Annotated in this window: 34 protein-coding genes; 20 read left to right on the forward strand and 14 right to left on the reverse strand. The window is 42.0% G+C overall.

Going from position 1 to position 45101, the window contains the following annotated elements; all coding sequences use genetic code 11:
• Positions 1-533 precede the first annotated feature (533 nt).
• The 3 genes from recD to ACN6OV_RS13240 form a co-directional block, all read right to left on the reverse strand.
• The gene (gene recD / locus ACN6OV_RS13230) at positions 534-2294 is read right to left on the reverse strand and encodes an exodeoxyribonuclease V subunit alpha (RefSeq protein ID WP_427953735.1); all 1761 of its coding nucleotides are present in this window, start codon (positions 2292-2294) and stop codon (positions 534-536) included.
• Positions 2295-2449: 155 nt separating this feature from the next.
• Entirely contained in the window at positions 2450-6214 is a 3765-nt protein-coding gene (locus tag ACN6OV_RS13235; protein ID WP_427953673.1) for a UvrD-helicase domain-containing protein, read from the reverse strand.
• Positions 6211-9975, reverse strand: a complete 3765-nt coding sequence (locus ACN6OV_RS13240; protein WP_427953675.1) for an exodeoxyribonuclease V subunit gamma — start codon at positions 9973-9975, stop codon at positions 6211-6213. Before ACN6OV_RS13240 ends, ACN6OV_RS13235 begins: the two co-directional genes overlap by 4 nt.
• Before the next feature lie 179 nt (positions 9976-10154).
• On the opposite strand from ACN6OV_RS13240, the gene ACN6OV_RS13245 reads away from it, so the two are divergent.
• A complete protein-coding gene (locus ACN6OV_RS13245) occupies positions 10155-10691 on the forward strand; it encodes a hypothetical protein (RefSeq protein WP_427953677.1) in 537 nt (178 codons plus the stop codon).
• A 43-nt stretch (positions 10692-10734) separates the two neighbouring features.
• Here the strand turns inward: ACN6OV_RS13245 and pap are convergent, their stop codons facing one another.
• Positions 10735-12153, reverse strand: a complete 1419-nt coding sequence (pap, locus tag ACN6OV_RS13250; protein ID WP_427953679.1) for a polyphosphate:AMP phosphotransferase — start codon at positions 12151-12153, stop codon at positions 10735-10737.
• 207 nt (positions 12154-12360) lie between these two features.
• On the opposite strand from pap, the gene ACN6OV_RS13255 reads away from it, so the two are divergent.
• The 6 genes from ACN6OV_RS13255 (at position 12361) to ACN6OV_RS13280 (ending at position 18266) form a co-directional block, all read left to right on the forward strand.
• Positions 12361-13074: an FFLEELY motif protein gene (locus tag ACN6OV_RS13255; RefSeq protein ID WP_427953681.1), complete on the forward strand. Its 714-nt coding sequence runs from the start codon at positions 12361-12363 to the stop codon at positions 13072-13074.
• 224 nt (positions 13075-13298) lie between these two features.
• The gene (ubiE, locus tag ACN6OV_RS13260; RefSeq protein WP_427953683.1) at positions 13299-14243 is read left to right on the forward strand and encodes a bifunctional demethylmenaquinone methyltransferase/2-methoxy-6-polyprenyl-1,4-benzoquinol methylase UbiE; all 945 of its coding nucleotides are present in this window, start codon (positions 13299-13301) and stop codon (positions 14241-14243) included.
• Positions 14244-14259: 16 nt separating this feature from the next.
• Positions 14260-14928 (forward strand): ubiquinone biosynthesis accessory factor UbiJ, encoded by a 669-nt coding sequence (locus ACN6OV_RS13265; RefSeq protein ID WP_427953685.1) that lies wholly within the window; start codon positions 14260-14262, stop codon positions 14926-14928.
• A gap of 18 nt (positions 14929-14946) precedes the next feature.
• Entirely contained in the window at positions 14947-16566 is a 1620-nt protein-coding gene (locus ACN6OV_RS13270) for an ABC1 kinase family protein (RefSeq protein WP_427953687.1), read from the forward strand.
• Between the two features lie 229 nt (positions 16567-16795).
• Positions 16796-17875, forward strand: a complete 1080-nt coding sequence (locus ACN6OV_RS13275) for a patatin-like phospholipase family protein (RefSeq protein WP_427953689.1) — start codon at positions 16796-16798, stop codon at positions 17873-17875.
• Positions 17876-17951: 76 nt separating this feature from the next.
• Positions 17952-18266 (forward strand): hypothetical protein, encoded by a 315-nt coding sequence (locus ACN6OV_RS13280; RefSeq protein WP_427953691.1) that lies wholly within the window; start codon positions 17952-17954, stop codon positions 18264-18266.
• Between the two features lie 68 nt (positions 18267-18334).
• Here the strand turns inward: ACN6OV_RS13280 and ACN6OV_RS13285 are convergent, their stop codons facing one another.
• Positions 18335-20701: a Tex family protein gene (locus tag ACN6OV_RS13285; RefSeq protein WP_427953693.1), complete on the reverse strand. Its 2367-nt coding sequence runs from the start codon at positions 20699-20701 to the stop codon at positions 18335-18337.
• A gap of 336 nt (positions 20702-21037) precedes the next feature.
• Here ACN6OV_RS13285 and ompR point away from each other — a divergent pair, with 336 nt between their 5' ends.
• The 4 genes from ompR (at position 21038) to ACN6OV_RS13305 (ending at position 26192) form a co-directional block, all read left to right on the forward strand.
• Positions 21038-21802 carry a two-component system response regulator OmpR gene (gene ompR, locus ACN6OV_RS13290; RefSeq protein ID WP_067761296.1) on the forward strand — a complete coding sequence of 255 codons (765 nt, stop codon included), beginning with the start codon at positions 21038-21040 and terminating at the stop codon, positions 21800-21802.
• Positions 21803-22077: 275 nt separating this feature from the next.
• Entirely contained in the window at positions 22078-23538 is a 1461-nt protein-coding gene (locus ACN6OV_RS13295; protein ID WP_427953695.1) for an ATP-binding protein, read from the forward strand.
• Between the two features lie 206 nt (positions 23539-23744).
• Positions 23745-25268, forward strand: coding sequence for an acetyl-CoA hydrolase/transferase family protein (locus tag ACN6OV_RS13300; RefSeq protein WP_427953737.1), 1524 nt, complete (start codon positions 23745-23747; stop codon positions 25266-25268).
• Between the two features lie 237 nt (positions 25269-25505).
• Positions 25506-26192, forward strand: coding sequence for a DsbA family oxidoreductase (locus ACN6OV_RS13305; RefSeq protein WP_427953697.1), 687 nt, complete (start codon positions 25506-25508; stop codon positions 26190-26192).
• 78 nt (positions 26193-26270) lie between these two features.
• Here ACN6OV_RS13305 and ACN6OV_RS13310 read toward each other — a convergent pair whose 3' ends face one another.
• Positions 26271-26471: a dodecin family protein gene (locus ACN6OV_RS13310; protein WP_427953699.1), complete on the reverse strand. Its 201-nt coding sequence runs from the start codon at positions 26469-26471 to the stop codon at positions 26271-26273.
• Between the two features lie 231 nt (positions 26472-26702).
• Between ACN6OV_RS13310 and ACN6OV_RS13315 the strand changes: the two genes are divergently transcribed.
• From ACN6OV_RS13315 to ACN6OV_RS13335, 5 genes are all read left to right on the forward strand, one after another.
• Entirely contained in the window at positions 26703-26948 is a 246-nt protein-coding gene (locus ACN6OV_RS13315; RefSeq protein ID WP_427953701.1) for a hypothetical protein, read from the forward strand.
• A 235-nt stretch (positions 26949-27183) separates the two neighbouring features.
• Complete coding sequence (locus tag ACN6OV_RS13320) at positions 27184-27375, forward strand: hypothetical protein (protein WP_427953703.1); 192 nt, start codon at positions 27184-27186, stop codon at positions 27373-27375.
• Positions 27376-27725: 350 nt separating this feature from the next.
• Complete coding sequence (locus tag ACN6OV_RS13325) at positions 27726-27905, forward strand: hypothetical protein (RefSeq protein ID WP_427953705.1); 180 nt, start codon at positions 27726-27728, stop codon at positions 27903-27905.
• An 11-nt stretch (positions 27906-27916) separates the two neighbouring features.
• Entirely contained in the window at positions 27917-29389 is a 1473-nt protein-coding gene (locus ACN6OV_RS13330) for a hypothetical protein (RefSeq protein WP_427953707.1), read from the forward strand.
• 87 nt (positions 29390-29476) lie between these two features.
• The gene (locus ACN6OV_RS13335) at positions 29477-30631 is read left to right on the forward strand and encodes a hypothetical protein (protein WP_427953709.1); all 1155 of its coding nucleotides are present in this window, start codon (positions 29477-29479) and stop codon (positions 30629-30631) included.
• A 217-nt stretch (positions 30632-30848) separates the two neighbouring features.
• Here the strand turns inward: ACN6OV_RS13335 and htpG are convergent, their stop codons facing one another.
• The 5 genes from htpG to ACN6OV_RS13360 form a co-directional block, all read right to left on the reverse strand.
• Positions 30849-32768: a molecular chaperone HtpG gene (gene htpG, locus ACN6OV_RS13340; RefSeq protein WP_427953711.1), complete on the reverse strand. Its 1920-nt coding sequence runs from the start codon at positions 32766-32768 to the stop codon at positions 30849-30851.
• 124 nt (positions 32769-32892) lie between these two features.
• Positions 32893-33240 (reverse strand): lysozyme inhibitor LprI family protein, encoded by a 348-nt coding sequence (locus ACN6OV_RS13345; RefSeq protein WP_427953713.1) that lies wholly within the window; start codon positions 33238-33240, stop codon positions 32893-32895.
• A gap of 161 nt (positions 33241-33401) precedes the next feature.
• Positions 33402-33998 (reverse strand): OmpW/AlkL family protein, encoded by a 597-nt coding sequence (locus ACN6OV_RS13350; RefSeq protein ID WP_427953715.1) that lies wholly within the window; start codon positions 33996-33998, stop codon positions 33402-33404.
• Between the two features lie 737 nt (positions 33999-34735).
• Positions 34736-36103: a Na+/H+ antiporter family protein gene (locus tag ACN6OV_RS13355; RefSeq protein ID WP_427953717.1), complete on the reverse strand. Its 1368-nt coding sequence runs from the start codon at positions 36101-36103 to the stop codon at positions 34736-34738.
• A 103-nt stretch (positions 36104-36206) separates the two neighbouring features.
• The gene (locus ACN6OV_RS13360) at positions 36207-37079 is read right to left on the reverse strand and encodes an alpha/beta fold hydrolase (RefSeq protein ID WP_427953719.1); all 873 of its coding nucleotides are present in this window, start codon (positions 37077-37079) and stop codon (positions 36207-36209) included.
• A gap of 303 nt (positions 37080-37382) precedes the next feature.
• Here ACN6OV_RS13360 and ACN6OV_RS13365 point away from each other — a divergent pair, with 303 nt between their 5' ends.
• From ACN6OV_RS13365 to ACN6OV_RS13380, 4 genes are all read left to right on the forward strand, one after another.
• Positions 37383-37718, forward strand: a complete 336-nt coding sequence (locus tag ACN6OV_RS13365) for a hypothetical protein (RefSeq protein ID WP_427953721.1) — start codon at positions 37383-37385, stop codon at positions 37716-37718.
• 149 nt (positions 37719-37867) lie between these two features.
• Positions 37868-38287: a hypothetical protein gene (locus ACN6OV_RS13370; RefSeq protein ID WP_427953723.1), complete on the forward strand. Its 420-nt coding sequence runs from the start codon at positions 37868-37870 to the stop codon at positions 38285-38287.
• Between the two features lie 12 nt (positions 38288-38299).
• Positions 38300-39133 (forward strand): hypothetical protein, encoded by an 834-nt coding sequence (locus ACN6OV_RS13375; RefSeq protein ID WP_427953725.1) that lies wholly within the window; start codon positions 38300-38302, stop codon positions 39131-39133.
• A gap of 202 nt (positions 39134-39335) precedes the next feature.
• Positions 39336-39734 carry a replication initiation protein gene (locus ACN6OV_RS13380; protein ID WP_427953727.1) on the forward strand — a complete coding sequence of 133 codons (399 nt, stop codon included), beginning with the start codon at positions 39336-39338 and terminating at the stop codon, positions 39732-39734.
• 192 nt (positions 39735-39926) lie between these two features.
• On the opposite strand, the gene ACN6OV_RS13385 is transcribed toward ACN6OV_RS13380, so the two are convergent.
• The 3 genes from ACN6OV_RS13385 to rpoC all read right to left on the reverse strand — a co-directional run.
• Complete coding sequence (locus tag ACN6OV_RS13385; protein ID WP_427953729.1) at positions 39927-40283, reverse strand: DNA transfer protein p32; 357 nt, start codon at positions 40281-40283, stop codon at positions 39927-39929.
• 131 nt (positions 40284-40414) lie between these two features.
• Positions 40415-40957, reverse strand: coding sequence for a hypothetical protein (locus ACN6OV_RS13390; RefSeq protein ID WP_427953731.1), 543 nt, complete (start codon positions 40955-40957; stop codon positions 40415-40417).
• A gap of 161 nt (positions 40958-41118) precedes the next feature.
• The coding region (gene rpoC / locus ACN6OV_RS13395) for a DNA-directed RNA polymerase subunit beta' (protein WP_427953733.1) at positions 41119-45101 on the reverse strand (3983 nt) is incomplete at its 5' end.

Consider the following 45101-nt stretch of genomic DNA (forward strand, 5'->3'; position numbering starts at 1 on the left):
CTTCATTGATGACTTTATTCTCGATAAAAATCATCTGCTACCACAGAGAATCTATAAATAATACTGCGTAAGTCCTAATTTATTGTTTTATATGGCGCTTTTCCGCGTCCTTATGTCAAACATTCCATGTTTTAACTTGTACTTCCTTATGTGGTAGATTTTGCCATAAAGCCTATTCGATTAAAGTCGTATTTTTCGTATCTCTATGTAAGCTTTTTCGTACAAAAGCTAAGCTTTATATTTTTTTCTGTTACCGCATGCATTTTTTAAAACCTCCAGACATAAAAAAGCCCTGTAGTCTCTCCCAAAACTACAAGGCTTAGCGGCTGTAAGTTTCCTCTTTTCCTTACTTCACTGTAAGTTCGCTGTCTTTTGACGTTATTCTTATACTTTTGCGATTTTACTCAACTATCCGTGTTGAGTTCTTTTTCTGTGAAGTCATCTTCTCAAAAATGGTCAGAAAGCTCTATGCGCAAATATCTCGAATTAATGTAAGCCATTTCTTACAAAATCCGATACATTTCGCCCACACTTTATAAAGAAAACTGATTGTTAACTTTTTCTAATAAGCCACTCACTCGTGCTGTTCGTTTTGTCAGCGCTTTGGCCAATGCCTCTTTTGCAACCAATAAGCTCAGCACTTTTTTCGCACGTGTAATAGCAGTATAGATCAGCTCCTTACTCATCATTTCAGCCGCATGATTTTCCAAAACAACAGCAGTATGAGTAAATTCGGAACCTTGTGATTTATGGATGGTCAGTGCATATGCTGTTTCAATACTTTTCGGTAAGCGCGTTGCCGCAACCCATTTATTCAAACTTGGGAAATAGACTTCAAATTGGCGTTTTGGCTGTGCAGGACGTATCAAGCAAATACCAATATCTCCATTTGATAAGCCCAGTTGATAATCATTATAGGTCATCATGACTGGTCGCCCCACATACCAGTCGCCTTGCTTAAGCTCACCGAGTTGATGCAGCACGCGAGATTCAATCTGCTGATTCAGCTCAGATAAACCGAGTTTGCCATAGCGAATAGCCGACAGAATTCGATAATCATCAAATGTTTTAATCACGTGTGAAAGCCATCCGGTAAATTCCGCTTCTTGCTCTGGCACATGCTCTAGCATTTTTACATACGCTTGAAAGCCATACATCAATTGATCGTAATAATGTCCCCAATCGGGCGTAGGATCGGTTGATGTGGGTAAATATTGCAACTGAATTTTATCCTTCATCTCGAGTGATAACGGAATCGGAGCCAATGTGCCCGCTGACACTACCTGTTGCTCAAACTGAGTTAAAACCTGTGCTGTACTTTGTGCTTCATCTTGCTGCTGAATAAATCGTGCAAACTCACCAATCGCTGCGCCTTGTACAAAACGACGACTGGTCTGTAAATGTGTCCGATGGCCTTTTAAAGCCTCAACCTCTTGCAAGTTGGCAAGCACCGCCCCCACGTCGACCGAAGCCAATTGTTCAGCATCACCCAATAAAATCAGTTTGGCATGATCAGGAATCGCCGCGAACAACATCTGCGCCAGACTCAAATCCAACATCGAGGCCTCATCGACCACAATGACATCGTAGGGTAAACGTTGCCGTTCATTAAAGCGTGGAATTGCACGTGTACCTAAGCCTAAAAGGCGATGCAAGGTCACAGGTTTTAGGGCTTTTTTCAAAATGGAAAAATGTTGCAAAGCGGGATCTTTAAAGGCCGCTTGTAAAGCCTCTTCCATGCGCTGAGCTGCTTTCCCCGTTGGTGCGGCCATCGCAATTCTTAGCTCAGGTTTTGCTTCATTGAGCACGGCAATAATTCGCGCCAAAGTATAAGTTTTACCTGTTCCCGGCCCACCCGTAATAATATTCAGACTATGCTGACACACCATGTTCAAAGCTTGAATTTGATGTGGATCGGTTAATAGCTCTTGGCTGTGTTCAGTCCCACTTATTGGAGAGGATAACTGGCTTAAACGCGCCACTTGCTTGGCTAAAGCATGCTCTAATGCCCAATAACGATATAAATATAATCGCTGACCATCAAAGACGAAAGGCGATGCCTGTTGTATTGCCTGCGCTTCGGACCGTACCAATGGCACTAAGCACTGAATCTGCGCTGATGTCACAGGGTGACAACTATCGCCATTTTGTACTGCCTGCATAAGCTGTTGAATCACATCATTGGCCTGTATGTGATCTGCATTTTGCGGTAAATACTGCTCAAGTAAATAACTAATCCAGTCAGGTAAAACAGGTTCAATTTCTGTATGTTCTGCCTTATTTTTTTGACTCAAAATATCAGAATCTGCTGGATTTTTCCGCAATATGTTCAAAGCCTGTACAGATAAGGTTTTTTGCTCATTTTCCACACAGTTATCCTCAAACTTATCCACATGACAATCTATTGTTTTATTGACAATATTTTTTGTATTTAGGCGATTATTCACGATTAAACCACAACCTTAGCGCTTAAGATTTCATCTAAAGATCGAATGAAATCATCACTCGGTTTCCAGTGATATACGCCTGCGTTGGATTGCCCATCCATCCCGCGTAAATACAGATAACTCGCACCGCCCAAATGCTGTGATATGTCATAATCTTTCATCACCGCAGTCAAATAACGATGCAAAGCAACCAGATACAGTGCGGCCTGCAACCAATAACTGGAATGGCTCATACTTTCGCGAATATGCGGCTGATTATAATGTACGGTCTGTTCGCCCAAGAAATTACTCTTATAATCGGCAATGTGATAGCGCTGACCATCAAAATACACCAAGTCAATTGAACCGGTGAGATAGCGCGCAGTAAACACATCATTCAGGTCTTGAATGAGTAAATCGGGTTCCTTCAGGCTTTCAAATAAGGCACGAACTTTACGAATCCCCAGCGCGCGATCGGCCAAGCTCATGTGAAAATCCATTTCCGCACGGTATTCACCGTCTTTGAGCTGACTCAGGCTAAAGCCTTCATGCAAAGGGGTCTGAATAATCTGGCGATACCATTCATGCATTTCTTGAATGATCTGTAATTCGACTTGCTCAGGATCTTCGGTCGTCCCCAGCTGTTTCATCAGGTTTTGCAGCATCTGAGGCGAATCAAATTCCACATCACTATGGAAACGTGTGGCAATGGCTTTAGCCAATTGGTCATCCGCAGTACTGAATTTGACTTTTTCCATCAGCTTATGCAGAAAGCTTCCCGGCTTGGTGCCTTTCGGAAAATGGCGTTTAATCCACGAAATTTGCACGGTCGATTCTGCTGACTGCACAGCCACTTGCTCGACTTCATCGGCTGCACTGTCCCTGACCTCGACAACTGGCGCGGCCAATTGGTCACGTTGGCTATGGCTTTTCAGTGTCACACGGGTCAATGCAGTAAAACTGGTAGTTTCGCGAGGATAAAAATTGCCTGTTGGAATACTTGCAGCATGTAATTCTGGGGTGCTGTTATGCTGCTGGGCCAGTCGCGCAGGTGCATTATTCAGTACGTTTTCATCCACACTTTCAGCATGCTGGAAAATATCGGTGGTCGTACCGCGCCAAAAGGTCAGCCCTGATCGTGCTTCTGCTTGCTGCTTTTTTTCCTCAGCATGATGACGTAGTACCGCATAGACCCGATAACTGGCGCGGGTCAACGCCACATACCATAAACGGTGATGTTCGGCAGCATTACGCGCCTCATTTTGCTCGATATCATCTTCAGGTAAATCGGACGATTTCACCGCAATAACACGCTCTAAGCCCAAGCTTTTCTTCTGATTTTCTTTCAATGAAAAGTTTAAATTGCCCTTTTCACTTAAACCTGCATTGGCCCCTAACAAAAACACACAGCCAAATTCCAAACCTTTGGAGGCGTGAATCGTCATCAACTGCACGCCTAAATTTCCAGTCAATTTGCGTTCTTGCGTGCTTTCGTTATTGATGCCCAAATTAATTTGACGGATAAACCATTGGTATAATTTATGCGCGCCGGTGTAGTGTTCACTTTGTTGACTCAGCAATTCGGACAAATGTCTTAAGTTCACCACGGTACGTTCATTGTCACGACTTTGCCCAGCAACCAGTCGCGTCCACACCTGAAACAAAGTCATGCAACTATTCCACGCACTGCGGAATCCTTGCTCATTCCAAATCAGTCGAATCTGCTCAAGCTGTTCAATCACATCACTCAGGCCATCGGGCTGTTGCTCCAACTCAACCAAGGTTTTTAGATCATAGCCCAATAAGCGACTGAGTAAGGCCCTTTTAACTTTGGCTTCCTGATAAGGGTTTAAAATCGCATTCAGTAAGGCTGCAACATCTTGCGCGACGGCACTTTTATACACGCTCTCACGTGAGGCTTTATAACAAGGCACACCCAGTTGCTGTAAACAAGTTTGTACCTGTTCCAACTCAAAATGGTTTTGTCCCAAAACCGCAATATCATCAGCTGTGAAAGCACGTGGCCCGGTTTTTTCTTGAAAATATAAAGTGCCGTGTTGCGCCTGATTTAATAAATTTTGAATCTGCCAGGCCACTTGCTCCGCTTCAGGCAAATTTTCATCCAACTGCAACCAACGCAGCGGCTGTGGGTTAATCTGCCCCTGATCAATTAAAGGCGGATGTTCGCGCTCACCGGCCTGAATAGGGGTGTAATCGACTTGCTCACCGAAATCCATTTGTCGATGAAATAGAGCATCTACCACACTGACCAAGTTTTTCACTGAGCGATGGTTTTTATTTAAGGTATAACAACGCCCAGCCTTCGTTTGAATATCATGGCGTGCCTTACGGTAGGTCAGCATGTCCCCGCCACGGAAACCATAAATCGCCTGTTTCGGGTCACCCACCATAATCATACAACTTTGGTGCAAGCGTTCTTTGACCCGCCAAATGCTCGACAGCATGTCGTCCTGATCTTGGTTGGTATCCTGAAATTCATCGACCAAAATGAGGGGGTAGCGTGCCAATACATGTGCCGCAAAGCTGTCTTTGCCTGCCGAAGCGCTCTGCTGTAGCGCTTCCAATAAGGTGCGAATTTGCTGTGAAAATGTGGTTTCACCCGCTTGATGCAATACTTGCGGTAAATGCTTTTTGACTTCCTGCGCCAAATAAAAATTCAGGTATTGTTCCGCTTGATTGAGATGATCAAACGCTTCAATAAAGGCACGAAGTTGCTGTACAAACACATGTTGATAGAACGTGGTTTGCACATTCGGTTGCTCCTCAACGACTTTGTCTTTAAAAGCACGATCCTTCCAAAACTTTTTAGTAGGATCAAAAAATAACTTGCGAACACCTTTAACGATAGATTGCAAGGAAGTCGTTTCTGCAAGGACAGCTTGGCTTCCCTGCTGTTCAAAGTGCTGCAAGAAGGTCGGTAATTCAGTATTAAACAGGGTGAAAAATGTGCCTTTATTAAAGCGTTTGGCATCAACATAGCTTTTATAAATACTGTCAGCATCGAAACAGTCGGCCAATTCAACCCGTGCTGTGGGCAGTAATTGCGACAGTTGCTGACACACCGCTTCAAAATGCAATAAGGCATTTTCAGGCAGTTCCGGCACGCGTAAATCCACCGAAGGAAAATTCAGACTTTCCTTGACCACACTGAGATAATGCTCCGGCCCTTTCAGCTGTTTATTCAGCATCAAATATTCAATCAAATGTACCGGCTGCTGCTGAATCCAATCACGTAATAAATCATGCAGTAAACGTTCAATATGCAAGTCTTCATCATCACTGATTTGCACCTGTTCAATACGACCACTTTCAAAGGCAAATTCACGTAATAACTTCTGACTGAAACTGTCCAGCGTACCGACAAACAATTCTTCATATTGCTGCAACACCACGTTTAAACGGTGGTAAGCATAATCCAAATGATGCCCATGATCTTTCAGCACTTGTTGGTACAACGGATCATTTATGCTTTGCTGGAGCTGTTGCAGCTCTGCTGGTGAGGTACTTAATAAGCCGTAAATAAAATCACGCGTTTCTTCAATTCGCAAACGTACCCGTGCTTTTAGCTCGGCCGTGGCTTTACGGGTAAAAGTGGTGGCGATGACCTGATTCGGCAGGTAGCGATCTAAAAAAATCCGCACCATTAAGCTGGAAAGTGTATAGGTCTTTCCCGTTCCCGCTGAAGCTTCAATCCAGTGCAGTCCAGTAAAAATCATATCCGCAATCGGGTTGGTGGAAAGACTCATGGCCTGTTGCGGCATGTTCATTTCACCACCTCTAATTTTTTCGCCCCAGTTTCATCTGCATCCATCACCCGATAGAGTTTTTCGGCATAATGAGTACAAGACAGCTCGAATAACGCATCAGGGGCTTGTTGCTGCAAAATAAATTTCCAATCGCGATGATGACAACTGGCTTCATTCGACTCTAATTCAATCCCACCAAAACTATGGTTTTTGAGCCATTCTTCTTGTAACTTCGGCATATTGTCCAGTACCACTTGTCCCTGTTCATTTTCAACCCATTTTGCATTTTCTTTACGCACCAAGGCCGCAGGTAAAACCACCGGACGTTTTTGTGCATGCCGCCACAGCCCTAGCCATTCGTTTAATTGCTGTTTGGCCTGCTTCGAACTTAAGCCTTTGCAAATGATGCTTTTATCATGACAAATCACTTCACGAATATGTGATGCACCGTCATCACCCAAATCCCAATGGCTCAACCACAACAGATATTCCAGCCATGTTTGGGTCTGACGTTTGGGCTTGGCACTTGAAGCCATACAACTGAGCCAATGGGTGGTTTGGCTATCTTCAGGGACAGTGATATTCAGCAGTAAATTTTCCTGAATGATGAGGTTTTGCTGGGTAATCGGGGTAATGGTACGCCCTTGCAAACGCTCTAAAAGTTGCTGTTGTTCTTGCAAACTAATTTTCCACGCCCCTGTCCGCGTATGCCCTACAGGCAGTACATGTTGAAATAGCGCAATATCGGGTTCGTTCATCGCGGATACTTGTTCAGCATCATCGGTCTGTTTGGGCGGAGACTGCACATAATGTTTTTGTAATAAATCACGCACCTGATATTGCTGTAATTTGTCTAACAACAGTGGTTCTTGCTGCGGCAATTGATCGCCCATATAGACACTGGCCACGCCCAAGGTTTTCAAATACAAACGTGCAGGAAACACCACATCTTTAATCCATTCCTGCCCATCCAGCACGCGAATATCGGCCTCCTCTAGCACGGGATAATCGCGATTAATCCACGACTGACGTTGCCCGCTTTGATCCAAAATATGCTCTGCAACTGCAAACCATTGGTCTTTAAAACGTAAATGATTGCCCGCCTTAAAACCTTTGGGGTCAAAAGGTTGTAGTGGATGCACGTGATACAGTGGACTTAATTGCTGCGGAACGCGTAAACCTTCTAAATCCGTCATGGCATCATGTGGCTGATCAAGTCCTTGTGGACGAATCATCCGGGCTAAAAATTGACTAAATTCGTACAACACCGAAGATGGTTCACGGCTTTCACCATCATTTACATCAAAGCCGTTATAGAACAACCACAAGGACTTACGCGCAAACAGCAAGGCATCTAAAAACGCGCCTTTATCATCTTCTAAGCGTGAACGATCGCCCAATACCGGTTTCAGCAAGTCCATCAAGTCAAAGGGAACTTGTTGATCGCGACGCGGAAATTTACCACTGTCCATATTCATCAGCACCACCAAGTCATAAGGCACTTGGCGAATTTTGCCGATATCGGCAAAGGTCACTGAGCCAGTCGGTTCAGACTGTTCAACTGAAGCATCAATGCCTTGCTGAATTTCCTTTAACAATAGCGCGAGGGGCAACTGAAAATTTTCAGGCAGGGATTCAACTTTATCGCTCTGCGCATTGTGCAGACGTTGGGTCACGGCACGTACTACACTACGGATGCTTTCAAAGGCACGTCCACTGCTTTCGACAAAAGGCTTTAGGTCCAGATCCAGTTGCTGCAACCATGCTTTGACAGTTTTCGTATTGGCTTCAGGCAGCAACCAATCCCGACGAGCACTGATATCGCGATAGATTCGAATCAGGATTTGAACCAGCTCGAAATCACTGCTTAATACGCCAGCGAAACTTAAGGTTTCGGCATAGACTTCATGTTTAGGAATGGCAACACCCAACACCAAACGGTCTAAAGCAAATTTAAAGGTATAACGATAATCACGGTCTTGCTCGGACAAAAACGCCATCATGTGCTGTTCATCTAAACCACGGCGGAAACCGGCATGCACCAACAGCTCCATCATGCGTTCCATTTGTACATGATCGAGTTTATACAGCTCCTGCACGGCATTTAAATTCAACCAGTCATGAAAATCTTCAGCAGTAAAACGTCCTTGACTAATTTCAATCCGTCCAACAAAAGCTTGCCATGCATTTTGTATATCCTGACTCACCACTCCGGCAATTTTTACTGGAATATAAGGCAAATCTTGCGCTGTTTTACCGATACCACGCGTGGTGGAAAACACGGTTCGAATATGCGGTTCGAGTTCTTTTAAATTCGGCACTAAAATTAAAATATTACTTGGATGGCGCGGTTCGTCCTCCGTCCCTGCTGCCAGCCAATGCACCAATTGATTCCGTAATACTTCTAGCTGGCGCAAACTCGAATGACAAACATGAAATTGAATCGAATCATCTTCTAGCGATAATGCATAAGCATGTTGATCAGGTTCTTCCAAGGTCATGATGTCATATTGAATTTGACCCAGCAGTGTCGTCGGTGCTTCTTCAGGAAATAGGTCTTCCCAACCGTCACCGCCCGACATATTCACCAACAAAGCAAAATTGTCACGCGCACGTTTACCCAAACGAGTCAGCAAGGAATGTTGTGATTCCCGAAATTCGGCATTGGTTGTACTTAAATAGGCCTGAATTTGTTCTGAGGTGACCTTTGGATTACGTTCGATATAACGCTGCTGTAATTTTAGGTTATAGCGATCTTTCCATACCGGATCGACCATATCTGCCCAATATTCACGCGACGGGTTGAAATACAGCACATAGACATCGGTAAAGGCCGCTAAGCGATACAGGAATTTGAGCTGTGCAGGCGGAAGTTCTAAGGTGGTAAAGACAAAAATCTGTTCGGGCAAACCATTGTGGGTTTGGTGACGTTCATCATCCTCGACATCGTGTTCTTCAATACCTAAGTCAAATTGCTGCTGTCGATTTTGCTCGGCACGTGCCAAGGCAAGCCAAAACTTATGGTCAATTTCCTGTCGATCATTAAAGTCTTTTTGGAACACATGATGCCAAAGCCAGCGCTGCCAATGTTCAAGTTGACTGGCCTGAGTCGGCAAATATTCTTCCGCTTGCTGCGGCTTTAAGCCTGCCAATTGCAGAATATTTAAAGGCTGATTTTTACTCCAAGCCTTTAACCAATCGGTATCACAATGTGGGCAGACCCAATGCTCCACCCCTTCATCTGGTGTATGAATACAGCTACCGCGATAGCTCATATAGTTGCTGAATAAGCGCGTGACTTGTGCCGCAATCCAATACAACATGGCTTGGCGTTTGCTCGCACGTTTTTGTAAGTCTGAAAGTTGGGCACTATTGTCATATACACGCTGTAATAAGACATGTAAATCCTCAGGAATATGCAGTGCTTCAAACTGATCGGCAGCAATATAAGGCGACAGCGCATTGTAAATTCGCCACTGCATAATCAGCGGCGGCATGTTAATCCCTTTAATCCGCTCGCGATCTTGCTTATTCGGCAGCGCCCATTCATAGGCCTTCCACTGTAGACCTACAATTTTATGGTGATGTTTAATATTGGCACTGATGCTAATCTTCTCAGCGATCTTTTGTTTTAACCATGCGGCAATCGCTTGGTCGGGCACCACGATATGTCTTTCCTGCAATACTGACAAAGCATTGGTTGACTGCTGTGCCTTTAATTGCTCAATCAGGCAATCTACCAATACTTCGATACGCTGACTTTGAATTACGTGTATTGCCATGTCCTATCTATACCGCCTGTCTGATCCACTACTACAAAACAACAATGATTATTTACTATACATCTTCAACTGTCTATGCGACTTTAAAAAGATAATTGATTGCAAAAAGTGCTTTTAAACAAGTATCTTAATGCGACTTGATGAGAAAAAAACCAATACAGTATTCAGGGTATCTGCTTATGAAAATAGATCACATTCCAGACTCAATAGACTCTAACCTTAATCTGGAAATTATTCGTGCCGAATGCCTAGAGCTGGTTAAAAAACGTGCGTATTATTCAGCAGGAGCCGCGATTATTCCGGTGCCTTTTCTCGATGTCGTGATTGATGTCGGGATTCTGTCACAACTAATCCCCGAGATTAATGCACGCTTTGGTTTAGCGCCCGAACAAATCAGTGTATATGACCCAAAAACCAAAGAAATTCAATGGAATGAACTGCGCAAACGCGGGATCGAGTTTTCAGGTTTGGTCGTTGCCCGTACGGCAATGAAAAAATCCCTGAATAACATCGCAACCAAATATATCACCAAACAAGTGACCAAGTTTATCCCATTAGGTGGGCAAATCGTAGCAGCCAGTCTGGGTTATATTATAATGAAAAAAGTCGCTGAAACCCATGTCGAAGAAAGTTACCGTTTGGCCAAGCGTATTCAGCAAAAATATCCTAACCAACCAACACCTAAGCCCCATCACGACCAAGCTGCAATAAAATAGATGATATAAAAAAGCCACATTATGTGGCTTTTTTATGCGTTCGCTAATCTGCTTTCAGTTGCTTCAAAATCATGTTTAGTACCTGCAAACGTGCCTGATGTTTATTATTGGTGGCGATCACATGCCACGGTGCATGCTCTGTATCGGTACGTTGCAACATGTCCGCTGCGGCATGTAAATAATCCTCCCAGCGATCACGGTTACGCCAATCATCTGGAGTAATTTTAAACCGCTTATGCGCGGTTTCTTCACGTGCCTTAAAGCGTACCGCTTGCTCATCTTTATCAATTGCAAGCCAAAACTTAATCACGACGGTTTGGCTATTATATAGATCACTTTCAAAGCGATTAATTTCATCATAAGCACGCTGCCATTCCACTGTGCTGGCAAAGCCCTCAACGCGTTCCACCAACACACGACCATACCAACTGCGGTCAAAAATCGTGATTCTTTCTTCTGGGACTATTTTGTTCCAAAAGCGCCATAAATACGGACGGCGTAATTCATATTTTTCTGGTGCGGCAATGGTGTGAATCTCATACTCACGTGGATCGAGCTTTTTCACGATGCGTTTGATCGCACCGCCCTTACCTGCAGCATCCATTCCCTCAAAGACAATCACCACATTGCGTGTAGCACAACGTAAAGCTTCAGCAACTTTTTGACTTAATTTTTTTAATTCATTTTTATATGCTGCTTCATCGGCCATTTCAGTGGCAGGTGACAATAAAAGTTCAGGAACTGGAGCTTGGGGCCAGTGTTCTTTCGTATTCAGAATATGCTCGGGACAATGTTTCAACGTACGTAAAATATGCTGTGCGAATTGTTGATCGCGGCTTTGCTCATCTTCACCGTCAATCACTATCCAATCATTACTAAAGCGCTGACGTAGTCGTTGCACATTGTCATATTGTTTTTTATTGCGCCAATCCAGTCCATGCAATTTATGCCAATGCGCTTCGCTCGGATCCATCTCATCCAGACGTTTTTGTAAGGACTTCCACGACAGGTCAAACCAGATTTTAATCACATCGACATGGTTGTTTTTTAAGTCTTGCTCATAGGCCCGCATATTCTCAACATAATCATCAAACAAGGTTTCATCCAAAGGCTTGGACACATGCATGGCGGTGCTGAGTAAGTCACTATACCAATTGCCAAACATCACCATAATCTGCCCTTCGGCAGGGATAAAACGCGCATAGGACTGCCAAAAGGTTTGCTTTTGATTGAAAATAATCGGCGCATCTGCTTTCACCCGCAGATAACGCGGATCAACCCATTCACGCAGTTGCTTTACTGCCTCCCCCTTCCCCGCCAGCTCAATCCCACTCACCAAAATCAACACACTTTTTGCATTGGGTTGTTGACTGGTATTTTTCAGTTGGTACTGTGCTTCGATCAGTTCAACTGAGAGTTGTTCTTCATCCATCAATTGAAATTCTGTTTCTTTTAAGCTCATGGCAGACCCTTATTTTCATTCTATTTTGAGTATAACCATGCCTTTCATCGGACAACAATATTTTCATGCAGTCTTGATCACTCATCAATACCGATGCTTTTGGCAACACACTGACTCAGTTTACTGCACAATTTTGTCACTTTGTCATAGCCCTATTGCCAAACAGGCTCTAAAATTCATGCATCTAAAAAATAATTGAGACACTCAATGTCCAAACTTGCAGCATTAGATGATTTACTTGAACTGTATTACCAGTTGAATTACCACAAAAATCCTGAAATTTTACAACGCCTACACGATGTTCAACATTGGCAGAAACAGCGTATGCAGCGTACCCATGCCAAACAATTTGCCGAAAAACACAATGTGCTGATGTCGGAATATTTTATTAACCGTTTATATGGCGGTCCGGATTTTGATGCTTTGGCCGCACAAATTGCGCGTCTAACACGTTATGCACATAAAGCTGAGAAACTGATTCCAGACAATGCAATTAAAACTGGAACTTCAGGGGTAAAATTGGCGATCCTAGCGGTGCAACTGGATGAGCAAGTGGCAATACAATTGCTGAAAGATTATCCATCCAATCCCACCTTAAACGATGAGATGATGCGCCAGACCTATCTTAAGTTGGATCAAAGTACAGATCGCATGTTGCAGTTACAGTTGCTTGATGATTTAGGCCATAAACTCGACAAATATATGCGCTCATTTATGGTCTATACGGCATTTAAAATGTGCAAAGGTGCAGCACATAAATATCATTTTGAAGTGATGTATGATTTTATGCAAGATGGCTTTTTGGCAATGAAACCGCTGAAATCGGCTGAGAAATTTGTCCGTGAATTTACCGCAGTTGAACGTCAAATTGTGGAACGTGTACATGCCGGTGACCCAGCCCCATTCCAACCTGCGGCCTAAAAGGCAACACACGCTGCCAATACAAAAACAGATACAGTATTGGCGATATTTAGCCCATAAAATCAGATTTTTTATAGGGGATTTGCAAAGCTGTTACAGCAGATCCTTATTTTTTCTGTATATTATTCACAACAAATGCAAATGACTGCTGTATAACAACAGAGAATCTGTCATCATGTTTACACAGCAACATTAACCCTATTTATAAGTTAGGAGTGACTCTAATGTCTAATGAGAATCAATCGGCTACCCCTACACCTGAGTCGGCACAAACTACAGACAAAGTGAGTCCATTCTTAACCGAACCATTACCACAAGGGACAGCACAAGGTCAGCAACAATCTTTACAACAACAGTTGACCGATACCCCAGTGACTGGTTCAGTACCTAAATATAATCTGCCACGTGGTGCCAATACAGGCAACGTTGGTGCAACCACGCATTTCGGCTATCAAACCGTCAGCAGCGAAGATAAAGCACAGAAAGTCGCTGAAGTTTTCCATTCTGTGGCAAGTAAATACGACATCATGAATGACTTAATGTCATTTGGTATTCACCGTCTCTGGAAACGCTTTGCCATTAACATGTCAGGCGTACGTCGTGGTCAACACGTATTGGACATTGCCGGTGGTACGGGTGACCTTGCCAAAGTGTTTAGCCGTGAAGTCGGCCCTACTGGTCATGTGGTACTTTCAGACATTAACGAATCAATGTTGAATGTCGGTCGTGATCGTTTAATCGACGCAGGCTGTACTAATGTGGACTTTGTTTTGGCCAATGCTGAAACTTTAGAGCCATTTGCGGACAACAGCTTTGACTTGCTGACTATTTCATTTGGCCTACGCAACGTGACTGACAAAGATGCTGCACTAGCGGCAATGTACCGCGTACTTAAGCCAGGTGGCCGTTTATTGATTTTAGAATTCTCTAAACCGGTATTTGAACCATTCTCAAAACTCTACGACTTGTATTCATTCACCGCTTTACCAATCATGGGTAAAATTGTGGCCAATGATTCTGAAAGTTATAAATACCTTGCCGAATCGATTCGTATGCACCCAGACCAACGTACCCTCAAAGGTATGATGGAAAATGCGGGCTTCCAAAACTGCGATTACCACAACTTAACCGGTGGTATCGTGGCGGTACACCGTGGTTTCAAACTTTAATACTGAAGGCTGAACTATGTGGTCGATTCTCGCACTTGGTGCAGTTGAACGCTTAATTCATCATGTCATTGATTTGGATGCGATTACCCGCATCCAACTGAATGAATTACAAGGTAAAATGCTTCGTGTGGTGATTGATTCACCGCAACTCTCGGTCGATGTGTTTTTTGACGAAAATAAAGTTCGCCTTGAACCAACGGCAACAGGTCACAGCCAATCTGCATCGATTTTCGAACAGCGTCCGTTTGATGCGCAAACGCAAATCACTGAAGCAACGGCGACCTTGCAGGTCAAAACCGTGGTTGAGCTTTTAAAATTGCTGTTGGCCGATGATGTTGGCAATATCCCATTGCAAGGTGATTATCACTTATTGCAGGATATCCAACGTATCATGCAGCAAGCTGAGCCCGATTTAGCTTCGCATTTAAGCCCTTGGATTGGTCCGAGCCTTGCACACGAAATTGCTAAGCTGCAACTCGCACCGAAACATCTCAAGCGAACTTTGCAAAGCCATCTGTTCTTTGCCGAAGATGCACTCAAAGAAGATTCAGGCCTGTTTGCCCCACGTTGGCAAATGGATGATCTGAATCAAGACACCCGTATATTGAATCAAAATTTGGACCGTGCAGAAGCTAAAATTCAGCTGCTGAAAAACCAAATTGACGCATTACAAGACAACACTTAAGACTAGGTATTTACAGATATGATTCCGCACGTTTCACGTTTACTCGACCTTTGGCGCATCGCTGCGCACTATAGACTCGACACGTTGTTTCCTGCGGAAGAATTACCTGAAAAAGCCCGGCATATCCTGTCCTTCATCCGCATGCACCCTGCGGCATGGTCAAGCAAAGAACGGAAAAATCCGCTCAAGCTGAAAGAAGCCATGGAAGAAATGGGGCCGCTGGCGATTAAACTCGGACAGCTGTTGTCGACCCGTCGAGACTTGATTCCACCTGAGGTTTTACAACAACTGGTCCTACTACAAGACCAAGTTAAACCGTTTGGTAATGATGTCGCAAAAATGCGTATCCAAGAATCACTCAAAGCAGATGTCAACACCTTATTTGCACGTTTTGACGAGCAGCCTTTGGCCGCAGCATCTATTGCACAAGTTCATACTGCTGCCCTGCATGATGGTCGTGAAGTCGTGGTGAAAGTGACTCGACCGAATATTCGCAATCAAATTCTGCATGATTTTGAAATATTAGAATGGCTCGGTCAGTTCCTTGAAAAACGCCTAGAAGCCGCTCGTGCCCTGCACTTATCTGAAATTATTCAGGACTACCGTCAAATTATTCTAAACGAATTGGATTTGACTTTAGAAGCGGATAACACCCGTCGTATGCGTCATTACTTCACGGGTTCAAGCATGATGTACGTGCCTGAAGTCTATATGGACAGCCGTGATGTCATGGTCGAAGAGCGTATTACCGGTGTGCCGATTTCAGATATTGCGACCTTTGATCGCCTTGGGATGGATCGTAAAGATTTAGCTGAAAAAGGGCTCACCATTTTCTTTACCCAAGTGTTCCGCGACAACTTCTTCCATGCAGACATGCATCCGGGTAACGTGTTTGTCGAAACCATTAATCCAAGCAATCCACGCTTTATTGCCTTGGACTGCGCGATTATGGGCGAGCTTTCAAAACACGACCAAATGACCGTAGCACGCATGCTGCTTGCAGTGATGAACAGCGACTTTATGCAGCTGATTCAAATTGTGCATCAAGCGGGTTGGATTCCACCGGGTACGGATCAAGATGCCCTAGCACGTGAAATGCGTCGTACCGTTGGCCCAATGGTTTCAAAACCAATGCATGAATTGGACTTCGCCGGCATCCTGATCCAAGTGATGGATATTGCGCGTCGTTTCCATTTAGAGATTCCACCACAACTGATGTTACTGCTCAAAACCTTGGTACATGTCGAAGGCTTAGGAACTGATCTCTATCCCGAATTGGATATTTGGAGTTTGGCAAAACCAATCCTGACCGATTGGATCAAAGCACAAATGAATCCACAGAAAAACTTAAAAGAATTGGGACAAAAAATTCCTGACTTACTTTTAGGTGCGCAAGATTTACCAACGCTGATGATTGATAGTCTCAATGGTCTCAAAAACCAGTCAGCTTGGCATGCAAAACAACTGAATGAACTGCAAAGTATGCGCCTGCAAATGGAACATCAGCAAAAACGCAGCTGGATATTCGGTAGCCTCATGGCGATTTTGCTCTCAATTGCGATTATTTCGCCGTGGTATGTGTCAATTATTTTAATTGCCCTTTCTAGTCTGTTGGCTATTTGGCGTATTTTTAAATAAAACCTATACATCAAAAAATTAATCATGCTGAGCCTTTGGTCTAGAAGGCTCTAGCCTATAAAAACATCATTTAGAATGGCGAATTCAAAAACCTTAAAATCAAAATAAACAATTCACCTACTCATACTCTATGGATGACTCATTAGTCATGCGTGGGAAGTTTCAGCCATTGGGTCAAACTTGAAACAGACTAGAATCACGCTACAACTGTATTTCTTAGTGACCAATCATGATTCAGATTTTGCAAAAACGTCCGCCTTCTTTGAATATTCGTGCCGGTCATTTAGCACGTCAATTGATTGAACAAGACGGTTTACAGGCGGCACACGTTGATATTATTCCGGGTGCTGCGGGTGGCCCCAAGGGCATCGGCATTCAAGGTCTGGATCAAGCTATTTTTGCAAATTTCCTAACACGTGCACCTCAACAACGCACGCTTATTGGTTCATCGATTGGCAGTTGGCGTTTTGCCAGTATTGCCGCGTGGGGCGCGATAGAAGGGACACAGCGCCTGTCTGAGCTTTACACCAACCTGTCTTTTCATAAAAAGATGAGCCGCCAAGAAGTCAGCGATATTTGCCGTGGCATGTTGATTGATTTAATTCAAGGTAAAGAAGCGGAACTGGTCAATCATCCTGATTATCATTTGGCCGTACTTTCAGTCAAAGCACAGCATATTTTTCAAAGTGACAAGGCCTTGCCGCTTTTAGCCTCTGTGGCTGGCATTGTCGGCACCACCGCGATTGCACGTAAACACAGCCGATACTTTATGCAGCGCGTGATTAGCCAACCACTGTCTGGAACTCAATTTAAAATTGGCGATGATGGCTTTACCACGCATTATCATGCCCTGACTGAACAAAGTGTAACACCGTGGTTAATGGCTTCGGCATCGATTCCTGGCGTGATGGCCGCAATTCGTGATATTCCCGATGTACCTCAGGGCAGTTACCGTGATGGTGGCTTGATTGACTATCACATTGACCTGCCATTTCAAAGCCAAGGTATTGTGTTATATCCACATTTTACCGACAGTATTACGCCGGGTTGGTTTGATAAACTCTTTAAACGCCAAGCCAATCCAGAAAATCAGGCACGTACTTTATTGCTGTCCCCTTCACAAGAATATTTGGCGAGCCTGCCATTGGGTCGCCTGCCTGACCGCAAAGATTTCACCCTCAAGGGTTTAGACAATGCACAGCGAATCCGTATGTGGAATCAATGTGTGGCGGAAAGTCAGCGGATGGGGGATGAATTTTTGGAAATGCTGGAAAAGCAAAACTTCCCTGCACTTATGCAAGCGCTGTAGCCTTACAGTAATCTCTGTAAGGGGACGCTATAATAGCTTCAAATTATTTAGTTAGATATGTGTTTAGTTTAGATTTATGCGGATATTTTTAATTATTGTGCAGTATGCCTGCATTGCGTTTGCCCTCTTTCTTGGCTATCAAGTCACAACAGCACTAATGAGTGGTCAATATGATTTAATGGAAATCGTGGCAGATGTCGGGACTATTTTAATCTGTATTGATTTAGCTGTGTTTTTATTCACCAGTAGTGCAAAACAAAGTATCAGTCTTGAAGCATATGCCAAACAACTGGAACAACCGCCTTCAAAACTGGTTTATGTCACTCGTAAATTAGGTCATTTAGGTATTTTGCTGATTATTACCAGTTGGATCGTGCCGATGGTTCGCTAAGTCATAGGCATAAAAAACCTCCCAATCAGCATTACCCACTGGGAGGTTTTTTTATTTGCGGTTAAAGCTTACTTCGAACCTTTAATCCCGGCCTGAAGTAACAATGCACCTAAACCACCAATTTTATTTTCTTGTGGTTTTGCTGCTTGAGGCTTCTTGCCTTGTAGGCGGTCGCCTTGCGGACGTGCATGCTGTGGGCGTTTACCCTGCGGCTTACGCTCACCACGCTGTTCCTTGTTTTGACCCTGTGCATGCTCACGACGTGGCTGACGTTGTGGTTTCGCCGCTGCTGCACCTTCAGCACGCATCGACAAGTTCACACGATTACGTTCAACATCCACATTTAACACACGAACCTGAACAATTTGACCCGGTTTCACCACTTTGTGTGGATCGGCCACGAACTCGTTCGCAAGTTCAGAAATATGCACTAAACCATCTTGGTGTACACCTACATCGACGAATGCACCGAAGTTAGTTACGTTCGTGACCACACCTTCAAGCTGCATGCCTTCAGTCAACTGCGCTACTTCAGTAATGTCTTCACGGAACTTCGCTGTACGGAACTCTGGACGCGGGTCACGACCTGGTTTTTCCAGTTCAGACAAAACGTCTTGAATGGTTGGTAGACCAAACTGGTCATTTACAAATTCTTCAGTATTCACTTGGCGAATAATTTCAGTATTGCCAATGATGTCTTTCACCGTTGTCGCTTTGGCTTCAACAATTTTCGCAACAAGATCATAAGACTCAGGGTGAACTGCAGAAGCATCTAGCGGTTCAGAACCATCTTGAATACGTAAGAAACCAGCTGCTTGTTCAAATGTACGTTCACCTAAACGGGGTACTTTTTTCAAAGCTTGACGATTGTCAAAACGACCATTTTCTTTACGAAAATCGACAATTTGCTGTGCAATCGATTTGTTCAAACCTGCGATATAACCCAAGATTGCAGAAGATGCCGTGTTGACATCCACACCCACAGAGTTCACACAGTCTTCCACTACTGCTTCAAGGGTTTTCGCTAAACCAGTTTGGTTTACGTCATGTTGATATTGACCCACGCCAATCGATTTTGGATCAATCTTCACCAGCTCTGCCAATGGATCTTGTAGACGACGTGCAATCGACACAGCGCCACGGATCGACACATCAAGCTCTGGTAATTCCTGCGAAGCCAATTCAGAAGCTGAATACACCGATGCACCGGCCTCTGACACAGAAACACGAATTAAATTTAGATCGGTATTTGCAGCCATCATTTTAGCCACAACACTTTCTGTTTCGCGGCTAGCCGTGCCATTACCAATGGCAATCAGTTCAACATTAAACTCACGACATAAACGTGCAAGTTCAGCCACTGAACCCTCTTTATCGTCTTTTGGTGCAAATGGGTAAATCGTGCTGTGTGCCAGTACATCACCAGACGCATTCACAACTGCCAATTTCACACCGGTACGGATACCAGGGTCTACACCTAAAGTGCAACGTGCGCCTGCTGGAGCAGAAAGCAACAAATGACGTAGGTTTTCAGCAAAGACATCCATCGCTTCACTTTCAGCAGCCAAACGCTTTTCAGTCAATAATGAATGTTCAATTGCAGGACGGACTTTACCCAACCAGAACAATTTTGCGGTTTGTTTTAAGAAATCTGCACGCGCTTGAGGCTGAGCCGTTTCTAGATTGTATTCTGTTTCAATGCGTGCCAATGGTGCATCATCTTCACCATCCACTTTTAGGCCCAAGACATTTTCTTGACGACCACGCAGCATCGCCAATAAACGATGTGACGGCACTTTGTTTAAATTTTCAGAGAAATCAAAGTAATCGCGGAATTTTTTGCCGACTTCTTTTTTCTCATCACTTGCCACTAAACTTTTTAACACTGCTGTTTTTGCAAATGTCGCTTTAAGCTCAGTGGTCAATGGAATATTTTGTGCCCATTCATCAATCAGAATATGCTGAACAGCATCTAACTGACTTTCGGCATCTGGATAATCGTCATGGCTAAAACCTGCCAATGCTTCAGTTGGATCAACCGCTTCATTAAAGATTTTTTCAGCAATCGGACCCAAGCCAGCTTCTTTGGCTTTAAAGGATTTACTGGTGCGTTTTGGGCGGTACGGCGCGTAAATTTCTTCTAGCGCATTTTTGGTTTCCGCTGCATTTACGCGAGCCAACAAATCGTCAGAAAGTTTATCTTGTTCTTTTAGAGATTCGATTACTTTTTCACGGCGCTCAAATAAATCACGCAGGTAAGTCAAACGGGTATCAAGTTGACGTAATTGAGTATCGTCCAAACCTTGCGTTACTTCTTTACGGTAACGTGCGATAAATGGAACACTAGCACCTTCATCAATCAGCTTAATGGCCGCTTCAATTTGATTTGGACGTACGGCAATTTCTTTTGCCAACTGCTGAACTAAGTCAGTCATCGTATTAGATCCCTGCAAGGATAAGTTCTAAAAGCCATGATTATAAAGACCAAGACCATAAAATCCACAATTGTTTTTATAAATTTATGCGTGGTTTTTATTGCCAATCCATAGCAATGACACATTTTTTTACTAAACTGACTATGAAACAGCAAATTAGCGAATCCAGCGTACAGAACTTAAACCGCTTAACATGTATACATTTGGTATCTATGTCTTGATTTTAACTGCAATATTTGTTGCTTTAGAGCATAGTAAATTTATATAAATGAATCGTATACTCAAGTGAAATCTACTTTTTGTTTACGATGACAATAAAGAATAAAGGAGCACGTCATGAGTTTAGTTGTACCTGCTGAAAAAACAGATGCCGTACATGCCGAAACCGACCGAGTTGAACGCATTTTGGTTGTCGATGACGACGTTCGTCTGCGCACGCTCTTACAACGCTTCTTAGAAGATAAAGGGTTTGTGGTTAAAACCGCACATGATGCCACTCAAATGGATCGTCTGTTACAGCGCGAACTTTTCTCTTTGATTGTGCTTGACTTCATGTTACCCGTTGAAGATGGCTTAAGTATCTGTCGTCGCTTACGTCAATCAAATATTGATACACCTATCATTATGTTGACTGCACGTGGCAGTGACTCAGACCGTATTGCCGGTTTAGAAGCTGGCGCAGATGACTATCTACCTAAACCATTTAACCCAAATGAACTTTTAGCACGTATTCGTGCGGTATTACGTCGTCAAGTACGTGAAGTTCCTGGTGCACCAAGCCAGCAAATGGAAGTGGTTTCATTCGGTCCATGGTCACTGGATTTGTCTACCCGCACATTAACACGTGAAGGCCAAGTGGTAACGTTAACGACCGGTGAATTTGCGGTTCTTAAAGCTCTCGTTCAACACCCACGAGAACCACTCACCCGTGACAAACTGATGAATCTTGCACGTGGTCGTGAATGGGGTGCAATGGAGCGTTCAATTGACGTTCAAGTCTCTCGCCTACGCCGCTTGGTGGAAGAGAACCCTGCCCGCGCTCGTTATATCCAAACCGTATGGGGTGTAGGTTATGTATTTGTTCCAGATGGTGCGGAATAAGATTAAACAAAGATAAATGTCGCTAACACGACGGAGTCTTTTCATTAAACCTAATAGATATGCAATAACCTGCGGTTCGCCTTACTTTTGTTTCGGCAAAAGTAAGCAAAACCATTGTCATCCGCAAAACTCGTCCATTTTCTGCACATAGATAAAATCATCGCAGAAACTTTATATATTAAACACCTCCTGCCTCAAACAGTTGCGGATGACCTGAGCGCGTATCGGACATGGTTTATTGTTCTAACACTTTAAATTTTGCTCTAGGATAATGCGTGAAACTCGAACCCATCGACCCACAGGAATTTACCGACTACGTTGCCTACTCCGAAAAAAAACGGACCCCATGGGAACGCTTTCTCGATAAAATCAAACCGCGCTCTGCGGCAATGCGCACGACCGTCTTGGTCTTGTTTGTGGTGTTTTTTAGCCTGTTTATGTCACTGTGGTTCTTTTGGCGCACTTTATATTTACCTGAAATTCAGCAACATGCACGTTATCTCGCTGTGGAACTGGAAATCATCAATAATCCTGATTTACGGATTTTCCATAACAATGCCGAGGTCGATGTCGATGACTGGATGCGCAACCGCGTAGGGATTGAATATGTCACCGATCCGAAAGAATTTCCCAATGTAAAAGACAAAGTCATTGCAGAATTCTTTACCAATCAAATCGAAAAAAAATTGGCGAAGGAAATGCGCATTAATAATGCCACTGTATATTTCCAATTTAAGCCAGACCCGCGGATTTGGATTCAAACCCCAGAAATGAATGGCAACTGGGTTCGTGAACCACTTAAAACCTATGCCAACTACAGTGCAGAACTGATTCTTGGCTGGTTACTGGGAATTCCCCTAATTGCCGCAGTAATTATTTTAACTTTGGTGCGTCAGCTCAACCGTCCGTTAAAACGCTTACAAGATGCAGCGAACAGTTACAGTAAGCAAGGCACTGCACCCTATTTAGAAACCAATCATGGTCCGCAAGAAATCCGTGAGGTCAATCAGGCCTTTAACCATATGGTTTATACCTTGGAGCAGACTGAGCGTGACCGCCGTATTATGCTGGCCGGTATTTCCCATGACCTGCGCACCCCCCTGACGCGTATTCGACTCAGTGCTGAAATGATGCCAGATGATGACTTTTTAAAAGAAGGGTTGATTTACGATGTCGAAGATATGGATGCGATTCTAAATCAGTTCATTTCCTATATGCGCGATGGTTCAGATGAAATACCACAAGACACCGATCTCAATGCGCTCTTGCAAGAGTTGGTGATTCAATTTAAGCCACTGGATATTCATTTTGAGCCACAAGACTTACCGATTATCCAAGCGCGTAGTTTGTCGTTAAAACGCTTGATTGGGAACCTCATTAATAACTCCAAACGTTATGGCGCTGAACCGATTGAGTTGTCGACCGAATACGAAGGTGATCATATTCAGATTCGTGTGGCCGATCATGGTGATGGGATTCCTGAAGACCAAATTGAAGATCTGATGCAACCCTTTGTACGCGGCAATGATGCGCGTACCATTCAAGGCAGTGGACTCGGTTTAGCCATCGTCAAACGTATTGTGGATATTCATGAAGGTCAACTTTCAATTCACAATCGAGCAGAAGGCGGACTCGAAGCGATCATTTCTTTACCACTGCAAAAACTCGAAAATGATGAAATATTAAACAACAGTCCATTGGAAAAAATTAAGCAAAGTTTGACTGAACGCTTTTAACAAGCGTTCAAAAAAGCAACAAACAGTTTTGTTTAAGCTTTAAGCATTCATATTTTTTGTTTTATAAATCAAAGAAATAAAAACCATAAATAAAACTTATACCCACATTTTTTGAAAAAATTAGACCTTAGCCTAACAGGTATGCAAAATGGCTTTTTTGATCGGTACAATCCGTATCAGTTTTGAGAATTTCACGAGAGTATATGATGTCTTTAGATCGCATCCGTTTAGCTGCCCTTCACGACAAAGTTATCAGCGCAGAAAAAGCTGCTGAATTCATTCAGGATGGTATGACGGTAGGTATGAGTGGTTTCACACGCGCAGGTGAAGCGAAAGCTGTACCTTTAGCGTTGGTTCAACAGGCTCATGCTAATCCTCTTAAAATCACCCTAATTACTGGCGCGAGCTTGGGTAACGATTTGGACAAAAAATTGACTGAAGCAGGTGTTCTTGCTCGTCGTTTACCGTTCCAAGTAGACAACACATTACGTAAAGCCATCAATAAAGGCGAAGTAATGTTTATCGATCAACATTTGTCTGAAACAGTTGAACAAATGCGTAACCTTCAGCTTAAAAAGCCAGATGTTGCGATTATTGAAGCTGTTGCGATCACTGAAGATGGCGGCATCATCCCTACAACTTCTGTAGGTAACTCTGCAAGCTTCGCAATTTTTGCAGAAAAAGTGATTGTAGAAATCAACACGAACTTAAGCCCTGCGTTCGAAGGCTTACACGATATCTATATCCCAACGTATCGTCCTACGCGTCAACCAATTCCATTAACTCAAGTTGACGAACGTATTGGTACACATGCAATTAATATCGATCCATCAAAAATTGTTGGTATCGTATTTAACAATGAATTACATGACTCACCATCAACTGTCACTGCACCAGATGATGAAACTCAAGGTATTGCCAACCACCTCATCGCTTTCTTTGAAAAAGAAGTAGAAGAAGGTCGTTTACCGAAAAACCTTGGTCCATTACAAGCAGGTATTGGTTCAATTGCAAACGCAGTATTGACTGGTCTTAAAGATTCTAACTTTGAAGACTTAATCATGTACTCTGAAGTACTTCAAGACTGTACATTTGAATTGATTGACGCAGGTAAAATGAAATTTGCTTCAGGTTCTTCAATTACACTTTCTGCTAAATATGGCGAAAAAGTATTTAACAACCTTGAGCAGTACAAAGACAAATTGGTTCTTCGTCCACAAGAAATCTCGAACCATCCTGAATTGGTACGTCGTTTAGGTATTATTGGTATCAACACAGCACTTGAGTTTGATATTTACGGTAACGTGAACTCAACTCACGTATGCGGTACTAAAATGATGAACGGTATCGGTGGTTCAGGTGACTTCGCACGTAATGCGCACTTGGCGATCTTTGTAACGAAATCAATTGCAAAAGGCGGCGACATTTCTTCAGTTGTTCCATTTGCATCGCATATTGATCATGCTGAACACGACGTTGATATCCTTGTGACTGAACAAGGTCTTGCTGACTTACGTGGTCTAGCACCGCGTGAACGTGCTCGTGCAGTAATCGACAACTGTGCACACCCAAGCTACCGCGATGCATTAAATGATTACTTCGACCGCGCATGTGCAAAAGGTGGTCAAACTCCTCACCTTCTTCGTGAAGCGTTGTCTTGGCACACTAACTTCGAAGAGAACGGTCACATGTTGGCTGCTCAACCAGAAGCTGAAGCGAAAACTGCTTAATTTGTCATAGAAATTAAACGCCCTACGGGGCGTTTTTTTATAGTTATACTTTTGAGATACGTGCTCACACGACTTTTCAGATAAGCTCTTCCTCTGTAAATTAAAAATCATCTTCAACCACTTTATTGCGGTTCAATTTTAAAACGTATTTCTCTCATAAAATGGTTTGCATTCACCGACTTTAAATTTTAGGATTTGCCCCCATAAATTTGACAGAACATAGAAAAGAGATTTCCCATGCGTGTAGATATCTGGTCAGACGTGGTTTGCCCTTTTTGTTATATTGCAAAAAAACGCCTTGAAGCCGCGGCTGAAGAATCAGGTGTAGAACTTGAAGTGTTTTGGCACAGCTACCAATTAGATGCAGATGCACCGACCAGCTTACAAATTTCCAATACTGAACGTCTTGCGCAAAAATATGGACGCAGCCTTGAAGAAGTTGTCGAAATGCAGCGCAACATTGCGGAAATGGCAAAAGCTGAAGGTATTGAATTTAACTGGGAAAAAGCCAATTCAGGCAATACCTTTAATGCGCATCGTTTAATTCACCTTGCACAAAGTAAAGGTTTAGGCAATGAAGCCAAAGAAGCCTTTTTCTATAGCTATATGACTCAAGGTTTGGCAATTGGCGAACGTGAAACCTTAGAAGACGTAGCTTCTCGCATTGGTTTAAATCCAGTGGAAGTTGACGATCTACTCGACTCAGATGAATTTGCTGACTTCGTAAAATATGATGAAGAAGTGGCACGTGATCAGTTAAAAATTAGTGGCGTGCCGTTCTTTGTCTTTGAACAACGGATTGCCCTTGCAGGGGCACAACCGAAAGAAGTCTTTAAACAAGTCATGGATAAAGCGGCTGAATTACCAGAAATTGCACCTACACCAGTGTGTAGCGATGACAGCTGCGAAACCCCAGAAAAATAAACATTCAGTTTGAATACTGCATCTGAATAAAAAATCCCCGGAATTGGGGATTTTTTTATGGCCTAATTAAAAATAACTTTATTCAACCAAGAAACTTATTTTTAAGTTCACCCGATACTCCGAAATTTTATTTTCTTTGATCACAACTTTTTGTTCGTTAATCCATGCACCTTGTACATTTTTAACAGTTTCAGTCACTTTATTAATTCCAGACTGAATTGCATCTTCAAAACTTTTGGTGCTACTTGCATTCACTTCAACCACTTTTGCGACAGACATTTTTCACATCCTCATTGTTATGATTTTGAGTATCTATCATAGGGTCTAGTCGAATTTATCGATCACTTTTTCAACAATTTCACAGCAAATGATTACACGCCTTACACAGGTATTTGTCATAGACTTGATCATTACAAAGCAGCAGCCTGTTTTTACATGCCTTAAATATCAGAATGGCAATTTGTAGATTAGGCTAGAACTAAATCCTTTATCCTCATCAGGAGTATTGCTATGACCCATGAAAATCAAGCTGCATTCGATGAAACCAACCTAGGAAATACCGCAGCAAATCTATCAACTGATTCAACCACCACATCAGCTTGTAGCTCCCGTAAATCGCGTTTCTCTCCAACCCTTAAAGGTGCACTCATTGGCGCAGTAGCTGGCAGTGTCCTTCCAGTATTTGGTACCTTTAGCGGGGCAATTATTGGTGGTGTTGCAGGTAAAATTTACGAGAAAAAATGCACAAAGAATTAAGACATTTTTTCTCTATATGAGAGTGAAGAAGAAGCTTCACTCTCACTCAAAAAACTAGAGTTTTAACTCTAACAATATGTTTTATATCATTTAAATATACAACCACTTATCTTGCATTGCCGATTCGATCATTTTTAATTGATTATTTTTTGATATCATTTTCATACAAATTCAAGTTATCAATCTCTCCCTGACGAGTTTAACACTCGCCAATTATGATCAATAGGAATGCAAAATGAACACAATCAAATTTGCTGTAGCGGCGGCTGTAATGGTACTTTCTGCGAATGTTTCTGCGCAAATCGTTTATGTCCCAGATTTTCCTGTAAAAAAAGCAGCAATCACTGAAACTGCGAATGCAGACAACCAAGCTCCTGCGACTGAAGAATCAACTCAAGCTACGGCGACGACTAAAAAAGTTGCATAATTTTTAGCTGATTTTTCAAATAAAAACCGACTGCCAATAGCGTCGGTTTTTTTATATCATCATTTTTTATTTCGCCAGTCTACGCTTAAAACTAATCAAATCATTTCTGCATTTTTAGCTGATTTTCCGCTTCTAACTATCTGCTTTATTAAACCTTTTTGATGACATTTTTTATTCAGATCTAGCTTCATGCCAAACCAGTCGTATTATTTTTAATCAAAATGCGCTTTATTTGTCATAAAGCACAATTTATTTGTAGAAGATGACATTTATTTCCATGTTTTTTTTAGCAAAATCCCTATAATCGAAATAGATCCTCTTTTTCATTTTTTGTTGAATAACATTGTCCTATGCAAGAACTTCAGGCACTCATACAAGGAAAAGTTTCAGCTCAGATGATCGATATAGATCGCCTGATTGAATTGGCACAACACTATAAAGACCCCAATTCGGCCGAATATAAATTAGTTGAACTTGCAACCAATATCGTACTGGCGCAGTACCTAGAAAAAGCTCAAAAAATTCTCTAGGACGTGCACACATGAATCCACAAGAAAAAGCACAGTTGATTAAAGAAATACATGTTCTTACTCACCAATTCGAACATCGTGCATTGAGCTTGTATGAAATGGCACGCTCAAAAAAACGTATTCATGAAATTTTTGCCTTATGTAATGAACCTATTTTTCAAAAACAAGTACTTACCTATAAAGCGCTCACCGAACCTCAAACTGCCGCATTCGATTTTGCACAGCAAACACCTTTTGCGCTGACATTTCGGGGCTATTTTCAAAAGAGTGATGCCCTAGAAGATATCCTATATCAACAACCAGATATGGGCTGGGCATTTTTACATCAGGCAAGAGTTTGGCAAATCTGGATGATTCCTGCGCCTAATCGTACCGCGTTGATCAGTGAATGGGGTAACTTTGCTGAATGTTATGACTGGCTGCTTGAGCAGCAACAGTTATATCAATGCCTAGAGACAGATCGAGAGCTGCAACAACGTGCTGTACCTCTTCATCTGCCGTCACTAACCGAAAGTCATACGCCGATTTTAGCCACTCAACTGGAATATGAATCCACTGAAAATACTGAAACAGTCAGTAATCCGCTTGATCTCACCATAGATGATGTTTTAGCTGAAGACCTACATACTGTGTCAACCCCAGATACTGCTGCAACGGCTCAATCTGATGCAATACCCCAAGAACAAGAGCAGGTTCAATCCTCTACGTCTACGCTCATTCAGGAAGTAGCTGCTGATGTAGATATCGAGCCTTGTGAGATCCAAAGCGCCAAGCCTATTCCTGAAAGTATCCACATTGATCAATTCACCGCAAAACTGCAACAGATTCCACAGCTTGAGCAAGATCCACCACAGTTATTTGAACTCCTCATACTCGAACAGGCTGAATTGAACCTGCAAATTGATTTTTTACTCCACGCCAACATGCTGGAACATTGGGATCAATATCCGATCTATCTGGCCGAACAGATGAATATAGAAGGGAAATTTATTAAATATCTCATGCTGTTCGGCGCACAAAATCAAATGGAAGCAATTCGGCTTGCCCAGCTTTTCACCCTGCAACATCAACATGATTTGGCCTCAATCAAAGAAATTAACACCAACCTAATATCACAAATTTTGTCTCAACCAACTGATTTATATTACTATTACCAACAGGCGGAAGGTATTTGGCAGAAAACGGATTATTTCCCTTTTATCCCTGCAACATTGATCCAGACCCAAAAATTTATTCATTTTGATGAGCCAGATACAGATTTCAATACACCCATATTATTATTACAAGAACGACAAAAACTTCGACTGATCCATGGGCAAAAACGCCTAGCACTGTCACGAACAGAGCAAACCTACCCTTGCCTCATCTTAAACCGACAACAAGGCTTAAATTGGCAAACCATTCAAACGGTCATCAATCAGCTGGCGCAACCAATTGACGTCCAGCAGCTCTATCAGGCTTTAAAATTGTATATACACGATTAATTGCAGTTATTTTGTATTTTGACTTGCTTTTGTTCGACAAAAATAACAAAACTACAGATGCTGGATAATTAAATAGAGCCAAAACATATGCATAAACAACAACAGCACTTTGTTCGGACTTTGCTTTTTTCCGTATCACTCAGCATGATCTACCAAATGTCGTGGGCCACTGAAACGGTAACCACCGTCGATCAGCCTATTTTAGAGACGGAAACAGATACACCGATCATCCATCCAACGCTCACACGACCAGAACATAATGACTTGCTGGACCAAATTCCACGCTGGATTGATGCCGCGCCAACATTTTTACCGAGTCAATCTGACCACGCCATCGTCCCGACAACGGAACAAACCGAAAATAATAGCTGGACCGATAAACAGCAAAAAAGCATCCGTAATTGGGCCGATCGCACAGCGATACGCATGGATAGCTGGTTTGGAGCAAGTGAGCCAGATAAGCCTGCCAACGCAACGCTACGGGTGATTTTAGATAACCGCTGGAATAAGCACGATGAATACGAAATTAAACCACGTATTCGCGGAAAAATTAGACTCCCGACTTTAGAAAAAAAATTAAGCGTCGTGTTCGGTGATGACTCACTCGATAATGAACTTGAAAATAGTACCGTGATTACCAATGAAAACCCAGATGGACGTCCAGACAAGAATTATGATCGTAAACAAGTACGTGAAGATAACAGCTCTTTAGCATTACGTTGGTCCCAAATTTCAGAACGTTTACCCTTTGAAAGCGATGTCGATGTCGGTTTACGCTCGGGGGATGATTTATATCTTCGACTCAAAGCATCTAGGCAATGGCAATTGGACAATGATTTTCGTTTCCTTGCTGAGCAAATCTATCGCTATGGGATCGATAGTGAAAATTATCTACGGACCAATCTTGAATTAACCCATGCTCGTCCAGGCCAACCTTTTATTTCCAATCAATTCAATCTCACTTATGCGGACACGCAAGATGACGATTTAGAATGGGATAACTTTAGTTATCGACAACACCAATTTTTTAAAGGCAATCGTTTTAACTACGGACTGTACACTGGTGGTTTTTATAATAATGATCAACTGCGTTTAAACAGTTGGGGGCCTTATGTCTCTTGGCGTCAACCCTTCCTACGTGAATGGTTCTTTATCCAAGGTGATCTGAATTATCTAAATGACCATCGTAAAGATAAAAGTCATTATATTGGTGCCTTGGTACGACTTGAGGCCTTGTTCTAATCGAAGCTCGCCAAGCTTAAAGATACATTTTAAGCCAATAAAAAAAGCCTCCCGTAGGATAATGCTGATCAATTAAGGAAATTAGGGTAGTTTTCAACCTAAATTTCCTTATGTTTGAATTTAAATTTAGCTAAATTTACGTCTTATTGACCTTGTTTTTAACTTTTAAATCCTTAACTGACTAGCATTACTCCCGTAGGAGGCTTTTCCATCTATGTTATTTCAACAATAAGCTATTAATACGCTTGATATATTGTGCAGGATCTTCAGGTAAGCCACCTTCTGCAATCAAGGCTTGGTCAAAGATCACATTGGCCAAATCATCAAACTGTGCCGAGCCTTCCAATTTTTGTACCAAAGGATGCGATGGGTTGATTTCCAATACAGGTTTCGACTCAGGCACCGCTTGACCCGCTTGTTTCAACATGCGAACCAACTGTGGTGACAACTCGCCTTCAGCCACCACCAAACATGCCGGAGAATCCACCAGTCGTGTGGTAACACGCACTTCAGAAGTTTTCGCTTTTAACGCATCTGATAGTTTTTCAACAACCGGTTTAAATTGTTCAGCGGCTTGCTCAAGGGCTTTTTTCTCTTCAGCATCTTGTAAATCACCTAAATCGACTGCGCCCTTCGAGACATTTTGTAACGGTGTTCCATCGAACTCAAATACAAATTCCATAGCCCATTCGTCAACACGCTCGGTCATCAACAGGACTTCAATACCTTTCTTTTTAAACAATTCAAGCTGTGGTGAATTTTTTGCGGCGTTAAGGCTATCTGCAGTCACGTAATAAATGGCTTTTTGGCCTTCTTGCATTTGCGCCTTATAGTCGGCAAATGAAGTTTTCACTTCGTCACTGCTTGCAGTCGCAAAACGTAATAATTTTAAAATACGTTCACGATTTGTCATGTCCTCGCCCAGACCTTCTTTCAACACTGAACCAAATTCAGCATAGAAGGTTTGAAACTTCTCCTGATCAGCAGCATCTTCCGATTTTGCCAAGCCATCCAACACAGTCAAAATCCGACGCGCATTGCCTTCACGAATGGTTTTTACATCACGGCTTTCTTGTAGCAATTCACGGCTAACGTTCAGCGGTAAATCTGCACTATCCACCACACCTTGCACAAAGCGCAGATAGTTTGGAATTAGGTTGTCTGCATCATCCATAATGAAGACACGTTTCACATACAGCTTAATCCCAGCTTTGGCTTCACGGGTAAAAATATTGCTCGGTGCTCGCGATGGGATATACAGTAATTGCGTATATTCCGTACTGCCCTCGACGCGGTTATGTGCCCACGCCAAAGGTGCTTCATAGTCATGGCTCAGGTTTTTATAAAATTCTGTATATTGCTCATCGCTAATTTCATTTTTATTGCGCGTCCACAACGCACTTGCCGAGTTAATGGCTTCCCATTCATCGGTTTTAACGTACTGCCCCGGTTTGGCCTCTTCACCTTCAGCTGCTTCTTCTTGTTGCCAAATTTCTTTTTGCATCTCGATCGGCAAGCTAATATGATCTGAATACTTATTAATAATTTGTTTTACTTTGGCACTGTCTAAGTATTCAAGTGCATCTTCACGCAAATGTAAAATAATCTCTGTTCCACGTGAAGCCTTGTTGATCTGCTCGACATCGAACTCACCAGTACCCTGACTGATCCAGCGTACACCTTCAGCAGCTTCAGCCCCTGCGCGACGAGATTCAACGGTAATTTTTTCAGCAACAATAAAGCCTGAATAGAAACCTACACCAAATTGACCAATCAGCTGAGCATCTGACTTTTGATCACCGGTCAATTTCGACATAAAGTCTTTGGTTCCAGACTTGGCAATCGTCCCCAAATGCTCAATCGCTTCTTGTTGATTCATCCCAATCCCATTGTCCGAAATGGTAATGGTTTTATTGGTTGAATCAAGACTGATACGAACATGGAGTTCTGGATCATTTTCATAATATTCAGGATGATTAATCCCTTCAAAACGCAACTTATCACAGGCATCTGAAGCGTTAGACACCAATTCACGTAGGAAAATTTCGGGATTTGAATATAAAGAATGTGTGACCAAATGTAGTAACTGAGCTACTTCTGCTTGGAAGCTATGTTTTTGAGAATTGTGTGTGCTCATCCGTCTCTCCTTTCATCGGGCTTAAAATTATGAACTGCCTATATGAATGGAGGGACTTGATTATTTTTCAATGGGCTTGAATGAAATTTCAGCCTAAAAATATCCAATATACCGTTATCTGCTCTTAGAAAGGCCCTTGCTTATACACACGGTCCATATATAAATCTAATTTTTGCTGACGCATTTTATACACATCACGCAGGCAGCTCACATTATCTCGGCATTGATCGCGTAAACTTAGCCATTTAACTTGCTGATCTTGGATCGCTCCACGCGTCCCCATTGGCACCAAATGGCGAATAATATTATACGTGGTGGCCATTTTGACATCAGCATCATTAATTGGACGATGCTCACAAATCGCATGTTCAGTCACAGTCTGAGCCTTGTTGCAATCAAAACTGGCTGCATGCAGTGAAAAAGCCATACAAGCACCACAAATGAGCAGCGCACATTGAATTATTTTTTTCATTCTGATAATTCCTATCGCTCAATAAGATTCTAAAACTGACTCTAACAGTTTCATTTTATTAAACCATTGCCAATTCGCTCAATTCCATCCCGCGAAGATTTAGTTATTTTTTGCAATAAAAAACCCTGCCAAAGACAGGGTTCTCAACAAAATTCTAAGTCTTAGAATTTGTAGCTATAACCGATTGTGTAGACCATTGGGTCGATATCTAGATCAAATGAGTCAAGTGTTTCAATTTTAACTTCTGGGCTAAGTTGTGCATAACGAACATCTGCGAACACGCCCCAGTTTTTTGCATCAGCTGGTTGGTAGTTAAAACCAATCTGACCAGCAACACCGTAAGTCTCTTTTACATCGACATCAAGGCCGCCTAAACCGCGCGTTTCTTCATCCCATGGAATAAATGCAGTTGCACCCACACCCACATAAGGCGTAAAACGGCTCGCATTTTTAAAGTGATACTTAGCAGTAATTGTTGGCGGCAAATGCTTAAGCTTAACGACATCCGTACCATTTAATGTTACATCATGGCTAATAGGTGCTGCTAAAAGTAGTTCTGCAGAAATATTATCATTAAAGAAATATTCTACAGATGGTGTGAATGCTAATTCACTATCAGCTTTCACAACACCTAAACCAGAGACAGTAGTATCTGTAGTTGGCGCAACTGCTGAACCACCCACTTTCACCTGCCATTGACCCGCCATTGCTGAAGCAGACATCCCCAACAATGCAATTAGAGCAACTTGTTTTAACATTTTTAAAACCCTATGGAAGAATAATAACACTAATTTTCAAACATTAATTCATAATAAACATTCATATTATAAATATGCAATAGTCATTAATTGTTTAAAATTTTATTTATTTTTAAGTATATGAATATATTAATTATTTATTTTAACCATATCAGAAAGGTTGGTTTTAATACCAACCCTAACAATCAGATTAATTATTATATACCAAGTGTATTACTTGGTTTTATTATATGAGCTATTTTATAATATCCATTTAAAATACATATTATAAAAACAACCATAAAATAAATTAAAAACTCAATTAAAGCACTATTACTACAATCCACCCAAACACTAATCATGGAAGATTAAAATGGATGAAATTGGCACCACACTGCTTCTCATACAGTTATGCTGCTCCCTTAATTTAAACTTGATGTCGAACCAAGTATCGAATTAGACGTAGGAGAATTTGTATCAGCCAAATTTGAATATAGAGTGATTCATAAATAGGAGTTAGAATTGGTACAATAGAAAAACAAATTTATTAAGAATTTAAAATTTTATTTATTTTTAAGTGCATGAATATATTATTTATTTTAATCAGATCAACAAGACTGGTTTAAATACCAATCTTGTTAATCAGATTAATTATGATATGCCAAGTAGATTACTTGGTTTTATTATAGGCATTATTTTATAATATTTATTATAAATACATATTATAAAATTAACAGTCAAATAATTAAAAAACTTAATTAAAGCACCATTGCTGCAATCCAGCCAAACACCAATAATGGAATATTAAAATGGATAAATGTAGGCACTACACTGTCTTTCATATGATCATGTTGACCATCCATATTTAGACCTGATGTCGGACCGAGGGTCGAATCAGACGCAGGAGAGCCCGCATCACCCAATGCTGCAGCCGTACCAATTAAAGCAATGGTTGCCATTGGACTAAAACCGAATTGAATGCAGAGCGGTACATAAATAATCGCTAGAATTGGTACAGTCGAGAAAGAAGAACCAATGCCAAGCGTGATTAATAAACCAATCAGCAACATCCAAAATGCGGCTAGACCTTGGCTATTGCCAATCCACTGTACCGATGCTTCCACCAATGCAGGTACTTGGTTGGTGGCTTCAATCACGGAAGCAAAACCTTGCGCGGAAATCATGATAAAGCCCACCAAGGCCATCATACGCATACCACTAACAATCACATCATCTGCTTCTTTCCACTTAAAGATCCCGGCAAAACTTAAGATCCCCACGCCGACTAAACCAGCAAGAATCATGGAATCAGAGATTACCTGAACCGATAGCGTCGCAACCACAGCGATTGCAGCCATGATCAACGTGAAATTGGCCACCTGAGGCTTACCATCTGCATCGCTTTTTACATCTGATGAAATGGTGTGATGTGATGTATTCACATGAAGATCGGCATATTCACGCGGCTTACGATAGCTGATAAACATTGCAATCAACAGACCGACAAACATGCCAGACACTGGAATGGCCATAGCCGCTGGAATTTGCTCATAACTGATATGGAAACCATAAGGTTTACCAAAGGTATTAATGTTTTGACCTAAAATATCGTTCAGGAAAATGGCACCAAAACCGAAGGGTACCAACATATAGGTTCCGACTAGACCGAAAGTGAGTACGCAAGTAATCAAACGACGGTCAAGCTTGAGATGATTAAAGACGCTCAATAAAGGTGGAATTAACACAGGAATAAACGCGATATGGACAGGAATCACGTTTTGCGAACAAACGGCAGCCAGTACAACGGTCACAAATATTAGGTATTTCACACGATTTTGCGCTTTCGCATTACTGCTGCCTTTCAGCTTAGTAATCAATTGATACGCGAGTAAATCAGGCAAACCTGAACGAGCTAAAGCCAATGCAAATGCCCCTAATACTCCATATGCAAGCGCAATTTGAGCACCATTGCCTAAACCGCTGTTAAAGGCTTCGATGGTTCCATGAATACCAAGACCGGCTAGCAAGCCGCCTGTAACAGCACCGATAATCAGTGCAAAAACCACAGGGACACGGGCCAGTGACAGTCCGAACATGACTGCAATTGCGGCAAGAATAGCGAACATAACAAAAGGAGGGTCTGAAAAAACCCGTATTTTATCAGAGTTTGCTCGCTATTTAGCCCTTACAGGCAAAACTGTAGGGCTATATATCCAAGTCGTCTTGGTATTAAGCTGCTTTCGCGAATGCGAATTGTCGAATGTACTGTGCAATCGTTTCGGGTTGACTCAAAATCGCCCAATGATTGGCTGCAACTTCAACTACAGACAGATCGTCTACCCATTGCGGCAAGATATCAATCAGCTCAGGACTGACAAAATTATCATATTTCAAAACAATTGCTTGGACAGGACAAACCGCATAGCGCTGCCTTGGACGAGTTAAACAAGGAATAAAATTCGCACGATATAATCCGACACCATTTTTTCCATCCTGCTGAATATTGGCATTTAAGGGCAGGTTCTTTGTACGCTCCAATTCAGCAACTACTTTGCCCCAGCGTTCAGGGTTAAAGAACTGCCAAGCTGTCGGTGCTAAAAATGGCAACTGAAAAACTGCGATATACCACGACTTACTGATTTGCTTAAAAAATTTTGATTTTTGATGTTTAAACTGGCCACGTAACCAAAATGTAGTATGATCCAAACACGGACCAGAAATAGTTGAATACGACAAAATACGCGATCTAAACTTCGGTTCAGTGACCGATTCCCAAGACTGGATGGAACCCCAATCATGCGCAGCCAGATGATACTTTCGATCACCCAATACCCCTTGTGTCACACAATCCAAATCTTGTGACAATTGTTCCAAACGATAATCTCGAACTTTACGCGGCACTGAAGACTGTCCTGCACCACGTACATCATAGGTCACAATATAAAAATCTGAAATGAGTTTTTGAATAATCGGTTCCCACACTTCCTGATTGTCTGGATAACCATGTACCAAGACCAATGCAGGTTTTGTAGCATCTCCCCATAATTTGACATAGAGCCGCTGTTGATCTGTGGTATTCACCCACTGCGTTGTAACATTCATTATTATTGTCCCTTTATCATAACTTACGGTATTGATGATTTATTGCTGAGCATAGGCAATCTGATCAATGCCAAATTTTACAACTGCTTTAGTATGCGTAGCTCAACATCAAAAATAATTGACCCTGTTGAGCATAATCCAGAAAATAATGACAATGCCAATTGTCTCTAAATAATTCAATTCACCTTTATACGCCCGACTAACAACATAAATATTTGATTTAAAAGTTAATTTAACCAAAAATCACATTCAGATCAAAATACCCTTAGCCTCTAAGCAAAAAACATCATAGATGTAATTTAGGTGGTAGTTAATATTCTAGCCAATCCATTTTCTATGCGGATGTTAGCCTTCTCGGTTACTCGAAGCCTTAGAACAAGCACAGGCACAGCAACAGCAGAGGGAAGCCGATTTACTCAAGATATTCGAGAGTACCAAGCAAGACAATCAAAGCGTCAGGGAAGCATTCAAGAAGCTTTTAGAGAGTATCAGCGAAATAGATCAGACCCGAAACGAGAGCTTGAACAAATTAGCTCTGCAAGTAAGCAACTTGAGCTTTCAAGTGCAAGACTTCAAGACACAAAACTCAGCTTTGACCAAGCAATTGCAAGTGTTAGAAACAGCAAGTCAGCAAGTTGAAAAAATGAATGAATCTGAACGGAGTTACAGCAGTGGTTTCGGATTAAGTAGATAAATTAAATATTTGATATTTAACACAATAATAACAGAAATGGTCATTAATTTTACATAGTATAAATTCTTCAATTAATTTAAAAAGAATCCTAAAAATGTCTATAAATAAATCTGTAATAGCCGTTATAACGGTAGCTATTTTTTCTCAATCTACCTTCACAATGGCAGCAACAAAACCTGCTCAAACTTTTAGCCGAGCAAATTGTGGACTAGGCTGGAATAATACCAGTGTTGTTGGATGGTGGAATGAGTCAGTTTCTTATGATGGATTTAAAGGTACTCATAATATGAGTGTCCAATCAAGGCAAACAACTTCACAGGGAGAAAGCCGTACGATTCCTAAACATTCTCAAACAGCAGGATATCGTGTTTATTCGGGTATAACTGATTCTATGACTGATAAGCGTTTTTGGACGGTGAGAGGTACTCATTCAGAAACTTTAAATGATAGAACTATTGTTAATTCAAATACTTCTGCAACAGCATGCAATATTGATGTCAGTCAATTTATCTAAAATGAGTTTAGTATGAAGTGGTCAAAAATTTTATTAATAATTGTTTTAGTATTGGTTGTTTTGGGAGTAATTGTATTTACTCTAAAACCAGAAAAAACTTCATCTTCCAGTGTTAAACAGAATAACCAAAATGAACAAGGTTATGAAGACGGGGACGAATTAAAATCATCTGGTTTAAACGGAGACAGCAAAGCTGCTAATAAAGTTGGAGGTATGACCACTTCAACAAATAATGAAGCTTTTCTAGATATGTCTGAATTGAGAAAAAAATATCCTGATGGCGTAAGGTATTTGAATATTGATAGTTCTGATTTATCACTAGAACAGAAGGAAATGTTTAAAAAAGATTTTGAAAATTTAGCGAAGTACGGCAGCTTTGATGGTAACGCTCCGGATCAGAATGAGTTTAAAGAGGAAGACCTCGCAAAATTAAGAAAAATGATAAATAAACAAGAAGCATTGTCATTTTCCCCAATGGAAGAAAATAGGTTTGTGCCAAATGATTTGAAGATGACAGGAAAATATTATTCAGGTACTTACAATGAAAAACAAGGATTTGATTCATACACGAGATTGTATGAAAATTCTTCAAATGGGGAAAAAATTGAAATTTCAGAAATGTATTTAAATCCGAGTAATAACACTGTACTTGATGTATTTAAGGAAAGCCGTAATGCCGATTTAGATGGTGTTAGCATGACTTGGCAGACAAAACCGAACTCTGCAGGAAATAACTATACTGCGGACTTTGTTATTAACCAAAAAAAATATTCTATTTCTACTGCGGGATATTCTGAATCTGAATCAAAGCAGATTGTTTCTAATTTAATTAAAGCCAATCGTTAAAACATTGCATAAGTCAATGTTAAGAAAAGAAATTTTGAAATGTGACAAAACAATGCTACATTTCAAGCAGGCGAAAAAAAGTAGGTCTGCAAACCTACTTTTTTCTCTTTGTTAAACAAATGCTTAAAGCATAAGTCCAACGCAAATTCGATACTTGTATCGTACTGATGTTTTGAGCCAATGCAACACTCGGACGTGTTTCATGCTCAATAAAACGCAATTTTCAGCAAATTTTTACGAAAAATTACCTTATAAACCGTACTGCACCGATGATTTAAGTACGGGATTAAAAATACGCCCCAAAAAAACGGCTATTCAAATGCCGTATTTACAACACAATCCTCCTTGTCTTATTTCTAGTTTAGTCTTTGATGTGGATGCGTCAGACGCATATTTTTCATGGTTTGATGCAAATTTACCGACGCCACACTGGATAGTAAAAAATCGAGCAAATGGACATGCTCATATTGGTTATATGCTTGCTGCACCAGTCTGTACAACACACAGAGCAAAACAGAACATCATTGAATATGCAGCAAAGATCGAGCAGGCGTATACGCTTGCTTTAGTGCAGATCAGGGCTAACGTTATAATTTTCTGAAATAAAGTAGTTTCGATTAAATTTTTTCCACTCTTGCTAAGTACAGATAGGCTCAAGATCTTGGATGAAACCAGTCTGCGAATTATGGACATCCAAAAAATCTTATCTCTCCAACGCAAACAACTTCATCCACACCAATAAAAAAGACGCTGATGAATCAGCGTCTTTTTACTCATTAAATACATCAAGCAATTATCGTTTTTGCTCAATAGCCGCACCCGCGCCACCACCAATCGCACCACCAATGGCAGCGCCAGAGCTGCCACCAAAAATACTTTTACCTACAGCAGATCCGATGGCACCACCTACACCACTATAAGTTGCGTTACGGTTTGAGCCATGTTGAGTCTTACTTCCGATAGCAGCACCTGCACCACCACCAACAGCAGCACCGACACCACCACCGACATTATTACCCACACCACCACCAATCGCCCCACCGAGTGCAGCTGCACCAATACGTTGTTCATTTGGCGACATACTTTCACAACCGGCAAGCATCATGGTTGACATCGCAGCAACAGCGAATACGCTCATTACTTTTTTCATTGTGATGATCCTTGTCTTCTTTAGTTACATTCAGTCTAATTCTATTGTATGAAACAAATAAACAGAGCTTGTTACGTCTATAAGCAGAAATGCTGCATTTTGTAAAAATACGGTATTAATACCATACTTACTTATTCAGCGTTTTCCTTCAAAATAATGAGATCTTTCGTAGTTTCGCCATTTTCAGTCAGTACTGCATGTGAAAGTTTGGCCTTTGTTTCTGGATCTGTAGCTTGGTCTAATTTTAATGTACGTTTAATCGGTTCCTGACCTTTCTTAAACTCTACCCCTTCGGCATCAATATGGGTATTTTCACGCAGAATTTGCCCTTCTTGCCTCACCGTGGTTTTGGTTTCAATTTTCGAGGTCGGTACAATCACTCCACCACGTTGCACCACTGGAATAGATAATTTCTTTTCTGAAAAATCAGCTTGATGATCTGCCAGTTCAATCTCACGTGCTACGACATCCTGACCTTTATTCGTCATTTCAAGCACAGTCGCAGTGACTTGACGTACCGGTTCCTGACCAGCAACACGACGAACCACTTCAGTTTTGAGTACAGGGACTACGGCTTTATCCTGCACGACAATTGTATTTGGCATCGGTGCAGCAATCGCCGCGATAGAGGTAAACAAAGCAGAAACCGCAAAAAGTTTTTGAGTAATTTTCATGAATAGACCCGTTATGTTTAAGTTTATAAATCAATAAATTTGTGAAGTTATATTTTTACTATAGGAAATAATTCAATATTAGGAAAGCTTTAATTGCCAAATATTCTGCATAAAAAAAGACGCCCGAAAGCGTCTCTTTTTTTGAATGATTAAAAGACTAATTAAAGACCATTAAACTCATCACTGAATGCTTGACTTAAAGCTTGATCCACATCAGAGAAATCATTGTGCAGCTCAAGTTCTGCAGCTTCTGATTCTTGACGACGACGCTCTAAGTGGTAAGCCAAACCTGTACCCGCTGGGATCAGACGACCAACAACCACGTTCTCTTTCAGACCGCGTAATTCATCTTCTTTACCTGTTACAGCCGCTTCAGTTAACACACGCGTTGTTTCCTGGAACGATGCAGCAGAGATGAACGAGTCAGTAGAAAGCGATGCTTTCGTGATCCCCATCAATTGACGATCAAACTTCGCTGGGAACTTGTTCTGAGCTGCCACAGCTTGGTTTTCTTGAACAACGCGGATGTATTCCACTTGTTCGCCTTTGATGAAGCTTGTATCACCACCGTCAGTGATTTCAACTTTACGCAACATTTGACGTACGATAACTTCAATGTGCTTGTCGTTGATTTTTACACCTTGCAGACGGTATACGTCCTGAACTTCGTTCACGATGTAGTTTGTAAGTGCAACTTCGCCTTTCAAACGTAAGATGTCATGTGGGTTTTGCGGACCATCAGAAATGGTTTCACCACGGTTCACATGCTCGCCTTCGAACACGTTAATGGTACGCCATTTCGGAATTAACTCTTCGTAAATCTCAGAGCCATCATCCGGAGTAATCACAAGACGGTTCTTACCTTTGGTTTCTTTACCGAAGCTCACGATACCTGAAATTTCAGCAAGGATCGCATGTTCTTTCGGTTTACGTGCTTCGAACAAGTCAGCTACACGCGGTAGACCACCGGTAATATCACGTGTACGTGAAGATTCTTGTGGTACACGACCAATAACGTCACCGACACCAATTGTTTCGCCGTCGCGAACAGTCAGAATCGTATTTTGTGGCAAGAAGTAGAACTGTTCGCCGCCATCCGTTGTATCCAATACAACAGCTGGACGCATATCTTTACCAGATGCTGGACGTGAAGTTACTGGAAGTACTTCAATAGTCGTCATACCTGTTGCATCATCAGTTTTCGATGTAACAGTTACGCCATCAGCGATTTGGCTGAAACGTACTTTACCTGCAACTTCTGTAACAAGTGGATGTGTATGCGGATCCCAAGTCGCTACGATACCGCCAGCTTCCACAGCTTCGCCATCTTTAATGATGATTGAAGCACCGTATGGAAGTTTGTAACGTTCGCGTTCACGACCTAAATCATCCGCAATACCTATTTCACCTGAACGTGAAGTTGATACCAAGTGACCTTTAGCGTGTTGTACTGTTTTCACATTGTGGAAACGTACTGTACCTTTGTTACGAACTTGTACGCTGTTTGCAGCAGAAGTTCGGCTCGCAGCACCACCAACGTGGAACGTACGCATGGTTAACTGAGTACCTGGCTCACCAATTGATTGAGCAGCCATTACACCTACAGATTCACCTGGGTTCACTTGGTGACCACGTGCTAGGTCACGACCATAACACTTCGCACATACACCGAATGTAGACGCACAGTTTACAACTGAACGTACTTTAATTTCGTCGACACCTGCATTTTCAATAAATGCAGCAAGTTTTTCATCGATCAATGTGTTACGTGCAAGAAGAACTTCTTCTGTACCCGCTTTTTTCACATCTTCAGCAACTACACGACCCAATACACGAGTACCAAGGTTTTCAATTACATCGCCACCTTGAATGAACGGTGTCATTACTAGACCGTCGTAAGTACCACAATCTGGCTCAGTAATTACTAAGTCTTGTGCTACGTCTACAAGACGACGAGTCAAGTAACCAGAGTTCGCAGTTTTAAGTGCTGTATCGGCCAAACCTTTACGCGCACCGTGTGTTGAAATGAAGTACTGAAGTACTGTCAAACCTTCACGGAAGTTCGCTTTAATTGGTGTTTCAATGATCGAGCCATCTGGCTTAGCCATCAAACCACGCATACCCGCTAACTGACGAATCTGAGCTGCCGAACCACGGGCACCTGAGTCAGACATCATGTAGATCGAGTTGAATGATTTTTGTTTCTCGTCTTCACCCTGTTTGTTTTTAACAGTTGTGAAAGACAAGTTGTCCATCATCGCTTTCGCTACTTGGTCGTTTGTACGCGCCCAAATATCGACAACTTTGTTATAACGTTCGCCGGCAGTTACGAAACCTTGCTCAAATTGTTGTTCAATTTCACGAACTTCAACTTCAGCTTTGTCAATAATTGCTTGCTTTTGTGGTGGAATCAGCATGTCTTCCATACCCACAGACACACCTGAGTGAGTCGCTTGGCGGAAGCCCAAGTACATCAATTGGTCAGCGAAGATAACGGTATCTTTTAGACCCAATTTACGGTAGCAAGAGTTGATCAATTTTGAGATGTTCTTTTTAGTCATCTCCACGTTGATTTGTTGGAAATCCATACCTTCAGGAACAACTTCCCAAAGCAAGCAACGACCTGGTGTTGTGTCGACAACAATGGTTTGATGTTCACGGTTACCATTTTCGTCAATCACAGTTTGATGTACACGTGCTTTAACACGAGCGTGTAGATCAACTTGACCTGTTGCAAGTGCACGGTTTACTTCATCCGTATCCGCAAACACCATGCCTTCACCTTTGGCATTGATCGCATCACGCGTGATGTAATACAAGCCCAAGACCACGTCCTGAGAAGGTACGATGATTGGTTCACCGTTCGCAGGAGACAAGATGTTGTTGGTTGACATCATTAACGCACGCGCTTCTAACTGAGCTTCGAGTGTTAATGGTACGTGTACCGCCATTTGGTCACCATCGAAGTCGGCGTTGAACGCAGCACATACGAGTGGATGAAGACGGATTGCTTTACCTTCAATCAGGGTTGGTTCAAATGCTTGAAGACCCAAACGGTGAAGTGTCGGCGCACGGTTCAACATCACTGGATGTTGACGAATCACGTGAGCAAGTACGTCCCAAACTTCTGGTGTTTCGCGCTCAACCATTTTCTTCGCAGCTTTAATGGTAGTTGCTTGGCCAGAAGCTTGTAGTTTCGCGAAAATGAATGGCTTGAACAGTTCAAGTGCCATTTTCTTCGGAAGACCGCATTGGTGCAGACGTAAAGTAGGACCTACAGTAATTACCGAACGACCAGAATAGTCAACACGCTTACCCAGTAAGTTTTGACGGAAACGACCTTGTTTACCTTTGATCATATCTGCCAAAGATTTCAATGGACGTTTGTTCGAACCAGTAATTGCACGACCACGACGACCATTATCTAGCAATGCATCCACAGATTCTTGCAACATACGTTTTTCGTTACGTACGATGATATCTGGCGCTGCAAGGTCAAGAAGACGCTTCAAACGGTTGTTACGGTTGATCACACGACGGTAAAGATCGTTCAAGTCAGACGTAGCGAAACGACCACCTTCAAGTGGAACTAACGGACGAAGATCTGGTGGAAGTACTGGAAGTACATTCATCACCATCCATTCTGGTTTGTTGTTCGACTCTTTGAACGCTTCCATCAATTTCAGACGTTTAGATGCTTTTTTAAGCTTCGTTTCTGAAGTTGTGTTTGGAATCTCTTCGCGCAGACGTGAAATTTCAGCTTCAAGATCGATATCTTTCAACAAGTCTTGAACAGCTTCTGCACCCATTTTCGCACTGAATTCATCACCGTGTTCTTCTAACGCAGTGAAGTATTCTTCATCGTTTAGAAGTTGGTATTTCTCCATTGGAGTCATACCTGGGTCAGTCACAACATAAGATTCGAAATACAATACACGTTCGATATCACGTAAAGTCATGTCTAAAAGAAGACCGATACGGCTCGGAAGTGATTTTAAGAACCAAATGTGCGCAACTGGAGAAGCAAGGTCGATGTGACCCATACGCTCACGACGTACTTTTGCAGTCGTTACTTCAACGCCACATTTTTCACAAATGACGCCTTTGTATTTCATACGCTTGTATTTACCACACAAGCATTCGT

The organism is Acinetobacter sp. (assembly GCF_050285345.1).
Lineage (GTDB): Bacteria > Pseudomonadota > Gammaproteobacteria > Pseudomonadales > Moraxellaceae > Acinetobacter.

Excerpts from the sequence above, each read along its gene's own strand:
- ACN6OV_RS13345 (WP_427953713.1), bottom strand. The coding sequence starts at position 33,240 with ATGAAAAAAATAATTCAATGTGCGCTGCTCATTTGTGGTGCTTGTATG.
- ACN6OV_RS13360 (WP_427953719.1), bottom strand. The coding sequence starts at position 37,079 with ATGAATGTTACAACGCAGTGGGTGAATACCACAGATCAACAGCGGCTC.
- ACN6OV_RS13355 (WP_427953717.1), bottom strand. The coding sequence starts at position 36,103 with ATGTTCGCTATTCTTGCCGCAATTGCAGTCATGTTCGGACTGTCACTG.
- ACN6OV_RS13310 (WP_427953699.1), bottom strand. The coding sequence starts at position 26,471 with ATGTCTGTCGCAAAAGTGGTTGAAGTGAATGCAAGTAGCACCAAAAGT.
- ompR (WP_067761296.1), top strand. The coding sequence starts at position 21,038 with ATGAGTTTAGTTGTACCTGCTGAAAAAACAGATGCCGTACATGCCGAA.
- ACN6OV_RS13335 (WP_427953709.1), top strand. The coding sequence starts at position 29,477 with ATGCATAAACAACAACAGCACTTTGTTCGGACTTTGCTTTTTTCCGTA.
- ACN6OV_RS13285 (WP_427953693.1), bottom strand. The coding sequence starts at position 20,701 with ATGACTGACTTAGTTCAGCAGTTGGCAAAAGAAATTGCCGTACGTCCA.
- ACN6OV_RS13305 (WP_427953697.1), top strand. The coding sequence starts at position 25,506 with ATGCGTGTAGATATCTGGTCAGACGTGGTTTGCCCTTTTTGTTATATT.
- ACN6OV_RS13265 (WP_427953685.1), top strand. The coding sequence starts at position 14,260 with ATGTGGTCGATTCTCGCACTTGGTGCAGTTGAACGCTTAATTCATCAT.
- pap (WP_427953679.1), bottom strand. The coding sequence starts at position 12,153 with ATGAGCTTAAAAGAAACAGAATTTCAATTGATGGATGAAGAACAACTC.
- ACN6OV_RS13320 (WP_427953703.1), top strand. The coding sequence starts at position 27,184 with ATGAACACAATCAAATTTGCTGTAGCGGCGGCTGTAATGGTACTTTCT.
- ACN6OV_RS13375 (WP_427953725.1), top strand. The coding sequence starts at position 38,300 with ATGAAGTGGTCAAAAATTTTATTAATAATTGTTTTAGTATTGGTTGTT.
- ACN6OV_RS13380 (WP_427953727.1), top strand. The coding sequence starts at position 39,336 with ATGCTCAATAAAACGCAATTTTCAGCAAATTTTTACGAAAAATTACCT.
- ACN6OV_RS13255 (WP_427953681.1), top strand. The coding sequence starts at position 12,361 with ATGTCCAAACTTGCAGCATTAGATGATTTACTTGAACTGTATTACCAG.
- ACN6OV_RS13270 (WP_427953687.1), top strand. The coding sequence starts at position 14,947 with ATGATTCCGCACGTTTCACGTTTACTCGACCTTTGGCGCATCGCTGCG.
- htpG (WP_427953711.1), bottom strand. The coding sequence starts at position 32,768 with ATGAGCACACACAATTCTCAAAAACATAGCTTCCAAGCAGAAGTAGCT.
- ACN6OV_RS13350 (WP_427953715.1), bottom strand. The coding sequence starts at position 33,998 with ATGTTAAAACAAGTTGCTCTAATTGCATTGTTGGGGATGTCTGCTTCA.
- ACN6OV_RS13385 (WP_427953729.1), bottom strand. The coding sequence starts at position 40,283 with ATGAAAAAAGTAATGAGCGTATTCGCTGTTGCTGCGATGTCAACCATG.
- ACN6OV_RS13275 (WP_427953689.1), top strand. The coding sequence starts at position 16,796 with ATGATTCAGATTTTGCAAAAACGTCCGCCTTCTTTGAATATTCGTGCC.
- ACN6OV_RS13325 (WP_427953705.1), top strand. The coding sequence starts at position 27,726 with ATGCAAGAACTTCAGGCACTCATACAAGGAAAAGTTTCAGCTCAGATG.
- ACN6OV_RS13280 (WP_427953691.1), top strand. The coding sequence starts at position 17,952 with ATGCGGATATTTTTAATTATTGTGCAGTATGCCTGCATTGCGTTTGCC.
- ACN6OV_RS13245 (WP_427953677.1), top strand. The coding sequence starts at position 10,155 with ATGAAAATAGATCACATTCCAGACTCAATAGACTCTAACCTTAATCTG.
- ACN6OV_RS13315 (WP_427953701.1), top strand. The coding sequence starts at position 26,703 with ATGACCCATGAAAATCAAGCTGCATTCGATGAAACCAACCTAGGAAAT.
- ACN6OV_RS13330 (WP_427953707.1), top strand. The coding sequence starts at position 27,917 with ATGAATCCACAAGAAAAAGCACAGTTGATTAAAGAAATACATGTTCTT.
- ACN6OV_RS13235 (WP_427953673.1), bottom strand. The coding sequence starts at position 6,214 with ATGAACATGCCGCAACAGGCCATGAGTCTTTCCACCAACCCGATTGCG.
- ACN6OV_RS13370 (WP_427953723.1), top strand. The coding sequence starts at position 37,868 with ATGTCTATAAATAAATCTGTAATAGCCGTTATAACGGTAGCTATTTTT.
- ACN6OV_RS13240 (WP_427953675.1), bottom strand. The coding sequence starts at position 9,975 with ATGGCAATACACGTAATTCAAAGTCAGCGTATCGAAGTATTGGTAGAT.
- ACN6OV_RS13300 (WP_427953737.1), top strand. The coding sequence starts at position 23,745 with ATGTCTTTAGATCGCATCCGTTTAGCTGCCCTTCACGACAAAGTTATC.
- ACN6OV_RS13390 (WP_427953731.1), bottom strand. The coding sequence starts at position 40,957 with ATGAAAATTACTCAAAAACTTTTTGCGGTTTCTGCTTTGTTTACCTCT.
- ubiE (WP_427953683.1), top strand. The coding sequence starts at position 13,299 with ATGTCTAATGAGAATCAATCGGCTACCCCTACACCTGAGTCGGCACAA.